This is a genomic window from Algoriphagus antarcticus, assembly GCF_002150685.1.
GTDB lineage: Bacteria > Bacteroidota > Bacteroidia > Cytophagales > Cyclobacteriaceae > Algoriphagus > Algoriphagus antarcticus.
The window spans coordinates 57,672-115,342 of the sequence record NZ_MSSW01000019.1 but is presented as its reverse complement, the minus strand read 5'-3'; the positions used below and the strand labels follow the sequence as shown (position 1 = coordinate 115,342).

Below are 57,671 nucleotides of genomic sequence, written 5' to 3'. Positions count from 1 at the left end.
CTTTGCGCAGCTATTACTTAAAAATCAATTCATTAATGAGACAAGTCCTTATTGCCCTGCTGCTACTTTCATTTGCTTGCAGCTCAAAAACTCAGGTTCAAACAGTAACCGAAACGGAAGTTCACTCTGCTTCAGACTCTTTGCTATTGACTCCTGAGGAAATGAACTATTTAAAAAACATCAAGCAACTGACATTTGGTGGAAATAACGCTGAGGCATATTGGTCATTTGATGATTCTATGCTGGTTTTTCAGTCTGATTATAAAGAATGGGGAGCAGACTGCGATCAAGTATTTTATACGAATTGGAAAACCGATGACTTGCAAAACAATCAGCCGAAGCGCCTAAGCACTGGCTTGGGCAGGACAACCTGTTCCTACTTTCTTCCTGACAATAAAAGTATCGTTTATGCTTCTACACATTTAGGGGGAGAAAATTGTCCGCCTGTTCCAGAGCGCAGAACTGATGGCAAATACGTTTGGCCGATCTATGATTCCTTTGACATTTTCACAGCTGATATGGAGGGAAATATAACTTCACAACTTACCAATGAGCCTGGCTATGATGCGGAAGCGACGGTTTCGCCAAAAGGGGACAAAATAGTATTCACTTCTCTAAGAAGTGGTGACATGGAGCTTTATACCATGAATATTGATGGGTCTGATGTGCACCAAATCACTTCAGATTTGGGATATGATGGAGGTGCGTTTTTCTCGCCTGACGGTACCAAAATCATCTGGAGAGCTTCTAGACCTACTTCTGATGAAGATGTAAAAGTATACAAGGATCTACTTGCAGAAGGACTTGTGATGCCAACAAGCATGGAGCTATATGTGGCAAATGCAGATGGAACAGATGTGAAAAAGATAACGGATCTAGGAAAAGCCAACTGGGCTCCATTCTTCCACCCATCTGGAGAAAAGATTATTTTTGCCTCGAATCATCAAACCGAACGCGGCTATCCTTTCAATCTTTTCATGATCAATCTGGACGGAACAGGTTTAACTCGTATCACACATGATGGGACTTTTGATGCCTTCCCTGTATTCTCCAACGATGGTAGATATTTGGTTTTTTCCTCAAATAGAAACAATGGCGGCACTAGAGACACCAATCTCTTCGTAGCAGAGTGGATAGGCGGATGATCCATAATTTTTTGAATAAAACAATAAACAATGCCGACATTTGATAAATCCTTTTATGTTAAAAAAAGAAATTATAATTTGAAGTAGACAAACAACCTTAACTATGAAAAAACTAAAGTCAATTTTGAGTCTTACGCTAGTGATGTTATTTATCTCAGCTATGACATTTACCTCATGTGGAGGGAAAAAAGGAGCTAACAACGAGACTGAAACAGAGCAAGCAGAAGGTGATGAGCATCCAGAAGACGGAGATAGTACTGAGCATCCAGCAGACGGAGATAGTACTGAGCATCCTGCAGATGGGGATAGCACTGAGCATCCTGCAGATAACTAATTCGTATTTCTCAAAAAAAGGGGATCCATTTGGATCTCCTTTTTTAGGATTTAGCTTTTCGCTGGAAAGAAAAACGGGAATTCACTTTTACTTCTTTTCCATTGATTTCAAGATACGGATAGGCCAGAAAATTGATGGGACCGGCTTCTGGGCCTGGGTTGATTTTTAGATCTCTACCTCGACTTAGTTCTATCCTATTGGCTGGGTGTCGTCCAAAATAGTAAGTAGCAAGGGCTGTGTATTTATTCCCCTCGCTAATATCGACTGGCCACCATTTTCCATCGGCATAGAACTCAGCCCAACAGTGATAACCATCTATACCTCCCTCATTTCTATCTGATGGAATAGAAGCACCAATAGCAAATCTGGCAGGAATATTCACCGATCGTGCTAGAGAAATAAAGAAGGAATGGAACTCCGTACAATTTCCCGTTTTTGAATCACAGGCATAATTTGAGTCACCATTCCCATAATTCCCGAACTTCATATAGCGCATATTATCAATGATGTAATCATACAATACACGCGCTTGTATCAAATGAGAATCGTTGATTTTATCACCAAGTTCCTCTTTGGCAATTTCCTCAAAACGTCCACCTGTCGGCATGAGTTTGGTAGAAGCCAGATAAATGGATTTGTCTGGCTCAGGAGCAGCATAGGGCCCCTTTTCTCTTCGTTTTACCGCATAAGTAAGGTTAATTTCCTCTCCGGAATTTTCAGGGCCCAAATCTAAGTACAACAACGTATTCCCATAATTACCTTCTTTGATTCGCTTCGCCCCTTCAGGGATTTCAACACTTACCAGTTCGATTTCTTGGAAATCATCGGATTCAGCAATCGGAATCCACAATTTTGCAGGTCCATCTAGTTGTGGTAGCTGGGCGGAATAATAAAACTCAAATTCATCTTTTCCTTCAACTACCCCCATCAAATCATTATTAGATTGTTCCAGCGGCAATTTAAACCAGGTTTTATCCTCCTTATTTTGCTTCCAGGAATAATAAGGTTTTCCATTGAACTTATGTACAGAAGTGGAAGTGACACCCATCGCTCCCGGTTCCCCATCCATAAAAAAATCCACGTCATAGACATCGCCACTTTCATCCACCAGATCTACACAGGCGAAATGGGTTTTGGGGCCTAGATTTGATAAATATTCCGTATGTACCCGGACCAGCTTCATCTTCAAATCATGGTTCTCATCTTTTACAGGAAATACTCCACCATTCTTTTCGGTTTGAACTGCTATAAAATCTTTAATACCTTTTTCAATTTCAGCAATATTTACTCTCGTGCTAGACTTTACTTTGGACTCACCTTCTTTTGTTTCGCTAGTAGTTGGCTCTTGTCCACAGCCAAAAATAAAAAATACTCCAATTAGAATTATGAGGCTATACTTTGCTTTTTCTTTCATGGTTTTTTGAGATTAAGGTCAAAGATAATAATCATTAATCTGTATGTACGCTTTTCTGCCAGTAAGCGAATTCTCTTTGGTCAACGGATTGGAAAACCGATGACCGAAGACCGAAGTAAACCAGAATTCAAGGTGTCTTTGGATCTTCGATCCTATAAATTTTCTACTGGCAAGATTCCGTATAATCACAATCATTAATTAGGCTAAGCAATTGCAAATCATAATCCCTAATGAGACCATAATTTATTGCCACGTTGATATTGCGATTTACTTTTATTACGACGACAGACCTTCAAGGTGATGCGGAGACATATGTCCTTTATACTTCAAACTCTCGTTTACGTTAGCCTTCAAAGGTAAATTATTTGGAAATATCAAGCGCCTCAGTTTTGGTGATGGAAACTATTTTTATTCCCATCCATCCATTTGAAAGAGTATATCCTTTCAGCCTTTTCATGATTAATCTGTATGTAATTGGTTTAACTCGTTTCACACATATTGGTACTTTTGACGCTTTCCCAGTAATCTCAAATGATGGTAATTACTTGGTCTTTTCCTCAAATAGGACCAACTGAGATGCAAGAGATTCAAATCTTTTTCTAGCTGATGGGATTATGTGGATAATTTATTATCAACCGATTTTTGTTTTTCAAATAAGATTTAAAACCATTATAATTATGCTCCACAATCTTACTTATTAATGAAAATAAGATATCTACTTCTTGTCAGTGCATTTGGTTTAATCACCTATCAGTCCTGTACCAGTACTAAAAAAGTATCCAGCAATGCACTAGCTTTAGTTACCTATGACAAAGACATACATCCAATTATGGTGGCACATTGCACCCCTTGTCATTATCCGGAAGGAGAGAAGGATCAGTTAGATACATACGACCGCGTTTTATCTCGGTTAGATGATATCCTCGACAGAACACAAAGAGACAGCTCCGAAAAAGGTTTTATGCCACACAAATTGAAAAAACCAGCTCTGAGTCAAGAGGAATTAGCAGTCTTCTTTAAATGGATGGAAGATGGAATGCTGGAGAAATAAATTCTAATTCTTTTATCAATTTCTACAATCCTCACGATTGGCGGTCTTTTTGTTTTTCAAACACTATGACAAAATGCAAAACAGCCATGAAAACGCTACCTACACTATTTTTCGTTGTCTTACTTCTAGTAGCTTGCAAAGGACCTAAGCAGGATTCCCCAATAGACGCAGCATTTTCCCCAGATGCTGAACACTTGGAGGAAATCAACACGGAGTGCTTTCAATACCTTGGTGAAAAAGACACCGTCCGACTCACGACGCATGTTGATGGTACAAACATCACAGGCACGCTGGATTACACGATTTTTGAGAAGGATAAAAACAGTGGAACTATCAAAGGGGAAATAAGAGATGACATGATAATCGCGGAATACACTTTTATGTCTGAAGGAGATTCTACCAGGCGACAAGTAGTATTTAAAAATACTGAAGAAGGGTGGAAAGAAGGATATGGTGAAATGAAATCTGTGGACGGAATACCCGTACAGGTCAACATAGATTCTTTGGATTATAGTCACAACATCGCTTTAACTCCTTTTCCGTGTGACTAAAACAAGGCTGCTCTATTTTGCTTTCTCCTATCAATTTCCTAATTTCTAAGCTCAAGTCTCCCAAAATCACCTTTTTCTGTGGCTGAAAACATCAGTCTGTTAAATTTTACCGCTTTTTGAATTGAGTCTATGAAATACTATACCCGATTGGTTTTACCCTTATTGGTGACACTTGCCCTTGGATTTTCAAAGCTATATTTCGGCGAATTATCCAAAACTTGGGAGGGTGTTTTCGCATACTTACCTAATATCAATACCGTTCTGATTATTTGTGGCTTTAGTTGGTGTCTGTTGGTTTTGACCAAGATTGGAAAAAAGGTCCTGCTCAAGCAATACGATATCAGTAAGGAGGATAATCTGAAAGCTCGGAAAGTCTATACTCAGATCAACGTATTGGAAAAAGTTGCCAACTTCATCATTATCGTGCTGGGAATCGGATTGATTTTGATCTCCTTTGAATCGATCAGACAGATCGGAGTTGGACTATTTGCCTCAGCGGGAGTAGCTGGGATTATTATCGGTTTCTCTGCGCAAAAAGCCATTGGAACGCTGATCGCAGGTGTTCAAATTGCGATTACACAGCCTTTCCGATTGGAAGATGCGGTGGTAGTCGAGGGCGAATGGGGCTGGATTGAAGAAATCAATCTAAACTATGTCGTCGTGCGAATCTGGGATCAACGGCGATTGGTTTTGCCGTCTACTTATTTTTTGGAAAAGCCATTTCAAAACTGGACTCGAACCACTTCAGATATTATCGGTTCGGTTTTTATCCACACCGACTACACGATTTCCTTCGAAGCACTTCGAGTGGAACTCGACCGAATCTTGGAATTGACTGATCTCTGGGACAAAAAAGTAAAAGTACTCCAAGTCACCGATGCAAAAGAATTTACCGTGGAAACAAGAATCCTAGTCTCTGCCAAAAACTCCCCTACGGTTTGGGATTTACGAGTCTATGTCCGGGAAAAGATGGTGGAGTTTATCCAGAAAAACTATCCTGAAAGCTTGCCCAAAACTCGAGTTTCACTAGATCAATCGAATGCTAAGGATTCAAGTAAAGAGATTTAAAGCAAATTTTAGCAGTTCAGAAACCTCTTATAATACTTATTTAAACCGCTGGACTAATAAGTTTTAACTCACAACTTTATGTGGACTTGCCCGATTTGTGAACGCGACTTGAAGAAAGATAATCAATGGCACATGTGCAGCAAAGCGGAACTGAGTACGCTTTTCGAAAGGAATCCAAAAGAGTTGGAGTTCGCTTTTGACAAAATCTTAGCAGAGATCTATGAATGGTATAAGGTCATAGTCAGCAACACTCAAAATGCGGTCATGTTTGTACACCGGCAGACTTTTTTGATCATAAGACCAATGAGCAAGTTCTTGGATTTGAAATTCTACTCTAAAGATCAACAGCCCTGCCCACCTTTTTTCAAATCGACTCAAGTATCCAAAAAATTCGAAAATCATTATCGGATTTCAAGTTTGGATGAACTCTCACCTACTTTGATCAGATTAATCCGTCAATCCTATGAACTCCTCTAGATGATGTTTTTCTTTATAAAGCGCATTTCAGCACCTTCAAAAATGGAATTCTTTACTTTTTCTCCATTGCGAATTTTATTTGTCTTTCTTTTCATCAACAGCTTGGCTTTCGCTGCTTATTCACAAGAAAAAGAGGAAACAAAGTCAAATTTCAGGATTTCAGGCTTTATAGACGCATATTATGGCTACGACTTCAATAGCCCGGAGACTGAAAAAAGACTTCCTTTCCTTTATAATCACACTCGGGCTAAGCAATTTGCCATCAATCTTGGGTTGGTCACAGCAAACTTCGAAAAAGGGCGATTTCGTGCAAACTTAGGAATTCAGCAAGGAACCTACGCTCAGGATAATTACAGTGCCGAACCGAAGCTACTTCGATGGCTGAATCAAGCCAATGCCGGGTTTGCCCTCAATACAAGTAAAACAGTATGGCTGGATGCCGGGCTGATGCCATCTCACATTGGATTTGAAAATGCTATTTCAACCAAAAACCGCACTCTATCCCGATCCTTGATTGCAGAAAATAGCCCCTATTTTTTGACCGGTGCAAAACTGGGTTGGCAAGCAGATGAGCGTTGGTATTTTTCATTTTGGGTAGCCAATGGCTGGCAAGTCGTTCAGGCGATCGAAGACAACTCTATTCCATCCATTGGAACCCAAGCTAATTTCGAATGGTCTCCTAAGCTGACGTTAAACTGGAGCACCTTGATTGGTAATAATTATCCTGATGAAACGCGGAGACTTCGCTATTTCAGTAATCATTATTTGATTTGGAACCCGACTTCACTATGGGAGATTATTGCAGGAGTGGATCTGGGCTGGGAACAGCAGTCAAAAATTTCTACAAATTCGAGTTTTTGGTCGGGCGGATCATTGATTCTGGGCTATGAATTGAGCACAAACTGGAAAGCTGCGATTCGGGGAGAATATTACACGGATCCCGATGGAGTCATCGCAACTAATCAAAATGGTGCTGGGTTGAAGACCAGCGGTTTTAGCCTAAATCTTGATCGCAGCTTTAGAGATTACTTGATTTTTAGAGTTGAGTCCAGGTATTTGATCAGCCCCGAATCTCAATTTTTGAGCGAGTCTAGACCATCGAACTCTGATTTCTTTTTGCTGGCATCTATTTCAATTCATTTGCATTAAGACATAGAATGTCTAGTTTCAGGAAAATAAAACAGCAATGAGCTACGAATACTTGATGTATTTTCATTTACTCACAGTAGTTCCCTGTATTTTTTTGGGAGGCTTTTTGCTTTTAGCCCGAAAAGGTGGGGAAGTTCATAGAAAGCTAGGTATGGTTTATATGAGCCTAATGATGATTACCGCTTTCATAGCTATGTTTATCCAAGCGCAACTAGGGCCAATGCTATTTAACCACTTCGGGTACATTCATCTTTTTTGCCTTCTCGTATTCTGGACTGTACCTACTGCTTTGATCGCCATCAAAAAGCGCAAAATCAAAACACATCAACGTAAAATGATCCTCCTGTATGTGGGAGCAATCATTTTGGCAGGAGGCTTTACGCTGATGCCCGGCAGGTATTTGCATCATTTATTTTTTGGTGCGTAATCATCCAGTTTTATCCAAAAATAAGGTTTTCACAATTATTTAATCAAATGATTAAAATAAAAAATTAAAACACTTGATTTACAGTGATTACTTCATTTACTTTGTCCAATAGAAAAAGGAAAGCATGGCTAAAGACGTAAAGGACAATTCCACTGAGGAGAAAATTAAAAATGCCGCTCGACGTATATTCCAGCAGAAAGGCTATGCAGGTACTCGCACGAGGGATATTGCAGAAGAAGCAGGTATCAATCTCGCACTTTTGAATTATTATTTCAGAAGTAAGGAGCGCCTGTTTGACCTGATAATGACCGAAAGTTTGGAGGAGTTTTTTCGTTCCCTTCGCTCCGTTTTCGATGATCCCAATACTGATTTTGAAGAGAAAATCCGTCGGATGGTAGAGAATTACATCGAAAATCTAACAGCAAATCCGAACCTACCGATTTTCATACTCAGCGAATTGAGAAGCCATCCTGAGGAGCTCATCAAAAAAACCGGTGCTAAGAATGTTCTTCTTAATTCCGTGTTCATTCAGCAACTCGAAGAGGAGATTGAAGCCAAACGTGTAAAGCCCATCAAACCACTTCACTTTATGATGAATATGTTGGGAATGACTGTGTTTCCATTTATAGGAAGCCCGATGATCAAAGGCATGGGAAATATCGATCAGCCTGAATTTGAAAAGCTTATGCAAGAGCGAAAAACCCTTATTCCAGTCTGGATTAAGGTAATTCTTACTCCCTGACTATTTTTGACTAGTCGTTAATCATTTGATTAAAAAAATACATACAATGAAAACATCAAACTTGAATGTGCTGCTACTCTCTCTTTTGCTGTTCATCGCAAATCCATTTCTTGCAAATTCCCAAACTTTGACCTTGGAGCAATGTCAGGATTTGGCTCGGCAAAACTATCCGTTGATCAATCAACTGGAACTGATCAACCTTAGCCGGGATTTTTCGGTTGAAAATGCTGGTAAGAGAAACCTACCTCAAATCAATCTTGGAGGTCAAGCCACTTACCAATCAGATGTGACTGGCTTTCCCATCGATATTCCGAATCTGGAAATTCAGCCCATTGCCAAAGATCAATACAAGTTGTTTGCTGAAGTCTCTCAGCCACTCACCAGTACTTCCGGAGTGAAAACCCAAAAGCAATTGGCTGAAGCTAACGCCATGACTCAAGCCCAGCAACTTCAAGTGGAGCTTTACCAACTTAAAGGCCGAGTGAACCAGGTTTACTTTGGGGTTTTACTTCTAGATAAGCAGCTACAACAAAACGAAATCCGACAAAATGATATCCAAGCGGGAATCTCCCAAACCAAAGCAGCCATTGAAAATGGAACAGCTCTTCAGTCTTCCTTAGATATTCTGCAAGCCGAACTCCTGAATGCAGATCAACAACGAATCGAGCTTGCAGCAAATCAGCAAGGCTTTACCCAAATGCTAGGCTTGCTTATCGGGCAGGAAATAAGCTCCGCAGTAAGTCTTCAGATTCCGATTCTTCCAGCCCTTTCGCAAGAGATCAATCGCCCTGAACTCGGACTCTTCGCAAGCCAAAAAGGGTCTATTTTGCTTCAGCAAGAACTCATTTCCAGCAAAAATATTCCTCAGTTGAATCTCTTTTTCCAAGGAGGCTATGGCCGGCCGGCACTGAACTTCCTAAGCAATGACTTCGATTTGTACTATCTCGGTGGTCTGCGCTTCAACTGGAATATCTCCCGCTACTATACTTCATCTCGAGAGAAAGAACTGCTCAATCTTAACCTGGTTGCTATCGTACTTCAAGAGGAAACCTTTCGTCTCAATACCAAAATCGCTTTGACCCAACAAGAGACCGAAATCGCGAAATACCTCAAACTGATGCAGACCGATAAGGAAATCATCACACTTCGAGAGCGAGTTCAAGCTTCAGCAAGCAGTCAACTCGAATATGGAACGATCACTTCCAATGATTTCCTGACCTACATCAATGCAGCAGATCAGGCCCGTCAAAATCTCGCTTTACATCAAATCCAACTTCTTCTGGCCCAATCCAATTATCAAATCACTTCAGGCAATTAAAACTTAGCTCATGAAAACCTTCCAAAAAATCATTTTCGCCTCGCTTTTTCTGCCTCTAGTTATTGGCTGTACTGAAGAAAAAACCTTCGACGCATCAGGTTCATTTGAAGCAGAAGAAACTATTATTTCTGCTGAAGCTTTAGGAGTTTTGAAGCAGTTTGACCTCGAAGAAGGTCAGGTCCTCTCAGCTAATCAATTCATTGGCTATGTCGATAGCGTTCAACTTTTCCTAAAAAAGAGACAGCTCGAAGCTCAAATAACTGCGCTTTACGGCCGTAAACCGAATATCTCTGCTCAATTAGCAGCTCTGGAAGTGCAGCTTAAAACTGTGAATTTGGAAGCAAATCGTGTCAGCAATCTGGTCAAAGCTAATGCTGCCACCTCAAAACAACTTGATGATGCAACCGCACAGGTCGCTATGATCGAAGCTCAGATTGTAGCGCAGAAGTCCACCCTGAATATCTCAAGCCAGGGCATCAGCAATGATGCTACACCGATGGAAGTGCAGATCGCGCAGCTAAACGATCAATTGGAGAAAAGTAAAATCATCAATCCTCTAGCAGGAACTGTGCTGAGCAAGTACGCAGAGCAAAGTGAAATGACTGCCCCCGGTAAACCGCTTTACAAAATCGCTGACTTATCGAATATAATCCTCCGCGTCTATATCAGTGGGAATCAACTTTCACACGTAAAGTTGGGTCAGAAAGTAACCGTCCACACAGACAATGGAGAAGGTGGTTTTGACCAAACGGAAGGCACTATATCTTGGATCAATGACAAAGCGGAATTCACTCCAAAGACCATACAAACCAAGGATGAGCGTGCCAATATGGTCTATGCCATCAAAGTGGATGTACCAAATGACGGCAAGTTCAAAATCGGAATGTACGGTGAAATCAACTTCCTGTAGCAGTCATGGTAACACTCCAAAACATATCGAAAACATATAACAAAGGGGCTATAAAAGCAGTTGATCAGGTATCCTTTAAAGTGAAAAAAGGCGAGCTTTTTGGACTCATCGGCCCTGATGGGGCAGGGAAAACGAGTATTTTCCGCATGCTCACTACGCTATTGATTCCTGACGGAGGTGTTGCCTCGGTCAATGGTCTTGACGTCGTCACTGGCTACAAGGAAATACGAAAGCAAGTTGGCTATATGCCTGGGAAATTCTCACTGTACCAAGATCTGACGGTGGAGGAAAACCTAAACTTCTTTGCAACACTTTTCAACACAACAGTCCAAGAAAACTATGACCTGATCAAGGAAATCTATGTGCAGATCGAGCCTTTCAAAACTCGAAGAGCAGGTAAGCTTTCTGGGGGAATGAAGCAAAAGTTGGCTCTGTGCTGTGCGCTGATTCACAGGCCAACGGTTTTGTTTCTGGATGAGCCTACTACTGGCGTAGATACTGTATCACGTAAGGAGTTTTGGGATATGCTGAAGCGACTTAAAGACCAAGGAATCACAATACTTGTCTCTACTCCATACATGGATGAGGCGACACTTTGTGAGCGAATTGCCTTGATCCAAGGAGGAAAAATCATGTCCATCGATACGCCAGAAGCCATTATCAAATCTTATCCTTCGCCTCTTTTCGCAGTGAAATCATCAAAAATGAGTGTGCTGCTAGAAGATTTGCGCAAGCAAGATCAGGTCAAAAGCAGCTTTGCTTTTGGAGAATTTCATCACCTCACATTTAAAGAAAATTTACCGGAAAATCAACAATCGCTTCTAAATGACTTGGAAAAGCTAGGCCATACTTGTTTAGAAATGAAGGAAATTACACCTACGATAGAAGATTGTTTTATTCAATTAATGAGCCATTGATATGAAAAATGTAGTCATCAAAACGGATAAGCTCACCAAGAAATTTGGTGATTTCATTGCCACGGACGCAATCACCTTCGAAGTCTATGAAGGTGAGATATTCGGGTTTCTCGGTGCCAATGGAGCTGGTAAAACTACGGCGATGCGAATGCTGTGCGGTTTGTCCATACCCACTTCGGGTGGAGCCACGATTGCCGGATTCGATATTTATAAAGAAGCGGAAAAGATAAAAGCAAACATCGGCTACATGAGCCAGAAATTCTCTCTTTACGAGGATCTGACAGTAATTGAGAATATTCGGTTTTTCGGTGGAGTTTACGGACTCAGCGACAAGGAAATCAAGGAGAAAAGTGATGACCTGATTGATTTGCTAGGATTGAAAGAGGAGAGTAAAAAGCTCGTGGGATCACTTCCCCTAGGCTGGAAGCAAAAACTTGCTTTCTCAGTTGCGATCATTCACGATCCGAAAATCGTCTTTCTCGACGAGCCGACGGGCGGGGTGGATCCTGTTACAAGGCGACAGTTTTGGGATCTGATCTATGAGGCATCCAATCGCGGAATCACGATCTTCGTGACTACTCACTACATGGATGAAGCGGAATATTGCAATCGCATCTCGATGATGGTAGACGGGGAAATGAAAGCGCTTGACACGCCGACGAACCTCAAGAAAACGTACAATGCAGCTTCGATGGACGAGGTTTTCTTTGAATTAGCCCGCGGGGCAAAACGACAAGCAGACTAATATGAAGCAGTTTTTCACTTTTGTCAAAAAAGAATTCTATCACGTGTTCCGGGATCGAAAGACTCTTTTGATGCTCTTTGGGCTTCCAATTGCGCAGATTATGCTCTTTGGCTTTGCGCTAACGAATGAGATCAAGGATTCCAAAATCATGGTGGTTGACTACGCCAACGATTCCGCATCCAAGGAAATCATCCAAAAGCTAGCTGCCAGTGATCAGTTTGAACTACAAAAATCACTGATGAGTCACCGAGAAATAGAAGCTGCCTTCAAGCAAGGAATTGTGAATCTCGCAGTGGTTTTTCCCGCCAACTTCAATTCAGATCTTTTGTCACAAAACTCAGCACAAATCCAAGTGATTGCTGATGCTTCCGATCCGAACAAAGCAAATTCGCTGACTAATTATGTGAATAACATCGTGCGGGATTACCAACAGGAGCGCGTGAATGAATCTCAACTTCCTTATCAAATCCAGGCGGAAATCAGAATGCTCTACAATCCAGAGTTGAAAGGTGCGACGAACTTTGTGCCTGGTGTGATGGCCTTGGTTCTAGTGTTAGTATGCGTGTTGATGACCTCCATTTCTATCGTTCGTGAAAAGGAAAACGGTACGATGGAAATCCTCTTAGTTTCACCATTTAATCCCTTTTTGGTGATCATCTCTAAAGCCGTCCCCTATTTTGTACTGTCTTTAATCAACCTTACGGTGATCTTACTGCTCTCCATTTTCTTAATGGAGATGCCTTTTGAAGGAAGTCTTTTACTCTTCTATGCTGAGAGTAGTTTACTTATCATTGCGGCACTTTCACTGGGACTTTTGATCTCCAATAGTACGGATTCTCAGCAGACTGCTATGCTACTTGCACTCATGGGAATGATGATTCCGACCATGCTATTCACAGGGTTTATGTTTCCGATAGAAAATATGCCTGTGCCTCTACGAATCATTTCCAACGTGGTACCGAGCAAATGGTATTACATCATCGTGAAATCGATTATGATCAAAGGTTTGGGCTTTTCGGCGATCTGGAAGGAAACACTGGTGCTGGTAGGAATGACTGCTTTCTTCCTTTTTGTGAGCTTCAAAAAATTTAAAATCAGACTCGCATGAGAACCCTACTATTCCTGCTCAGAAAAGAGTTTAAGCAGATTTTCAGAAACAAATCCCTGCTTCCGATGATTTTTGCCATGCCATTGATCCAGCTGGTGGTGATGCCATTGGCGGCAGATTATGAGATCAAAAATATCAATATTTCGATTGTCGATCACGACAGAAGTCCCTATTCTCAGCAGCTGATTTCAAAGATTACAGCGTCTGGGTATTTCGTATTGGCAGATTTTGGAGATTCTTTTGATGCTGCTTTTCAGCAGATCGAAGAAGAGAAGTCTGATTTGATTCTGGAGATTCCAGCGGGTTTTGAAAGAAACCTCGTTCGGGATAAACGCGAAAAACTATTCATTGCGGTGAATGCCATCAACGGCACAAAGGCGAATCTTGGCGGAGCATACCTCAACCAAATCATCCAAAATTACAATGCCGAAGTCAGACTAGAATGGATAAACCCGGCTCGATTCAATACCATACCTCAGGTGGAGGTTGCTTCCTCTAATTGGTTTAATCCATTTATGAATTATCGATTCTTCATGGTTCCTGGGATCTTGGCATTTCTAGTGACGATGGTCGCCGCATACATGTCTGCATTGAATATTGTGAAGGAGAAAGAAGTCGGAACTATCGAGCAGATCAATGTCACCCCGATCAAAAAGTATCAGTTTATCCTCGGAAAACTCATCCCTTTTTGGATCATTGGTGTTGTTATTTTCAGCATAGGATTATTTTTCGTTTCACGAATCTTATATGGAATAGTGCCGATCGGAAGCGTATTTCTCCTTTATGGCTTTCTGGCTATTTATCTTGTGGCTCTTTTGGGACTGGGATTGCTGATATCCACCTATAGTGACACGCAGCAGCAGGCGATGTCGGTAGCCTTTTTTATCATGATGATTTTCCTTCTTATGAGTGGACTATTCACTCCGATCGACAGTATGCCCGAATGGGCACAAATTGTAGCATACTCCAATCCTCTTACTTATTTCATAGAAGTCATGCGAATGGTGATGCTGAAGGGAAGTGGATTTTTGGATATTGCCAGACACCTTCTGGTCATGATCGGCTTTGCAATCTTTTTCAATACCTGGGCGGTTTTGAATTATCACAAGTCAACATAATTTGAGTTAGAAACTTAAATTTTTTTCTAATAGATCTTCATTATGAGCCCTTCAGCTCTATTTTGAAAATTTTTGAGAAACAGAACTTTTTTCTAGACAAATTCCGTTATCTTAATGGACAAATTCCCGATAAAAATTGTGGCCAAGAAAATTCAACATGTAAATGAGCCAGTTATGGCAGCATATCGCACTTCAGCAGTCTCGGTCCGGTCTATCTTGGATTTGGCGATTGGCTGGTTAGAGGAGCCGTTGAGTAGAGTCGATACATTTCGTAATGGACTGGAGAAGAGTGCTTTCGAAAACCTCAAAGAGCTATCCGGTTTGGATTATAACACGCTTGCTGGTGCCTTAGGTGTTTCCACCAAAACACTCCAGCGCAAGGAAGTTTTTGATACCATTCAGTCCGAAAAGATCTATGAATTGGCTGAATTGTACGCCTTAGGTGTCAATTACTTTGGGAAGGATGGCTTTAGACGATGGATGGAGCGACCGCTTTTTTCGCTCGGGAATCGCAAACCGCTTGAGCTGATTGATGTATCTGCAGGAATTGACCTGCTCAAAACAGAAATCTTGCGCATGCAGCACGGGATCGCTGTCTGAACTCTATGAAGTCCTATCGGATCGCCACGAATCAGTACAATGATACCAGTGGTGAAGGAGCAAGGTTGTATGGTGGCAGATGGAATCTTCCAGGTTCTCCTGCAATCTATGCTGGATCTAGCCTTTCGTCTTCTCTTTTGGAAAGGCTGACTATTGACCCTGAATTGTTTTCCTCGGAGCGCTATGTACTATATTCCGTGATGGAAATCATCATACCAAACGATTTGATATTTACCCCAGAAGAGCAAGACCTACCGATCAATTGGAATTCTATTCCGTCAGTTAGTTCTTCTCAGAAATACGGTTCAGACCTATTAAATTCTGGAATTCTATGTTTTGCTGTTCCGTCGGTGGTAGATTCGAGTTCGTTGAATTACGTGATCAACACACTTTCTGACAACTTCAATCTCTTGGAATTCAAGGTATATTCGCTTGAGTTGGATAAGCGGATAGTCAGGTAATTTAAAGCCTATCCAAATCCTTCAAATAACTCTCTGCCTGTTCAAGCAATTCCTCCTTATTTTTCAACTTGTCAAGGGTGCGGTAGGCCATTCCGATTCTGGGGTTTTTCTCAAGTTTATCCCTGTTTCTATCGTAAAAATGCCAGTAAAGACTATTAAAAGGGCAAGCTCCTTCTCCTATTTTTATCTTAGGATCATAGGCGCAATGCGTGCAATAATTGCCTTGTTTCTTGATGTAGTTAGCTGAAGCTACATAAGGTTTAGTACCCACGATTCCTCCATCTGCAAACTGGCTCATCCCACGAGTATTGGTAATTTCTACCCATTCGATCGCATCGATATACACTCCTAAGTACCATTTATCCACCTCATCTGGATGAATCCCCGCAAGCAAAGCAAAATTACCTATTACCATCAATCGCTGAATGTGATGAGCATAAGCCAAATCCAATGACTGACCGATGGAATGACTCAGACATTTCATTTTGGTATCGCCCGTCCAAAACCATCCTGGCAACTTCCTTTGATGATTAAAGAAATTCATTTCTGCAAAATCTGGCATTTTTGCCCAGTAAATCCCCCGCATATATTCTCGCCATCCCAGGATCTGACGGATGAAGCCTTCTGCCTGCGAAATATCAATTTCATCTTGATGGGCCTTCCAATAATTCTCCACCTTTTTCACTACCTCCAGCGGAGAAAGCATTTTGGTATTCAAGGCAAAACTTAATCTGGAATGGAAAAGAAATGGATCCCAAGTGGTCAAGGCATCCTGATAATCTCCGAAATGAACAAGTAGGTGGTTACAAAAATGATCCAAGACTTCCAGACTTTCTGCGCGCGAGCAAGGCCAGGCAAAAGGGCTATCGCCCACATTTCCAATAGTTTTTACCTGAGCTGTTTCGAGCATTTCCAGAATTTCGGATACGTTCTTTGGATGGAGTTTTGGCTTGCTCAACAGGCGTTTATCTTTCAGAGCAGCTCTATTTTCATGATCAAAATTCCACTTGCCTTGTACCGGTTCTTTACCATCCATTAGAATATTAAAATCCTTACGCATTTGATGATAAAAACTCTCCATCAGAAATGTTTTCTTGCCTTGAAAGAAATCTTTGACATATTCCCGCTCCGTCAAAAAATGTTCTGAATCAAAGCTACGGCAAGGAATAACCAGGTTTTTGCTGATTGATTTCAATTGCACATCCAAGCGGTATTCGTCTGGAAGCTGGTATTCGAACTGATCAAAGTCGTGTTTCTTCACAAGTGCCATGATCATTTTCTCCAAATCTTGTGTGTTATCCTCCTGATCCAGTTGGACATAATTGACCTTATGCCCTTGATTTTTTAGATGCTCCGCAAAGTTTCTCATACTTAGAAAAAATGCAATTACTTTTTGAATATGATGATGCACGTAATCGGTTTCCTGCCTCAGCTCTAGCATCAGATAAGTAATGGAGGGGTCTTTCTCTGAAAACCAGGAATGCTGAGAGTTAAGCTGATCACCTAAAATTAATCGTAGCGTTTTGGCCATAAAAAATATCTTTATCCTAAAAGCCAATTTCCTACTGCTTTGTTTTGATCAATACTTAAGCGTGGTTCCAAAATAGATAGAGACTTTTAAAGACCAGGATTAGTTTAAAAAGGCTGTTAAGCTAAATGTGACTTGAATAAATATTATAATCAGTTGTTTTCAGCTTAATACTTAAAGCAAGGAATAACTCTTCCTCTCTGGTTTCTGTTCTTATAAGCACCCCATAAAAATGAATAGGTAAGTGAAATCTCATGAGCACCTCCGCTACTTTCAGACCTAACTTTGAAATGGTCACATCATAAGAATAGCCTATGTCAAGACCATTTTCCACATTTGTCATAATTATACCAAAGGAAAGTAAGATGTGGTATTAAGAAATTAAATATCTAAAACGACCTGATTTTTGATTAAATCCTCAAATTCCTCTCTTTTTCTTATCAAATGGGCCTTTCCTTCCCATACCAAAACCTCTGCAGGACGTAGCCGAGAGTTGTAATTGGAGGACATACTTATGCCATAAGCCCCAGCATTTTTGAATACCAAAAGATCTCCTTTCGTGACAGTCGCGAGCATCCGATCTTTAGCCAGGGTATCCGTTTCACAGATATATCCAACTACATTATAAGGCTTCAAGTCTCCCTCAGGGTTGCTCAGATTATATACGTCATGGAATGCATCGTACATCATAGGTCTGATCAGGTGATTCAATCCTGAATCAACTCCAACAAATGTAATCTGTGGTGTTTTTTTGACCACATTGGATTCCACTACCAAATACCCGGATTCGCTTACCAGAAACTTACCTGGCTCAAGCCATAGCTCCAATTCTCGACCATATTTTTCGCAGAACGTATGGAAAGCCACAGACACTTTTGTGCCAACTTCTGCAATATCAGTGGCTGGATCCCCAGACTTATAAGCGACTTTGAAACCTCCTCCGAAATCTAAGAAGGTAAGATCCGGGAAGTTCATCGCTGCATCAAACAACACATTTCCGCCTCTTAAGAATATTTCAGCATCAAGTATGTCGGAACCTGTATGAACATGAAGGCCTACGATTTTGATTTCAAACTTTTTCACCACTTCCAGAATCTCAGGAAGTTGCTGAATAGAAATCCCAAACTTGCTTTGAATATGACCTACCGAAATTTTTGCATTCCCACCAGCCATAATGTGCGGATTGATCCGAATACAAGCTGGCATCGTATTACCATACCTTTCACCAAACTCCTCCATCAACGGAATACTGTCGAGGTTAATCATCACACCCAATTCGACAGCTTCTTTTACCTCTCGAAAATTCACTCCGCTAGGTGTGTACATGATTTCCGAAGCAGCAAATCCCGCTTGCATGCAAATCCTCACTTCTTCGATCGATACTGCATCTACACCTTCCCCAGCCTTTTTCACCAACTTCAAGATACTTATATTGGATAGCGCTTTGGTGGCATATTTGATCTTCAAAGGAACGGTAGCGAAGGCAGATTGAAGTGATTTGATCTGACTCACTATCTTTTCCCCGTCATATACATATACAGGTGTGCCAAATTCATGAGCTATAGATTCTAGGCTTACTCCTTGGAGTTGGATAGGATGTTGAGGTGTTGACATTATCTGAAATTTGCGCGCAAAGATAGCCAAATAACAAAAAAAGGAGGCATTTGCCCCCTATTTTCATAAGTTATAGTGTAATTAAGATAACTCTGTTTTCGAGTCTAAATATAGGAGAAGGACTTGAAATTGATACATTATCGAGGCACCTTGTCGCGGTTAAATATTGTTAAGCTCCCGCTATGGCTTTGTTATAGGATTAAATTTGCATCATGTCCAAAAGTAACATCATCCTTATCGTTGTCCTGATGGCTTTGGCTAGCTTTGGTCTGATGGGATTCCAATTCTATTGGGTGAAAAATGCTATTCGTATTAATAGAGAGCGTTTTGATCAAAATGTTCTCCAAGCACTTGATGGGACTATTGAACAATTGGAGAAAGGGGAAAATTCTGACTTATTTTTCAGCTTTTTGGTTCAGGATTCTGCAATACAAAGATCATTGGTTGAAAAAATAGATCCATTGGAAATTCAATATAGGTCAAGGCCCAATCCTGCAAATAGACCTTCTTTGATTGATACTTTTTTCCAGGAGTCAGCTCCCAAGGTAAGCCCAACATTCAAAAGAATTCTAGAATCTCGTGGAGTTGATAGTAAAGTGCTGGAAGATCTGGAAACCTTTTTTACTTATATGACGCCTGAAGTAGCTTCAGAACTCTTTACGCCTGATGAAATGCAAGTATTACTTGATGAAAAAGTGCGTCAACTACAATACTTAAGTAGGGTAGAGAATTCGACTAGGGAAAGGAATTCAACAGTTCCTATGCCAAGTTTTCAGTACGATATGCCCGAAATGAACCTTACTCCAGATGCCTTGGAAAAAATTGCCAAGACAAATATGAAGATTGATTTCTTCAACAAAATGTGGGATGAGATGGCTGCTGGGCAGCAGGCAATTTTAGATAGATTGGATACCGCCCAAGTCAGAAAATTACTGAAAGGATACCTGCTTGAACAAAATATTTCCGAGGATTTCGAATTGGGGTTACTCAAAGAGGACGGTCTGATTATGCCTATCGGCAATGTGAAAGAGCAGTTTACTTTGGTACAAAAAGGAATTCAAGCCAAGCTTTTCCCCAATGACATTTTGGGTAAAAACAACTATCTGTATTTGTATTTCCCAGAGAAAAGTAACCACGTAATCCGAGAAGTATGGCTTCCTATCTCCAGCTCTATCGTTTTCATTTTAGTGATTATCTCCTGTTTCATCTATGCGATCAAAGTTATCATCCGTCAAAAAGCCCTTTCTGATACGAAGAATGATTTCATCAATAACATGACTCATGAATTCAAGACGCCACTGGCCACAGTGAGTCTGGCGGTGGAGGCACTTCAAGATCCCGAGCTATCCAGTCAGGACAAGTTCCGTTCGAGATATCTGGGTATTATCAAGGATGAAAATAAGCGCTTGGTCTCACAGGTAGAAAACGTTCTTCAGGCTGCTGCGTTGGATAAGAAGGATTTCAATCTGAAATTGGAATTGTTGAATCTGGGAGATATTTTGGAAAGTACAGTTGGTCATTTTGGCCTACAGGTCGAGAAAAAAGGAGGACAAATTACCTTTATCAATGAGCTGAACGAACCTATGATTGAGGGTGATCTTTTTCACCTCACCCATATTTTCAATAATCTCTTAGACAATGCAAATAAGTATTCCCCCGAAAATCCAAAGATCAGCATTGAAGCAAAAGACGATTCCGATCAAGTCTTCATCACTATCAAGGATGAAGGAATCGGAATGAATAAGGATGCACAACGGAAAATTTTTGATAAATTCTACCGAGTTCCTACTGGGAATGTACATGATGTCAAAGGCTTCGGTCTTGGGCTATCTTACGTGAAAACCATGCTGGAAGCGCATAGAGGCGGAATACGAGTAAGTAGCGATCTTGGAAAAGGGAGCTCATTCACCATTAACTTACCAAAGAAACAATGAGCAAAGCGAAATTATTAGTGGTCGAAGACGATCCAAATTTGGGAGATATCCTTAAAGAATATTTGGAAATGAAAGGTTATGAACCTACGCTTTGCCGTGATGGTGAAGAAGGTTGGAACAAGTACAAGAAAGGGAAATTTGATCTTTGCCTGCTCGACATTATGATGCCGAAAAAGGACGGATTCACCCTAGCCAAGGAAATTAAGAAGATAGAGGAGAACCTTCCAATTCTTTTCCTCACGGCAAAAAATCAAAAGGATGACATCATCGAAGGGCTCAAAATTGGCGCAGATGATTACCTGACAAAGCCATTTAGCATGGAAGAATTACTTCTTCGTGTAAATGCTATCCTGAGGAGAACTCATAAAAATGAAGAAATCAATCCGCTAAAGGTTTATACTTTTGGAGGCTTTGTCCTTCACTACGATGAGCAAATCTTGGATGGGCCAAAAGGACGGCACAAGTTGACTTCTAAAGAAAATGAGCTTATTCGCCTACTGGCATCTGAAATCAACAATCTGGTAAATAGAAGTCATGCCTTGAAGCAAATCTGGGGAGACGATAGCTACTTCAATGCTCGAAGCATGGATGTGTATCTTAGCAAAATCCGAAAGCTTCTGAAAGACGATCCAAAAGTGCAGATTATTACTGTGCATGGTGAAGGCTTCAAGCTGATCGTGAGTGAAGGATGATTGAGAAAATTGTCGGGTGACCTATGTCTAGCCTAACAGGGAAAATGATTTTTTATTGGTAGAAAATAAATAAAAGCCGGAGTGATTTTAGATCGCTCCGGCTTTTTGATTGACTAGGAATTCTTGGTTATTTCGCCGCTTCAGAGCTTTTAAAATAGATATTTCATTGTAGGAACGGAGCCGTGTCGAGCAGAGCTTAGTTATTTTGGGCTTTCAGCCCAGATAATACATGGGCAACGATCTCTAAAAATTCATCGCTTTTTTATTCTCATTCTATTCTACTAAATTCTTGGCTCTCGATTCCAGAATTTAATATCTTGATACCTACATCCTACTACTTTCTTCTCAACAAATCATTTCCGCACCTATTCCATTTCCTTCTGGAAAAGTCACATTTTCGGCTGTGATGACCACGCCCTTCGCTGGATCTTTGGATAGCAGCATTGCGCCATCCATATCTACGTAGTCCAAAAGTGGTGCAATGTGCGCAATGGCTGTGATGCCTACGGAAGATTCAGTCATACAGCCAACCATTGTTTTCATCCCAAGTTTCTTGGCCTCGTGTATCATTCTCAATCCTGGCGTGATACCTCCCGCTTTCACCAGCTTCACATTGATTCCGTGAAAAAGCCCATGGCATTTCTTCACGTCCGACTCCACAATGCAGCTTTCATCAGCGATTACTGGAAGTTTGCTATGTTTAAACACTTCTTTCATCCCCTCCAGATCATCCTTTCCAAGCGGTTGTTCCATAAACTCCACTCCCAACTTCTCCAGCTCTATAGAATATTCGATGGCTTGCTCAGCCGTCCAGGCACAATTTGCATCTATCCTAAAAACAGCGTCTGTATGCTTTCTGAGCTCACGGATGATAGCCAGATCGTCTGAAGTTCCCAATTTGATTTTGTAAATCGGCCAATGAACTTCCTTCATTTTTGCCACCATCTTTTCCAGCGTGTCGATTCCAATCGTAAAATTGGTGGTGGGAATAGTCTCTGGATTCAGGTCCAAAAGTTCGTACAGTTTCTTCCCTTGCTTCTTAGCATAGATATCCCAGGCGGCCATATCCAGCGCACATTGCGCAAACGGATTCTCTTTGAATACCTCTTTACCCAAATCCCAAAGTTGGGCTGGAGTTTCCCATTCACCTTTTTCGAGGATAGGCCTGAATTTCTCCAAACATTCCGACATATTAGTAATAGTCATGCCGTAGAAAGGATTGGTAGTGGATTCACCTAACCCGTAAAATGCTCCATCTTGCAGTTTTACAATGAGCGTATCTTGCACGTCTCTGCTTTGATGAGCGATAGTAAATGTATGCTTTAGAGGGAGATCTACGACTTGAAAGGATAATTTCATTTGATAAATATTCAATTTGAAGCAAAATTAAAGCGTTTTTTGCTTGTATGACAGGTAGTATTGCATTTTATTCAAGGTAAATAGAAATAATTATGAAAGCCAATTCTAAACTCTCGATTAGCTTGTTTTTGCTGTTTTTGATTTCAGTCCTTAGTTGTAAAACAGCAAGTATTCCAATCGCAGCAGGTACAGACGTAGAAACTCTTGAATCCGCATATTCCAAATTCAAAGAATCTGCAATCACTCATCGAAGATTTAAGCATGCTGATCTTCAGCCTTTGATTCAGAAGCATAAGGATGCTTTTCAGTTGACAAAACTTGGGGAGTCGGTGGAAGGCAGAAGCATTTCTAGCTTGGATTGGGGTGATGGCAAAACCAAGGTGATGCTTTGGTCACAGATGCACGGAAATGAGAGCACGGCTACCATGTCTCTTTTCGACTTGTTCAATTTCTTGGAGGCAATCGGAGATGAGTTTGATGTACTACGTAACCTTCTTAAATCAAATCTTGATCTCAAGTTTATCCCTATGATCAATCCTGACGGAGCTGAGGCTTTCAAGCGTAGAAATGCACTGGACATAGATTTAAATCGTGATGCTATTTCTCAGATTTCTCCGGAAGCGGTTATTCTGAAAAGAGCTAGAGATGTTTTTGAACCTGAATTTGGCTTTAATCTGCACGATCAGCAGGTTTATTATAATGCTTCTGGCACGCCGAAACAAGCTACGATATCTGTTTTGGCGCCAGCCTATAATTATGAAACGGATGTCAATGATGTGCGAACAAGAGCTATGCAGACGATAGTAGGAATGAATCAGGTGCTGCAGCAAGTAGTGCCCGGACATGTGGGAAAATATGATGATGCATTCGAGCCGAGAGCCTTTGGCGATAATATTACCAAGTGGGGAACGAGCACTATTTTGATCGAATCCGGCGGCTATCCAAATGATCCTGACAAACAATACATCCGTCAACTGAATTTTATGATTATTCTCAATGCACTGGAGCAAATCGCCACCAGAAGCTACGAGCAATACACTACTGCTGAGTATTTTGCAATACCAGACAATGATATGCAGTTGGTTGATTTGCTGATAAATGAAGTTAATGTTCCGGTAAATGGAAAATATTATCCAGTGGATTTAGCCATCAGAAGGCGAGACAACACTGCCGGCGATACGTATTTCGTATCCGGTTCTGTGGATGACTTGGGTGATGCGCAGGTTTATTATGGACTTGAAGAATTTGATGCCACAGGACTGAAATATGCTGAGGGTAAAGTCTATGAAACTGCTTTTAATTCTGTGGAAAATATAGACGAGGCAAAAGCAATGGAGCTGCTTAATCAAGGCTATTTGGCAGTAAAAGTTAAAAATGGGTCGAAAGACGATTTGCATCAGCTTCCTATAGTAGTCTTGAGAAGTACTGATACTTTTTCTGCTGGGTGGAAAACAGGAGAAGCAACCAATTTCTTCTTGGAGAGAGATGGAGTTAGAAAATATGCCGTAGTAAATGGTTACCTCATCAATCTCGAAAACCCAAATGCGCAGGAATTTAAGCAGCGGATTTATTAAATTTGAATCTATTATAGTAATGGATTTATGAAAAAGGATTCGAAAATTATTGATATGATCCCTGAGAAAACCAGTACAAGATTTTCTGATTATCCTGATTCCTATCCAATTTTTACGACTGGAAAAGATGTGTCTGAATTAAGGAAAATTCTCATGAAGCTGCATTATTATATTTTGAAGCACAACGATTCAAAATCGATTTGATTGACAGTTAATCATTCTTAAAAACCCGATACTTGGTGGGTTATTTGTTATCTGCCTAAGAATACTTACTTTCTACTTCAACTTTTGGAAAACATGAGAAACAACCTCTCCGCCATTCTTTTCGCAGTTGCCATAGTGATTGCTTCGATTGTCTTGGGAAATGCAGTGATCAACCGAAATCGACCTCAGGGCTCGATCAATGTCACAGGGTTGGGCGAAAGTAATTTCACGTCAGACTTGGTCGTGTGGGAAGGGAATTTCAGCCGTGAAAGCTTCGACCTGAAGTCTGCTTATGCTGACTTGGAGAAAGACAGAAAACTCGTTGCAGACTATTTGATTTCGAATGGAATTCCTGCCGAAAAGTTGATTTTCAACGCTGTCACTACCAATCCAAAATATCAACAAAATTATGCAAACGATGGCCGTTATTTGGGACAGACCTTTGATGGATATACGCTCAATCAATCCTTGAAAATTGAATCTACCGAAGTGGAAAAAGTAGAGAAAATCTCCCGTGAGATCACCGAATTGCTTAATCAGGGAATTGCCTTTTATTCCCAATCTCCACGCTATTACTACACCGAACTGGAATCTCTGAAACTGGAAATGATCGCAAAAGCCACGGAAGATGCACGCATCCGGGCCGAGAGAATCGCTGAAAACTCCAAGGGAGATCTCGGAGATCTCATCTCAGCAAATATGGGTATCTTCCAGATTACCGGTCAAAACTCAGGAGAAGACTATTCTTGGGGAGGCACTTTCAATACAGCCGACAAAAACAAAACAGCTTCGATTACAATGAAGCTTATCTTTGAAGTAGACTGAAAAATCCCGACTCCAAACAATTATCTTACTGAGAGCTTTAACAATAAATGAAAGCTTTAATCCTTATTTCCTTAATGACCTCCTCCATTATCCTATATCAGTTTGATAAAAACTCGTCTATTTCAGATTGGCGCATAGTCGATGATGTAGTGATGGGTGGAAAATCATCCGGTGAGTTTTATATCAATGAATCTGGACACGGAGTATTTGCAGGCTTTGTATCCTTAGAAAATAACGGAGGCTTTTCTTCAGTCAGACATAGAGGAACTTTTGAAATCCGGTCTCAAAAGAATATTAGAATCCATTTAAAAGGAGATGGTAACGCATACCAATTTAGAATTAAGGCGAACTCGTCTGATCGCCATTCCTATATCGCCGGATTCAGAACAAGCGGTGAATGGGAAATCATTGAAATTAAGCTCCCAGATATGTACCCTGCATTTAGAGGGCAAAAACTTTCAATCTCCAACTTCGACAAAGACCAGATTGTGGAAATGGCTTTTTTGATTGGAAATAAAAAGGAGCAGAAATTTCAACTGGAGATACAGTCAATAGAGTTATTCTGAGTGCAAGACTCTTGCAGTTAGAATAAAGACCACGGTATGAGCTGTAAGTTTGCAAAAGGGGAAAAAAATCGACTTTCAGCCTAAGGAGGTATATCTTTGTGTTAGATTGAAAAGATTTGAAAGAGAATAAAGATACTAAAACCGCCCTCCATCCCAGAAATGCCCATCGTGAGCGTTACGATTTTCCGAGCTTAATCAGTTCTCGACCAGCTTTGGCAGAATTTGCCTCGGAAAATAAGTATGGTGATCTCAGCATTGATTTCGCGGATCCAAAAGCTGTCAGAGAACTCAATAGAGCTTTGCTCACCCATTTTTATAAGATATCTGAGTGGAATATTCCAGATGGATACCTCTGCCCGCCTATTCCCGGAAGAGCTGACTATCTTCATTACTTGGCAGATTTGCTTGCTCAAAGTAATGAGGAAAAGTTGCCTAGTGGTGAAGAAATCAAGGTTTTGGATATTGGCACAGGAGCAAACTGTATTTATCCAATGCTGGGAAACGCAATTTACAATTGGCAATTTGTTGGCTCAGAGATTGACGAAAAAGCATTAGACGCTGCTCAAGACAATTTGGATGCAAATCCTCAGTTTCGAGGGAAAATTACTTTACGGCTTCAAGAAAACCCCAAGGAAATATTAGCTGGAATCATCAAGTCAGATGATGTTTTTGACGCAGTGATTTGTAATCCTCCTTTTCACGAGTCTCAGGCAGCTGCTGAAGCGGGGAGTGCTAGGAAGGTGAAAAACCTTAAAGGTAAAGTAGGCAAAAATGTCACATTGAATTTTGGTGGCCAAAGCAACGAGCTTTGGTGTGAAGGTGGAGAACTCGCTTTTATTCACAAAATGATCAGAGAAAGCATGGTGTTCAAATTCAATTGCTTTTGGTTTACTTCAATTGTATCCAAAGAGGAACATGTGAAGGAGCTTATTTTGGCGCTGAAAAAAGCTCGGGTTGCTGATCGCAAAATTATTCAAATGACGCCTGGCAACAAGAAAAGTAGATTTGTTGCTTGGACATTTCTGAATCCTGAGCAACAGGAAAACTGGAGAAAAAGAAGATGGTAATAAATTTAAAATTGGAGAATTTAAAATTTGAAATTACCGCACTTTCTAAAACAAAAAAGGCGCTTGAATGCATTCAAAGCGCCTTTTTTTTAATGTTTATGATTTGAACCGAGGGTAAGAGTTTAGTCTCTTGAATCTCTAATCTCCCACTCTCTTATCCTCCTAATTAAGCATTCAATGTGCTTTCAACACTGATTTCTAAATCCAACACTTTTGATATAGGACAGTTTTCCTCAGCGTCTTTAACTAATTCATCAAATTTCTCCTGAGAAATGCCATCAACTTTAGCCTTTAGCACCAAGTGCGATTTTTTAAGTGTGCCATCTTCAAATGTGATATTCGCAGTGACATCCAATTCTTTTGCGGTGTATTCTGCTTCCTGTAAGTTGAAACTCAATTTCATCGCGAAGCATCCTGCGTGAGCTGCTGCGATTAATTCTTCAGGATTGGTACCCACGCCACTTTCAAATCTGGATCCAAAAGAATATTGTGTTTTTTCTAAGGCCTTACTTGGAGTGCTCAAATGGCCTTTTCCTTCTTTACCTGTTCCTTGCCATACGGCGGTTGCTTTTCTGATCATAGCTTAAAAGATTTTAGTGTTAAAAGTTATAGCTATGAAAGGAGAAAATGAGCCTGAAAGTTCAATCAAATACAGGTAATTCTCAGGATTCCACTTTTTCCAGCTTTGGTTTTCCAGGAGGATTATTGAATGGTTTTTTCCCTGTCAAATTCTGAAAAACTTCTAAATATTGATCGGTGACGAAATCCCAATTGTAACGCTGCACTAGCCCTTCCCTAGCTGTACTTCGGAAATAGGCCATTCTTTCTTTGCTGCTTTCAGCCGCTTCTACGATATCCTGAACCGATTCTGTTGTCTTTTTAAAATACCATCCATGCTTGCCGTTTTGAAGCATTTCTTGGTTGAACGGGGTATCCAAAGCCAGGATAGCGCAACCAAAGCCCAGTGCTTTCAACATGGCAGGATTGGTGCCTCCGTATTCATGACCATGGAAATAAGCAAAGCAATGAGAATACCAAGCTGCTAATTCATCCTGATCAGTAATATAGCCTAAAAACAGTAGCCTTTCATCCTCTTTGTTTTTTAAGATGCTGGCATAATCATCATCAAAGGGAACATCTCCAACTATGACGAGCTTTCGCTTAGAATCTGACTTTAAAAACCCATCTATAATCAGATCTGCATTATTATCGGGAATAAGTCTGCCGACGATAAGGAAATAATCTTGCGATTTAAGCCCCCACTTCTCGATTGGTTCAGGATCTGAGTCAGCGCGGGGATTCGCTCCATAAGCGATTACTTTGGAATCTGCGTTGAACAATTCCTTGTAAACGCGCTGCATCTCATCAGAATCATTGATTAGCTGGTCATAATATTTGGTTGCCATTCTTGATGCCCAAAAGAAATATTTGGAAGCGATTCCTTGCCATTTTGGTCTCAACCACTCCAATCCATCCACATTAATTACGGTCTTCTTTCTGAAAAATCGAGAGATCACTCCAAAAGGCCCATTGGCAGAGTTCACTACGAAGATCACGTCTATATCTGAGAAACAGGCGTGCACCATAGAAAAGAAACTATGGGAGAGCTGGGTTAATTTTTTTGATTCGATAGCTGGAGTATAGATACATTCAATGCCATTTACATATCTTGGCTTTTGTGGGAATAAAGCGCGATGGTTATAAACTCGTACATGCACACCCTTCTTCACCAAGCGTTCACCCAATTCTCTTATCATCGTATCATATCCTCCGTAAACATATGGATATCCTTTTGCACCCATTATGGCTACTTTCAATTTTTTCCTAGATGCTGCCATAAATGGTTTTCAATGTTTTTACCAAAACTATCCAAACTGAACTCCTCTAACACACGATTTTTCCCCGCATTCCCAAACTTTTCTCTAAGTTCCCGATCCAAAATTAACTTAATCAACGCATTTACACCTTTGTCAAGATCGTTAATTGGGATTAAGTATCCAGTTTCACCATCCAAGACCATTTCCGAAGCTCCACCTGAGCTGGTTGCAACAATTGGACATCCAGCGGCCATTGCTTCCAGAATAACGGTTGGAAATGAATCAGGCAAAATTGAAGGCAGCACAAAAATATCAGAAACTTTCAGTATAGACTCCACATCCTCTCTAAATCCAAGATTAGTTACACAATTTTCAAGCCGATTTTCAATGATATAATTATTGATTTCAAACTCGATACTTTCATATCCCGGAAAAGGATCTCCTACTAAAACGAAATGACATTGTGGATAAGAAGCAGCAATTCGCTTAGCCATTTCCAAGAAGAACAATTGCCCTTTTCCAGGATTTATTCTACCTATCATCGTGATGACGAGGCTATTTTCAGCTATTCCAAGCTCTTTAAAGCTTATTTTCGGTGTATTGAGAAATTTCTCATAAGGAATACCATTGTGGATAACTTTCGGTACAGACTTCTTTAGGCGCTCTTCCCACAGACTTTTAACTGCTTCTGAGACCACTATAGGAGCAGGAGTGGTGTTGTCCAACATTCTTCTCAGAAGCCTAATCAATGGAGAAGAGCCAAGTAGCATCTCATGAATGTGCCAAATATGCGGCAGTCTGTTCCATTTGGCCCATTGAGCCCCAACTACTACAGCTAGTGTGTTGGAATAAACCAAATCAAAATTAAATTCTCGGTGCAATTGATCTAAAAATCTGTAGGCTTTGATATTCTTTCCTATCCTGTTTAATACACCAGAAGGGTTTACATACTTACGCCTTAGGATGCCGAGATTTTGAATACGTACAACGATTCCCAAATCAGAAAGATGATTCTCTAAAGGGCCAGGCTCCGACAAGATCACAACTGGTATCAATCCGGCATTTTTATAAACTTTTATTACTTCAATCAGAATTTTGGATGAACCATAAAGATCTGATGAACTATTGAGGAATAGTACTGTCAATGGGGCTACCGGTTGTCATTTCTTAAGGATTACATTTTGAAATCCTTCAATAAACTTCTGAGCAGAAAATTTCTTGGATTGCTCAAGACCTTGACGGATCATCGAATTGATCTTGTCATTATCTAAGATCAAAATTACCATTTTTTCCATCAAATCCTGCTGATTTCCAGTTTTGAAAGCAAGTCCAGCATCTCCGGCAACCTCCATCAAAGCGGGCTGATCGGAGTGGATGACAGGAATTCCAATTCCCATAGCTTCTATGATCGGAATACCAAAGCCTTCATTTTCAGATGGGAATACGTAAGCAAAAGCATTTTGGTATAAGGTCTTCACCCGATCGTCATTTACATATCCAGTAAGTAATATTTTCTCCTGAAGCCCAAGTTCTTCTATGAGCTTTTCTACAATTGGAAAGTCATTCATTTGCGCACTTTGACCAGGCCCACCGGCTAAAACAAGTTTGAAATCTGCCTTCGTCTTTTGAAGAAATTGATCAAAAGCACGAACAAACAAAGGCAGGTTTTTACGCTTGTCAAAAGTCCCTATATGCAGAAAGAATTTCTGGCTTCCCAAACCATTTTCCTCCAAAAAAGTGGAATCCATACTATTTTCCATGGTTTTTGGAGCTTGATAAATAACTGAGATAGGATGGTGTTTGCCAAGATATCTTTCCAGCGAGGTTTTGGAGTATTCTGTAGTGGTGATTACAATAGTGTCTTCTTTGAGTCCTTTCTTGATTAAGCTCAGAAAGTAAGTTCGCCACCATTTGGGGTAATTCTGTGGCATTTGCCAGAAGAATGCATCGTGGATCACTGTCAGTCGGCGACATGACAGACTCGCCACCGGCGAAACAAAATCAAGACAAATCAGAACGTCAGGATTATGCTTTTTTACAAGATCTGGCAGTTGAAACTCTTTCCATCGAAAGTAATCCAAGTGATAATTCAGACGTTGGAGCTTAGATTGGGGACCTTTGAAAGTCTGATCAGCGCTTTGGGTTTCTGGATCATGTGAAAAAATCCATTCTATATCAGGATGCGGATAGGCCAGAGCCGCATGGGCCAGTTCCATCATATAGGTCTTGATACCCGTGGTGGCGACGTTGAGATATTGGAGGTCGAGGAGGACTTTCATTTTAGCTTGTAATACAACAATTATCTAGTTCCCCATTCTTGAGGATTTCTGGAAGTATGGAATACTGCTCGAACGATCACTTTTCGATATTCTTCATTTAAGGTAAAATGAATCATAAAAGGAAATTTCTTTAAAGGCAGGCAGTGGACAGAGTCATATTTAATTTGGAAAAAGGGATTCGTTTCCAAAATTTTAAAATAGTGATGAAGTTCCAATTCAGATTCCTTACCTAAACCCTCTTTTCTTTCTTCATAAAAAATGATTGCTTGTTGAATATCCTCTTTCGCAAGGGGTTCTACAAGGACATCAAAGTTCATTATGCTTTATATTTTAGCTCCTTTCTTGCTTCTTCCCAAGAAACTAGTTTCGATGCATCTGAATTCTGAATTCTTTCACGCACGATTTCTTTATGTGCCTCAGGAATAACATCGAATTCTGCTACTTCTAAATCGAGCTGCTTAATCAACTCCAAAAAGAAGTCAACTTTGTCTTCAGGTATTTTACGGGTGATTTCTCTCATAATTTTTCTTCTATAACTTTACGCCTTATTGTAATACTACGAGTGAGGTTTTCCAAAGTTAAACTTAACTCAGTAAAACACTAGTTTCCTTAAAACCACAAATTCAATTTTTTAGAACACACTATCCACTGATTCACCTGAAAAGCATTCTGAACCAGTCGATTCAGTTTTTTCCAAATACCAAAGCGGAAGATGTTTTAGATCATTTGAATTACAAATTCTACTAAATAAAAGGTGTAGATAAAATCTACACCTAGCGCTACCGCCAATCTTTACCCAGCTAGGGGATAAAGTATGCAAAGACAAAATCAATCCACCTTGGTAAAAGTCTGAGGACCAATGCAAGTGCTTAGTGCTTCGATCATGTCTTTGCATGGAAATCCAAGTATATATTCCTCTTTGGTTTCATCAAAAACCAAAGTACCAGACAAAACAAGATAGTTAGCGTTTAAATTGTTAACCAATTGACTTTTAGGAATACAGCCATCTGAAATATCAAAAGCATCAGGATCAGGACCGAATGAAGATGAGAGAGGTTTCTGGATCTTGTGAAAAAATCCATTCTATATCAGGATGTGGATAAGGCAGAGCCGCATAAGCCAGTTCCATCATATAGGTCTTGATACCCGTAGTGGCGACATTGAGATATTGTAAATCGAGGAGGACTTTCATTCATTCGAGACTTTTAAGCTTAAGCCAAAATCACCAATTACCATTCCAGAGATGGATAAGTAGAAATTGGGTCTATTTGGATACTCTATTTTTTACACACAATCCACTGATTCACCTGAAATGCATTCTGCAGCAATCGGTTTAATTTCTTCTTCAAAGGCATTTTATAGCTGATCAGATTACCTAATTTCTCCCCTAGATTATATGTAAAATGATCCGTCACCAATAATCCTTGCTCTTCGCAGATATCTTTAAGTAATTTTTTTGGGAAAATAAAGGTGTGCTCTAAACCATCAATCACGTCTGGAACATTCATTCTCAGCAATTTCGACCAGCGATGAAAGCGATAGAGATTACTGGACATGTTTGGGGTTCCTATTGCGAGATGTCCTCCTGGTTTCAGGATTCTTTTCATTTCTGAGATGTAAGCCTTCGGGTCTAGTACATGCTCGATCACATGGGAGATATGGATAAAGTCAAAGTAGTTTTCAGGGAACTTTGCCTCCCAAATATCACCCTGAAAGGTCTTCACATCAAAATGCATTTTCACAAATTCCAAGGCTCCAGTATCTAATTCGGTAGCATACAGTTCGCAGTTCAGTCCATTGGCATAAGCAAGGCCCAAGCCCAGTCCACAACCAACATCTAGAAACTTAGTCTTTTCCCCTAACTTTTTAAGAAACTTGGCTTCTTTTTTTATTTGAGCTTCTTTTAACCCAGCTATGCGATGATAATGATTGAGAATGAGGTTTTTATAATTAAAAGCTTCATAATGTTCTTTTTCGTAATAATTAGTGTAATAATCAGCTAGCTCCTGACTATCTGCCATAGGATTGGCGAATACCAACTTGCATTTATTGCATTGAACTCTTGAAATATGAGGTCCTTTCCTTTTTGTATCTATAGCAAATCCCTTTAGACTTTCAGACCCACATATCGGACAATTTCTATATAAGATCATAATTTCAATAGTTGTTTTGTCTCTAAGCCCTCCAACTTAATTCTAGAATACTCATTCACACTTAGACCCACCATCCACCAGGAAACCCAAGATACGTAGGTGTAGATTTCCACATTGGCGGTAAACAAGGGAAGCAATAATCCTGCTTTAACTGTTCCTGCTACGAATGCCATTCTTGCCAGATTTAGGTTATCAGAGTTTTTGAAAACAAAGATCGAATTCCAAATACCTGTGAAGAGTGTGCTTATGTATAGGAGCATTCCGATCCAGCCCAACTGTACGCCATAAATCAAAAACTGATTTTCTCCACCCACACGAATATCTTCTGAAACACTTCCAAAATTCCCACTCATGGCCAATCCAATTCCCAGTGGATTCGCAACCATTGAATCCAGTGCCAGTACCCATTCTACCACATGGCCTATGCTGGATGTGTCTGCAAGCGTAAGTGTATCCACCACAAAGAAGTAAAAATCATCCGAAGCGAAGAACACCACATAACCTACAAACAAAATCAAACTCAGGAAGCCAAAGCCAATCAGTTTATAGAGCTTGAAAACTAATGCAACAAAAAATATCATGACAAAAAAGGCAGCGAAGGAAGCTCTGGAAGATGCAAAGACAAGGCTACCAATACAGCAAAGCATAATTAGCAAATATTTCCATTGATGAGCTCTCTCCGTAGTCAAAAACCAAATCAAGCCAGCGGCAAATCCCATCAAAACTGAGCTTGCCAGTTCCAGTGGATCAGAGAAAAAACTCCCCAGCCGCTTCATGGCATTGGTAGTCTCAAAAGTCCAGGTCAGATTATAATTCCCTTGAGGCTCTATGTCATTTATCTCCTGATTAAATAGTGCATATCCTGTGAACTGTTGCAAATGAGCGCCGAGCAGAAAGTTTTCTACTAGATTCACCAGAAATGCGCTGACTGCTATCACGAATATGATCTGAAATAGCCGCTTCAGCTCCAAATCACCAAACTGCGTATTCCTCCCTAGTAGATATACTAGACTAGGGATCAATATACTTTTGAAGTATAATGCTTTATTGATAAAACTTGCCTGACCTATGGGAAGAAAAAGGAAAATGAGCGCCAAGCCAATAAAAGCCAACATAAACCAGTCGGTGGATTGTAGTCGGAATGGATAGTTAACCAGTTTCCTTTGATAAATAATAAAAACCAACCCTGAAATGAGAACAATTACTTCCTTGCTGATCTGAAACAAACTCACAAGAAGTGGAGACCTGGTAGCCAAAAAAACTATACTGAGAGAACTGATATAAAACGGCAGGAAAGCAGCAAGGAAGAAGATAAAATACGTCCATTTTCCGTTGAATACCATTTGCTGAACTGTCCAGAGAAATCCGGCAGCCACAGCAAATGTGATAGCTATCAAGAGCATTATAGACATTGGCATTCCATAGTCAGGCTTCGAAAGGCAAAAAGAAGTAACTCAATCCAAACGCAACTAGTCGTCAAAAACTCATCTTCTATGGAGGGTTAAATTAGAGTTTGCGTTTAAAAAAAATCAACCTTTAGTTATGTATTGATCTTTGTAAAGCTGATTATCAGCTCTCTTTCGGATTAATTCTTCAATATCAGGGTTGGAAATTTGATCTTCAGTAGGGGCATAAAGGGCTCGTTGGCGATTTTCCGTATTTGCTGGAGGGTCGCACAAGTAGTAAATGGCAAGAGATTTTCGGATATTTGAACCCTGCGAACTTACCTGTCTACTCAATCCATGCCATGACTGATACGTCGTATCAAAAATCACAGCTCTATTGAATTTTACTTCTACTTCTTTCTCCAACTTAAACGGACGTTTACTCTCGGGATCATTACTCCAAAGACCAAAATGACCGCCAAACTCCGGCTTCCAATCCTGAGAAAGATATAAAATCAAATTTATCCTTCGTTGTAATCCCAATTTGGGATGAATGTTATAATCTAAGTGCGGGTTGAGTTTTCCTCCATCAGGATGCATATGCCAGCCTCCACCATGCAAGCCAAAATCCGGATACAATTTGATGCCCAAAATTGCTCCCAATTGACTTACAAATGTCTCAGAACATAAGTATTCAAAAAATTTGTAAGTATGTTCTGGGAATTTGTTCCAGTCATTGAGTGCCGATTTCTTCTCCAAAGGATTGGAATAGGTGAATAAGCTACTGTCATCAATAACCGGAAATTCCTCTGAAAGAGATATTGCAAATTTTGGATCTACAAAATCATCGATTATTAAATGTGGAAAAGGCGTAGCTGAGTGAAACTCCTCAACTCTATTTTTAATCTCCTTAATCTTAATCATGATAGGTTTTTATTAGGCCATCCGCGAACCCCTTCCAGGCCATCCGCAATTTTTGTATCCTCCATCTTCCTATAAAATAGGCGGAATAAAGGATCATTTTTGCAAACTGAACAGCCACGGCCAAAGGTATAAAAATATTGTTAGTGTGATGTTTGATGAATATCATTTGATTTCTCTGAGCCAAATAATGTACCATAGGATTCAGAAAACCTTCTTTTCCTTTGGTTTTTGATTTGGACGAATTACCTACGGAATGATAGATTTTTGCTTCTGATTCAAACCATAGCTTGTAGCCCTTTTCGCGGATTCTCATGGAAAGATCTACATCTTCAAAAGAGCCAAAAAAGAAAAACTCTTTCAAAAGGCCAGTTTCACGAAGCACTTCCGCTTTTATAAGAGTAGCACATCCAGTCGTCCAATCCGTTTCCTCAGAAATAACGTCACTGAGATTAGTACTGCCTTCTTTCTTAGTGAGGGAAAGCCCTAAAAATGAAATGAGTTTACCACCTGCATTCCAAATGACATTTCTTCGGTCACCGTTGTAAAAAATCAATGGCTGAGCTATCGCAAACTCTGGCTTACAATGAATAGAGAAAACCAGTTTTTCGAGAAAATCCGGTTCGACTTCAGTATCATTATTAAGCTCCATAATGTAATCAAACCCGTTCGCCAAAGCATAGCGGAACCCAACATTATTTCCCCCGGAAAAGCCTAGATTTTCGTCAGTAAATAGGAAATGCGCAAAATCTCCAAACTCATTTAGAAGTCTTTCTCCAGAACCGTCACCTGAATGGTTGTCTATGATTATGCTTTTGAAATTCGGGTAATTACAAGCCTGAAGTGAGAGTAGACAATTTTTTGAATCTTCATAATTTTTCCAATTGATCAGAACTATTGCTACGGACGGAAAAGATGAAGAACTCATTCAGGAAATTTTATGGATAAAATGTAGGGTTGCCAAGGTGATCAATAGTATTAGCGCTCAAATATACATCTCAATCAAAAAGAATAGATGGATTTGAATAATCAATTTTTTGAGAACAGCTCAAAAACTAATTTTCTATTGAAGCGCCAATTGAAATAGCATGATAATATAAAAGCGACTACTTCAGTAGAAAGTAGAGCAAAAGCAAGGCCTTCTTCACCATAATAAGCCGTCGCCAAAACCGAGGCGATTAACATGTAAGCGCAAACAAGCCAAGATGTTATGAACATCAACTGCTTCTGATCATTGATGAGAAAGACTATAATATTCCAAATATTGAGTGTAGCTAAAAAGGGAATAAAAGCCAAAATCTTTAGAATTTCTACGGACTTGGGTAGAGAAGCTCTTGACAAAACTGCAATTATGATATCAGAACCAAGGAATGTACATACGGATAAGAAGGCGCTAGTCCCTAAGGAGAGAAGCAACACTTTGGTGGAAAATTTTAGAAATGCTACCCTATCTTTGACATACAATTTGGCAGCGTTTGGATAAACAGCCTGTACAATAAGCGAAGGTAGCATCCGCATTACCATGATTACCCGCTCGGCTAAGCTATACATGCCTAATGTCTCTGCTGCAGTGAAAAAACTTAATACAATTAAACCTCCATTTGCAGCAATATGACTTCCTAGATTCGAAAAAAAGAGTAGAAGATTTGAAGTGAGACTTTTCCAAATCGCCAAAAACTCAGGTCTATAAAACTTAATCCTCAAAAAGGTTCGAATATATACCAGAAGAAAAAGGTTAACAGCTATCCCAAAGAATCCCATTAAAAAATTGACCCATTTACTTTGCTCAGGATTGTGAATAAATAGCACAATTCCCATCAAAAAAAGTAGTTTGGAGAAGATATTAGCCATGCTCACCAGCTTCATTTTCTCCATCCCTTGAAAAAACCAGAGAGGAAGTGTTGCCTCTGAAAACAATAACATCAATGAAAAAGCCAGGATGATCTGATATTCTTGAAAGAGGTCAAATCCAAAAACACCAATGAAAATGGAGAGGCTCGCGATTCCTGCCAATAAAATTTTAGCAGAAAATATATTGGACACTATATGCGATAGCGCCACCTTATTCTGTTGATTGATAGCGACCTCCCTTGGTGCACTGAGGTTGTAGCCAAATCCCACAAAGATATTAAGCAGGACAATCACAGAAAGTGACAGATTAACCAATCCAAATTGATCCACTCCTATACCCTGGATCAACAGTGGCATGGAAATGATCGTAATCAACACATTTGAGGATTGAATAATCGCCAGAAACAAAAAGTTCTGAATTGATTTGTTCTTGATAATATCGCTGATAGGAATAAGACCGAGTTTTTCTAGCATGGCAGCCTATAGTTTAGCTTTCCTGCATATGCTTCTGGTACAATCGTCGGAAATAAATAAAAAATATAGCGAGCATTCCCAAAATTGCACATCCATACACCATCCCTTTTACCAGTCGAATTTCAGATCTCTCCAGTGGGAATCTCGGGGAATCAATGATTTGAATCAAAGGAGAATTGTTCCGATGATTGACTTTGGCGATTTCTAAGTTTTTAACTACCTCCTCATATACTGCACCAGTTGCCTGCACATCTACCTGTCGCTTACGGGTATCTATTGTAGCTGACGAAAGCAATGGGTTTGCATTGGGAACACGATCAGTCGCTGAAGCGAAAGCACCAATGCTCTCATCCAATAATTTGCGTACACTATCAGCCTGTGATTGAAGGATCGCCAGATTTTCGCTGGTTTTTTTTGTTTTAGTCTCCCTGTAAAATTTATTTACATTTTCTACCAAATGCTCATTGAATGCTTTGGCATAAGCTTCGTCTTTGGATAAAACGGTAACTTGTATTATTGTCAATTTTCGGTCTGGCTTAGCCACAGAAAGTTGATTTTCTCTAACTAGCTTCGCTACTTCTTTGACCACAGAATCCTGAGAAACTGTAAAGTTTTCTCTGGGAATGGAAAAGTCCATGGCAGCAATATCCACTTTTGAAGCCCACTTTTTATCAATCTTTTCAAAAGCAATAAATCGGTCTATCAGCAGCTGATTTTCATCAAATGGACTCAATAATGCCTCGTCAAGCATACGGTCTGAGCGATAAAGCTCCATAATATTATCGCCTTGGAACAGCCCGCTTGTGCCACCCAATGACCCCATATTTACACCTACCAGGGAAGCCAGTCCCGACATTTGGCCCATGCTTCCAGAATCTCCATCTTCTAGCACAAATGAAGTAGTGGCAATGAAGACAGGTTTTTTAAAAATTGAAACTAAAGCTCCTAAACCTATACCCAGCAAGCCGGCAAGGAGAAGAATTTTCCATTTGAATATGAAATAAGCAATCCATTCGGAGAAGTTTTGAGTTACTTCTTTGATTGTGAACTGGTTATCCGTAAAATGTTTCGATCCAGACATTACCAGTTGATTTGAGACATAACCAAGCCCAAGGTCGCCAATCCAGTAGTGATTCCTACCACTTCTCCTAACCGTAGCGGTACTCTTGGTCCTTTGGTGGGTACTATGACTTCGGCTCCAGGTTCTACAGGCGGGTAATTCCTGATTCCCAAAAAGCCCTTTGTTCTCTTCACTGCCCCATTTGCATAGACCACATAGGTTTGCTTTCTATTCGCACGACGCTCAAAACCACCAGCACCATTGATATAGTGTTTCAAACTTTGGCCGGACTCATGACGAAGGGTAGTTGGATACACTACATCCCCGCGCATTCTCACGGTTTGAAATAATTTGGGGACTGAGAGAATATCCCCTTCTTCCAGTAGCAGATCATTCTCTGAGCCGGGATTTATCAGGATTTCTTCCAGATTAATTGCAACAGCTTCGGTTTCCTTCAGCTTCACTGCAAACCCTGGTGTTTCAGATGCTATTTGATCCAAGGACTCCTTTTTGGTCTGGGACAGTTGATTTTCGACAGGAGATACAGCTTTTGGAGTATCAGTTAATAATCGCTGAAGCAGTTCAGCTTGTGCCTCCGAATTACTTGGATCTTCTGCAAGCTTCATTTGCAAACCTTCCAGATTTCGCTGACGACGAAGTTGCTCAGATTCTGTGTTGAAAAATTCAGTGCGTCGGATCAACGTTGCACCTTTAGGATAGGCAAACTGATTGAGACCTCCAGCGCGCTTGACTAAATCGGAGATACGTTCCCCACTGCTTTGGATCGCAAATATTCCAGGCGAATTCACCTGACCTTCCACCGCAGTCAATCGCTGCATGGTGAAACTTGCCCGTTTTCTAACTATAACTTGGTCAAAAGGTACCAGAGAAGGGGAATTTGGATTGTATCCTAGATCCGTATTTACCTGCGTAGGGATGATATCCGCCAGCGTTCCCAAGTCAGAATCTTCCAATCTTCGGGCTATTTCGATGTCCTGTGAGTTGGCAGATTCCTGAAATCCTCCAGCCATTACGATCAAATCTTCTACTTTCATCTCGGCTGAATAAGGATAGACTCCAGGCCTTTTCACCTCGCCCAGGATTTGCACATATTCCTCGTTATTGATATCATAGATACTGGCTATTCGCACTACGTCTTCACGCTGAAGTAGAATGTCAGAAGTGGTGCCTTCCAAAACTTCCTTAAGATTTACCTGAATCATTTCAGTACTCAGATCAGCCCTTGTTCGCAAGATACTCGCCTGTGTTGTATAGGCATCTCCGCGTAATCCTTCAGCATTTTTGACCAATTGTGAAAGCGTGAGGCCATCGGTCAAAGCAAATGTGCCTTCTCTATATACAGCGCCTTTAATCTGGACGCGATTGGAATAGCGATCGAGAATTCGCTGAACAGTGATCTCATCCCCGCCCTTCAGTAGGAAAAGATCAAATTGATTTTGATAGACATCAGAGACAGAACGTTGATTTCCCGAAATTCTGGAAATTGCTACCCGGTCTTTGAATGCATGGTCGGTAAAACCTCCCGCGTAATTTAATAATTCTGTAAAATTATCATCTTCCGCTACTTCAAAAACCATCGGACGCTTTACTTCTCCTTTGACTTTCACATGGGAAAGATAGGGAGGAACCAAAATGACGTCCTGATCCTGAAGTTTTAGATCAAGTTGAGCAGTTCCATTAATCAGCAAATCATAGACATCAATCTCAGCGATTTGGATATTATTTCTCACCAATTTAATTTTTCGCATGGAGCCATTTTCATTGGGACCACCGGCAGCATACAAAGCGTTGAAAACTGTGGAAAATGCACTTAGCGTAAATGTGCCCGGAAGTCGGACTTCACCCAGAATATTCACTTTGATGGTGCCTACATTTCCTAAGGTCACTTGTAGAAAAGTATTGGGATTGCTTCCCAACAGGCCAGAATAATACTTTCCAACACGATTTTTAAGTATCCCTGTAGCTTCCTCTATAGATTTCCCCGAAACCGCTACAGGACCAATATTATCCAATAGGACAAATCCATCCGGGTTGACTGTGGCTTCGTAATACTGCTCTGACTGCCCATAGATATCGACATAGATCAAATCTCCCGGGCCGAGGATATAACTTTTTGGAGTGGCTTGATTCAGACTTGGCTCGAAGCTTAAGCGCCTGTTTTTCTGATAAAAAAGTGATGACCCAAATATTTCATTCTCATCTGGTTTTTTCGGAGATACATCGGACAATTGAAACATCCCAAGTTCAATTTCATCAAAATTAACCTGCTCGCGAGAATCCCGCTTGGATAATTTGGTGCTTCGGACAGATTCTCTGTCATCTTCGTTAATTCTTGCTCTCATCTTCGCTAGCTCCCCGGCAGGCATACCCTGGATCTCAAGTGCTTTGAGGAACTCTGCTTTTGTAAGCCCGGCATCGTAGGCTCTGTCTAATAAATCCTGAACCTGTTCATCGGATAGTTCATCTACTTTGATTTTGTCAGCCTCGTTTGATTCCTGTGCGAAAGTGGGAGGAATAGCTAATCCTAAATAGGCTAGTAATATGAAAAAGTAAGAGAATCGTTTGATTGAAATCATAGAGAAATGGTAGTCCCGGGTGAATCAAGGACAAATATGGAGATTAAAAATCCATGAATTTCTTAATTCTACCAAATATAGTTCCAAAAACCTGAGTTCTCACTTCCTCTATCAGATACTCACTCCGAACAATTTTTGCATATTTCGATCTGAGTCCGGTCGCTCAGCAATTGTTTTCTGAAGTTTTGGTAGGGGAGTGATGACCAGATAGAAGCGAGTGTTTGGGATTTCAATTCACCCATGACATGCTCCGCGTCTTTGTCAAAGCAGCAGGGCACTATCTTTCCATCCCAGGTAGAAACTGCTCCTTGCCACATTCTCCAGCATTTGTTTTCCATCTTTTTCTTGAGCTTCCACTTTCCATTTCCCACGGGCATATATCTGGAATATCCCAAATCAGATGGAATAAGCTCAGAACCATTTTCGAAGTCATATATCTGAGTGGTTTTCAGTTGCAGCTCATCTACCTTCATTTTTTTCGCCCATTGCTTCAACTCTGGCAGTTGATGTTCATTCTGTCCGGTGACCAAAAACTGGAGTACCACACGGGGAAAGTTTTGCTTGGATTTATTGCGTTCAGACAAAAGTAGATTGATTCCTTTCTGCACTTTATGCAGTTGTCCTCCTACCCGGTATTTTTCATAAATCTCCTGGGTGATTCCGTCCATAGACACGATCAATTGCCTGAGCCCACTTTGTAAGACGTCAGTGACCTGCTTTTCCTGTAAGTAATGTGCATTGGTAGACGTGGAGGTGAAAATACCTTTGGAATTGGCATAGGCGACCATATCCAAAAAACGTGGATTTAGGAATGGCTCACCCTGAAAATATAAATGCAACCACGTAAGATGACCTTGCACCTGATCAATGGTTTTCTTGAAAAGCTGCTCCTGAAGCATTCCTGTGGGTCGAGAAAAAGCACGTAATCCCGAAGGACATTCTGGGCAGCGTAGATTGCAGCTGGTAGTGGGCTCAATGGAAAGGGTAGTGGGCTTGCCCCAAAGAATTGGTCTGCCTATAATCCTGGAAAGCTGGAAGGAAATAGCTAAAAAGACGTAATTAATGATTTTCTGAGAACTCAGAAGTCGTAAAAATGCTGTTGTCTTGATCAGATTATTTTTCACGCAGTCAAGTAAGGGATAGAAAAAGGAAGAAGCAATCGGTGAAGCCTAATTCACCACCTCCAATACGGACACTGGTTTGGCTTTATTTTTCAGGGTGAATTCTCCTAGATTATTAAAGGTAAATAAATCAGCAAGTCCATGTGCACATTTCTCCAAAATCAAAATTTGACCTGGGGCTGCTGCATGTTGAAGTCTGGAAGCGATGTTTACAGCATCTCCTATCACGGTATAGTCAAGTCTTTTCAAAGATTTTGAACCGATATTTCCTGACACCATTTCTCCAGAATTCAAACCTATGGAGACTTTTGGACTGAAGTTCGATTTTTCGGAGTAAACTGGCATTGCGTTCATTTTGTCTCTTATTGCCAGACAGGCTCTTACTGCTCTCTCTACCTGGTCTGGTCCTTTGAAAACGGCCATCACCGCATCACCGATGAATTTGTCCACTGCTCCTTTTTGCTCAATGATTTCGCGTACCATTAGATCAAAGTATTCATTCAGTAAAGGCACCACGACATTTGGTTCTTCATTTTCTGAAATCTTCGTAAAACCGCACAAATCCACAAAAGCCACGGTGGCTTCCACGGTTTCATTTTCCATCAGAGACGTTTCTGATTCTTTGCCTATCATGAAATTGAGCACGTTTTCATCGACATACATTTTCAGGATATTATTTTCCCTCATGGCAATCAGGGTTGATTTGATCTGATTAATATGCTGAAGTGTCTTCTCAATGGTGATCTCCAAATCCTGAAAATCAACCGGCTTTGTGATGAAATCAAATGCACCTCGATTCATCGCAGTTCGGATATTTTCCAAATCACCGTAAGCAGAGATAATGACGGACTTGAGTAGTGGGTGTTGTTCTTTTACCTTGGTCAAGAGAGTCAATCCGTCCATTTCAGGCATATTTATATCACTTAGGATCATATCGATGTCTGGTTGCTTTTGTAGCAGATCCAATGCTTCACGACCGTTTAGAGCAAATACAAAATCGTATTCCCCAGCTCGAATTTTCCGTCTGAATTTCTGCGTGATAAGAACTTCTAAATCTGCCTCATCGTCCACTACTAGTATCTTAGACATAGCTTTTTGATCTACTCTTGACTTATTATTCGACTGATTTCTTTTCTAAGGGAGTCAAAATCTATCGGTTTTGTGAAAAACTCCTTGGCTCCGGATTCCATTGCTTTCTTATAATTCTCTGTATCTCCGTAAGCTGAGATCATACTCACACAGATAGATGGAAATTGAGTTTTAATTTTATTCAATAACTCTAGCCCAGTCATCCCGGGCATATTGATATCCGAAAATACATAAACAACTTGAGGTGGATGCTCGCTATCTAGTAACTTAAGAGCCTCATCGCCCGAAAAGGCGAAAGCAAGTTCTAAAAGCCCGCTTCTTACTTCTTTTCTAAACTTCTGGCGAAAAAGTAATTCTACATCTCTCTCGTCATCGACGATTAATATTTTTATCATGATGGTGCTGATATGGGTGGTAATGTAATTTCAAATCTGGTAAAGTCTCCCTCTTTGGATGCAATGGACAAAGTGCCTTTGTGTGCCTTTATTATATCGTGGGTAATCGACAGCCCTAGGCCAGTACCTTCTTTTCCTTTTTTTGTGGTGAAAAAAGGCTCTAGAATTCTGTTCAGGATTGGTTCTGGTATGCCTGCCCCATTATCTTCTATTTCTGTAATAATTTTGGTCTCGGTTTGTCGGGTTCGCACAATTAGTCTGGGATGGTAGCTTGTCCTTTCCTCCCCTTCCAAAGTTAAATTGAGCTTGCTTCGCATGGCATCAAATGCATTATTGCATAGGTTTACGATCACTCTGCTGAAGTCTTCTGCAATGATGGGCACCAGTCCTATTTCAGTATCCAAGTCCCACTTAAAACTCACATTGATCGGATTCTTCCCCGCTCTCATTCCATGGAACGCCAAATTCACAAACTCATGAAGTAGATTGTTCAGGTTAGTCGGCACAAAATCTCCTTGACCGCCTCTTGAATGCATCAACATACTCTTGACTATTCCATCAGCACGCTTTCCGTGCTGGAGGATTTTCTCCAGATTGGCCTTAATGTCCTGCAGCAAATCGTCAATCTCAGCAAGTATTTCATTTTGCTCAAGCTTCTGAAGCTCTTCCCCTATTTCGGCTATATACTCAATACTTAGCTCGGAGAAATTATTTATAAAATTGATCGGGTTTTTAATTTCATGAGCGATGCCTGCGGACAATTGGCCCAGGCTTGCCAGTTTCTCTTGCAGAATTAATTGCTCTTGAAGTTGCTTACAATCTTTCAGGGATTTCTCCAATTCCAGCGTCCGAATTCCCAGCAAGCGTTTTAGCTCCTTGTTTTTCTCAATCCAATCTTCTTGTACCTTATCCATATTATTGGGTATCTATCGGTAAGCGAATACAAAACTCTGTGCCTTCACCCTCCTTGCTTTCTACCAGGATTTCACCTCCGTGTGCTTTTACAATATCGTAACTTATTGACAAACCCAAGCCTGTACCATGTCCCGATGGCTTAGTGGTGAAAAATGGCAGGAAAATCTTTTCTTTCACTGACTTAGGAATTCCTTTCCCATTGTCCTTAACTTTTATTTCTATCCAGTCCCCCAATCGCTTGGTGCTCAGGTGAACTAGTGGTTCATAATTTTCCGAGGTTTCGTTCTTTCGTTCAGATATTGCATAGAAAGCATTGTTAATTAAATTGAGTAACACTCTCCCTAATTCCTGAGCAACCAGATTGATTTGACCAACGCTAGGATCAAAATCTGTAGTCATCGAGGAATTGAATGACTTATCCTTTGCTCGCAGACCATGGTATGCTAGACGTAGGTATTCATCTGTGAGTATATTGATGTCTGTTAAAGCTCGATTTCCGCCGCTGACTCTGCTATGCTGAAGCATAGCTTTGACGATGGCATCTGCACGCTTCCCGTGCTGATTTATTTTTTCGAGATTATGCTGGATGTCGATACTTATGGCAGTGGCTTCGGCTAAATCTCCTTTTTCTAACTCCTCTCGCATTTCACCTAAAAGTTCACTACTTACTTCTGAGAAATTATTCACAAAATTCAGTGGGTTTTGGATTTCATGAGCTATTCCAGCAGTGAGTTCACCCAGAGAGGCCATTTTCTCCGACTGCACGAGTTGGCTCTGTGCATTTTTCAACTCATCAATACTATTCTTCAGCTGCGCTGTTCGATGAGATACTCTTTCTTCTAAAATGCGATTTTCCTTCTTAAGATACTTGGATCTCACTTGGACTATAGCATAGATAAATCCTGCCAAAATTGACACAAAAACCACGTAGGCTATCCAGGTCTGCCACCAGGGCGGTGAGATAGTGAATTTGATGCTTGCTGGCTCACTCCATATTCCATTAAATCCGCGAGTTGCTACGTTGAAAGTATAGTCACCTGGAAGGAGATTATAGTAATTTTGAGTTGTGCTTTTAGCGCTTATTTCAGACCAAGTCTTGTCTTCACCTTGTAGGATATAGCGATACACTATTTTATCTCTGCCCAGTATATCCTGATTCATGAAGGAAAAATTCATAGAATTTTGATCAAAAGGAAGTACTAGACCAATGGGCATTTTGGTGACCAAATTGACACTATCCCAGAGAATTTTATTTAGCCTTAAATAACTGCTATCCAAAGGAATATCCTTTTTGGTATAAAATTCTGTGTGATCTGTATTCCAAATAGAATCATCATCCGAGAATTGACTTTTGACAAAATCAGACCCCAGAAAATCAGGATTTTGATCCATGATATTAATTTTGGTAATGACTACCGCTGGTCGTACCGTATCAACTTTAGGGGCTTGCGAATTGACGGACATGATTGGCGCAGCTCCCCACCATACATTCCCATTTGATGTGTAAGTAGCTGTGGCTTGATTGTAGTCATTGAATGGAAAACCCTCTCTTTTTCCATAATTATAAAAACGCCAGATGGATTCTGGATTATCTTTTTGAGGTCGCTTTACGACAACAATCCCATTATCGGAGCCGATGTGCAGATCTTCTCCTACTTCCACCATATCATACATCACTGGCGGATTTAAACCTTGGGTAGGAGTTAAGTTTGTGATCGTCTCAGCTTTCAAATCAATAATGGAGAACCCGGCATCCCCTCCGATTACTAACTCCGCCTTTTTGGTTTTGATCATGATGGAGGTATAGTCACTTGTCAAGCCTGTAAGCTCACTTAGGTAGCTTACCTGTCCAGACGTTGGGTCAAAAATATCTACCCCTATATCGTTGCCAAACCAGATTCGGCCATCTTTGTCTTCTTCAATCAGCCAAACGCGACTGGATGCAAGGCCTGAAAAATCATCTGTTTTTTCTAAAGAAGTTAGATCTGGATTAAATTTGAGAACTCCATCCACAGTGCCCAAAAATATATTTCCTTTGGAATCCCTTATGGACTTCCAAGCTATTCTTGCGATATCATTGTCCAATTCATACACTGCGGCAGTATTCCTGCTCAAATTAATAAGTGTAAACCCACCTAAGCTTCCCAGTAACAGTTCGTCGTTGGATATTCTAGAGATAGATCGATGGTTATTGATATTTTCATTACCCGGAAACTTCAACAGATAAATTTTACCTATTGCTGGATCATAAATATTTATCCCCTCATAAGTCGCCATCCAAATCATCCCATTTGGACCTTCTTCTATGCCCCAAACTTCATCATTTACCAACCCACTGTTGGCGTTGAAGTGCTGAGAAAGCATCCCCTCAGAATTTATCAAAAGTACACCGGCATTCTCTGTCCCTATCCACAGATTGCCCTTAGCGTCTGTCATGTTCGCTGAAGGAAAGCCAGTGGAGACGAATTTTGCATTAGTCGGAATCCTCTTAATCTTTTGCAATTCAGGATCATAAAGAGTGACAGTGTCGTTGTCAGTGATCCAAACCCGATTGTGAAAATCAATAGTTACTGATAACGATTTGCCAAAAAATCCTTGCTCTTCTCCGAAATCAGTGATGGTATTATCCGCTAAGGAAATTGAAACAGGCCTTTGATTGAAAGAAGAAGCCCAAACTTCACCATTGGAATTCTCGGTAAACTCATAGAAAAAGGCAGTGGGGTCAATTCCGGATTTGTCACCGATAAACTTTACAGAAGTCCGCTCGGAGTTCAGTATTCCGATTTTTCCTCTCATGGCAAACCACAGGTTTTTAGCTATATCCTGATGAACTCCCGCTGATGATATATTCCCTAAAAATCTCAATGGGTGGAGCTTTTTAGTGGAAGGGTCTAGAAAATGTACGCCTGAATTAAGATTTCCCAGCCATAGCAATCCTGACTCATCTTCATATAACCTTGCAAACTGCTGTCCGATCTGGTAATTAGTAATCAAATTATGATTGATGTCTAATACATAGACGCCTGATAATTGAGATAAAATTAGCAGGCTACCATTAGATCCAATCTCCAAATCAACAATATTGTCTATTAGTCCATCCGGATTTCGGGGTAGAATGGTATAATTTTCAAATTGATCTCCAGTATACTTCGAAAGACCTCGCTCCGTAGAAATCCAAACCATCCCATGATGATCCGTCACCATGGCGAATACTCTATTACCAATTAACCCCTCTGTCTGTCCAATTCTCAATATGCCTGCATTGGAAAGGTCCGATTTGGATAGAAAAGCCAGTTTGCTGATTTGAGGTTCTGGTAATAGTTGCTTTTTGACAGGAACAGCAGATCCCGGAATAGTGTCAAGATTAACTTTTATCTCTTCATCCCAGATAATTGGAACAGCCAGCGGAGGTGATTTCATGGGTTTGAAATCTAAAATATCAAACGGCTTAGACGGTAACTTACTGAAATCAATGGGGTAATTGACCGCTTTGGGCACTTTTTCCGAAGGAATTGAAATCCATTTTAAGGGCTTTCCCTGTGGAATTTCGAATGGTTTAACAGAAGGCTCTTGGTAGTCGGATGGGTTGTCGGGAAAAGGGATTTCATGCCCCTGTTGGCATGCCGTGACTAGCGCTATCAAGCATAGAATGAGGAAATGATTTAATTTATGATGATAGATTTTCTTCATAGTCAGCTAGGATTGGCGGAAGACATAAGCAGAAAGAGTGTACAATTTTTGGATATAAGGCGTGGCAAACGAATTTTTTATGATTTGATCACTTTCCTCGTGTAAATAAGGCAGATTCTGGCAAATGGGGGATAGCAAATTGACGCTCAACAAAGTGCAGGATTCATTTGTATGAGAATAAGATCCAATAGATTGAGTCGGTACCTTTATCCGAATAGGCTTTAGGACTTCTGTCAGAATAATTCGTGTTTGCTGAATCGTGTCAGCGGGGTCATTTAAGGAATTCATTTCTGGATCAGACACTGGATTACTTGCAGGTACAGTTTGATTGTCCTGCCATGTAATACAGGATAAAACAAGTAATACGCTCCCCACAAAAAAGAGAAAGTTGATCATCGTAAAAACTCTAGTTGGAATAATTCGGTAGGCTCGGATATTCGAAGAAGAATTGTAAAAGGTAATTAAATTTTGTGCTATATATAACGCTTTTCAGAAAACAATTTTTGCACTTTTTTAACAATGGGAAAGATGGTTTAATTGATAAAAAACGCTTTGTTTTCACACAGTTTAAATTTTTGGTCAGAATTCGAAGTTCGAAAAATTCAATTTAAACTAAAAAACCCACCACCTGAAATTATTGAAAAATCAGATCAATCAGCAATGAAAATAACAAATTCAGTCCAAGATTCTTCACCTTTTGCAGCTTCACCAATTTGACTAGCTACGGTTATTTTACCGCCATGTGCTTTCACAATATCGTAACTCAATGAAAGGCCTAAACCAGTTCCAAGGCCTGTTGGCTTTGTGGTGAAAAACGGCTGAAATATTTTATCCTTTACCGACTCTGGCATTCCAGTCCCATTATCCTTCACCCGGATCTCTATACCTTCTTTAATTCTCCTCGTTTTCATCCAAATTGTAGGTTTATAGTTATTAGAACGCTCTGAATCTTCAAGGTTATTCATTTGCTTTTTCTTTTCGGAAACTGCATAGAAAGCATTATTCACCAGATTTAGAATCACTCTTCCTATCTCCTGCGATATGACATCTACCAAACCAATGGTCTCATCAAAATCAGTCTCCATACTAGCATTGAATGACTTGTCTTTTGCTCTCAGGCCGTGGTAGGATAGGCGTAGGTATTCATCTGCCAGCTCATTGATATCTGTCGTTTCTTTCACTCCAGTGCTACTGCGGCTGTGTTGCAGCATACCTTTCACGATGGCGTCTGCTCGCTTTCCGTGATGAATAATTTTCTCCTCATTGCCAGCTATATCACTTACGATCTGCTTGATTTCATCAAGGTCTCCTTTTTCTAATTCAGCTTTTAGTTCGCCAAGGAGTTCTATATTCAACTCAGAAAAATTGGTTACAAAATTCAGGGGATTTTGGATCTCATGGGCAATTCCAGCTGTTAGCTCGCCGAGGGAAGCCATTTTCTCAGATTGAATTAATTGAGATTGTGTTGCTTTGAGTTCGTGGAGAGTTTTCTCCAAAGCTTCTTTTTGAGCAGTAATTTCCGCAGTCCGTTCTGCTACCTGCACTTCCAGCGCATCCTTTAACCTCTGGGAGTTTTTAAACTCTATTTCCTTCTGAACAGCTTTGATTCGCTCAAACTCCAAAGCTTTTCGCTGTTTTCGGTTTATTATGAATTGAGCTACCAGCCATATCCAAGCAAATAACTCCGCAGTCTCAAACCAATTCTCCCAACTAGTATAGAAGTCTGTAGCTATGAGCTCAGTGAAATCCTGAACGATATATACCAACACCACCGGCAAAAATGCATACACATATGGTTTGAGTGGAGAAAAAACATTCCGGTTATAGGCAGCATATACTACATAAATATTCAGAGTGTGAGCCACCCACCGCATCAATATATCTGTACCATCAAAGATCACCTGAATAGCCAAAAAACAACCAGCTGCTATCAAGCCTTTTAAAAATATACCTTGCCATTCTGGAAATAGCTCTTTGGTTTGTGAATGCGTTTGCAAAAATCTAAACGCTATGATCAGAAGTATAAAATCCATGTAACAATTCTAGAATTAAAAATTAAGACTAACCAATAGGCAAAATAAGAATAATTTCAGTAGATGACTCCTTTAGGTGATTACTGTCTGCGATTTTACTTTCTACTTCGATCTTGCCCCTATGTGCCTTGATGATATCATAACTCATCGAAAGGCCCAAGCCTGTTCCTGATCCAGAGGGTTTGGTAGTAAAAAAAGGATGGAAAATCTTTTCCTTTATAGAATCAGGAATGCCTTTTCCATTGTCTTTGACGACAATTTTGACAGTACTACCGACCACCTTGGTGGATAAAATAACCTCAGGACTAAATCCTTCAATTCCATCCTTTGCTTTATCATTGACCGCATAGAAAGCATTGTTAATCAAATTCAAAAGAACTCTCCCTATATCTTGTGGAATCACATCAATCTTTGGAAGATTTGGGTCAAGATCCAATTTGAAATTAGCATTGAAGCTTTTGTCCTTTGCTCGTAAGCCATGATAAGAAAGCCGTATAAATTCATCTGCAAGCGCATTGATGTCCGTAGGCAATTTCTCTCCGGAGTTTGATCGACTATGTTCCAGCATTCCCTTTACGATGGAATCTGCGCGCTTACCGTGATGGGCAATTTTAGACAGATTTTCCTTGATATCTACCAAAATCTCCGATATCAAACCTTCATCAATATCTGCCTTATCCTTAGCTCTTTCCTCCTCTATTTCTTCAATCATCTCATTGCTTACCTCTGAAAAATTATTTACAAAATTCAGTGGGTTTTGGATTTCATGAGCTATCCCAGCCGTCAATTCCCCTAAAGATGCCATTTTCTCAGATTGAACCAGTTGTGTTTGCATAGCCTTCAATTCTTCCAACGAGTGCTCAAGATCTTTGGTACGCCGTTTTACTTTGTCTTCTAGATTAATGTTCTCCGCTTTCAGAATTGATTCCTTTTCATCTTTCAGCATTCTTAATTTGGTAGCTACAGCCAAGGAGAAAAATATAGCTTGAAGCACCACTCCGATAAGAAGGCTATTGTGAATCACCCAATAATATTCAAATAGCCCATAGATATAGAGGCTCAATATAATCACCGATACACTCGCAGGAATATATGCAGCCAGATAAATAGCTGCTGGCCTAAACCCTTCCCTATACCTTTTATACCCTAAATAGAGTAAGAAAATGGAGTTGGGGGCAGAAAGGAAATAACTAGTCCTTTCGAGTATTGGTATGGAAAACAGTGAAAAGAATATCGCAAGGATGTACAGCACTTGAAAGGTTGTGTAAATCTTCCAATAGCCTGGGCTCCTGTCCTTATTGATCTCAAGGAAAACTACGCTAAACCATAAGCTGAAAATGGATGTAAGTGGGCCAAGAAGATTAAATAATTTGTAATTCCACCTTGGATCAGGAAAGCTCACAATCCCATAAGTTGCCCCAGAAATAGAAGCGATCAGCCCGATTAAAAAAAGCATATAAATGCTCAGCAATAAATACTCTCGCTCCTTGATCCTAATGTAAATGAGAAAGTGATAGATGATCACTCCCAGAATAATTCCAAGTAAAACTCCTTCTGCAGTGAAGTTCCTTTGCTGTAAGCTGATCAATCTTTTTCCGGAAAAAACCCTAGCGGAAAAGGTTTTGTAAAGAATTCGATTTAGACGCAGAAGATAGGTTGCAGAATCACCTTTTTGTATTTCCAAATCAAAAAGCTCACCGGGGTATTTTAGATATTTCTCACCATCTGACGTTTCTATCCCACCCTTGCTGACCAGTCGTGCTTGATTACCTTCAAGTTTAAATAATTCAATCTGGGAAAAGAAAAGATTAGGTAAGGATAAAAACAAAGGCTCTACATCTGCTTTAATCTGAAAATAGAACCAATAATCACTTTCGCCATTTGGGTCAATTTCAATCCTTTCCAAATCAAAATCCTGGAATTCTGACTTTCTCGCCAAAACTTCATGAGCAGAAGAACCTTTCGGAATTCGAAGCATCTGAGCATGATCTCTCACCCAATAGACTTCATGGTCAAATACAGACAGTTGACTTTCTTTTGCCTGAGCAAATGAAGGCTGAAGCACAAAAAAAGTTAAAATTATCAACATCAACCTCAAAAATCCATTACGCTGATTTTTGACGAATTGAGGAATATTTAATGTCATTCTACTGTAGGGGGATTTGCAAAATATTTTTTAGAAACCTGTATAATATAGATGATGTTCAGCACAAATACTGCAATGGTGAGCAATTGAAGGAAATGTGCTTGTGGATGATGTAAAAACACAAATACTGACATAAGAAGGTTTCCAAAGAACTTAGTCCAAGCAACAGTCTTAGTTCCGATTAATCCAGACCCTTTTCTCGCAGCATTGAATACAAATAAGCTAGCCATGACCACAGTGATCATATAGGCTGAAGTAGTACCCATTTTGGTGTCCAGTCCTTCTATTTCGAAAAAGTAAAAGACAGGGATCCACCAGGCAACCAGAAGTAAAAGAAAGGGCACAAATTTCTTCCCAAACAGATCGGTTCCCATCTGTTTTGCGCCATATTTTACTGTGAAAATGAATATACCCACGTCCATAAAAAACCATACTCTCAGTCCCCATTCGAATACTTTTCCGAGGTCAGTGTAGAGCAAAAAAGCCCAAGCAAATTCCCAAGCGATATTGGAGCAAACTGCCAGAAACGGCATTTCCATTTTTTTGTATCGGATAGCATTCCTGATAATGATGAAATAGGCAATGTTCCACAAAATCGTCCCTGAAAGCAGAAATACAATTTGGGTGATTGTGTAAGTCTCCAGATTAATCCATGGATGTTTCATTGCTTTGTTTTAATTAGTTCATCGTTGATTTCTTGCTCTCCAGTCCTGGGTAAGTGATTTTGGCAAATAAAAATTAATAATTGAAGAATTGGACATTCTTCTAAGCATCAGCAGTAGCCCGAATTTAGTGATGAATTGAAGCACCATAGAAAACACAAGACTCTTATCCAGGACCTCTCCTATGTTTGCTATGAAAGTCATTTTCTTCTTCATCTTACTGATTTTTTCAGCAGAAATAGGCGGAACATCCAGCAAATCGGACACTTCATTCCCCATCATCAATCGCAGAAGTGCGGTATTGGAATCCTCGCCGAGTATAGGCTTAGACTTCTTGTTTTGAAAATCCCGAAGCGCTTTTGTCAATTCCCTAGCACCCTCACTTGGGGCGATCTCTTTATCCAAAATACTATGGCCTAGCTTAAGAGCATCTGCGGCGTTTTTTGGGATCATATCGTCATCCAAACCTGCGATGTGTCCAATTACTCTCCAGCAATGGATGTAAGCTTCCAATTCCACAGGTTCAAACTCGATCCCTATGATTTGAAGTCCTTCCAAAATCAATGCTGAAAAGGACATCAAGGTACCAGCTAGATCCTCTTGATTAATGGGTTCGCCGTATTTCTCCGCATCCCAGTTATGCTGTTTCAGATAATAGCGGATCACAGCATGTATCAATCTCACTTTTTGAGTTGCTCGTAATCCCTTTCCTTTGGGATTAAGCCCATCTGGGGACATGGCAAAAACCACGAACTGAGCCGTCTCTGCGATTCTTCTGGAAAAAGCTTCCAGCGAACCATGCTTTTCATTTAAGCGAGCAGTTTTATGTAATACTTCTGCGCCATTTGCACAGGCATAGCACTCCGGCAAGGATTTGTAGGCAAGCAATATTCCTATCCAAATACCATGTCGCAAGTAGATCTGCTGACCCATATCGATCAAGTCTTGATCTGCCCATGCTGGTAAAACTGCCGACTGTTCAAAATACTCCATGAGTTCAACTGGGGCATTGTCCGGAAGTTTATTCTTGTCTAATACTATTGCTTCAAAGAGGTGATTAATCGTATTGACTTCTTTTTTCGCCATGATCGCCGCGACAGTTTTGTCTGCAAGGGGATCCATCATGTGGCGCTTGCTGCTCAGCTTAGCCTCATTCCAATCAGTTGTTTCGGTAGTATTTAGTTGCTTCAGTTTCTCTAAAGCTCGCTTTTTGATGCGTTTATTCTTTATAATAAAGCTTATAGAAAAGCCTATAAATAAAATAAGGAGTAAGAGAAAAATATTCATTAGCATAGGCGAAGGCACTTTTCTAGAAAAAATCTAGCGTTTGAAAATTTGGGATATTCTAAAAGCAAATTGCATTCATGCCTTCCAATTATCTAATACCTATTGATTCAGTTAAATTCTTCTGACTCGTATTAGGATATAGTGATGCATCCACGTAGGAAAACACAAACAACACTAGTGAAAATTAAGGCAAATTTTCTGATACAAAGAAATTAAGGGCGCACTTTCTTATGTTACAAATGCAATTCTGCTCATTCTTTATGCATTTTGTTTTCCTTCAATTTAGAATTTGGAAAACAAATTTTACAGTGGGATATCTATTCCTTTGGTTCGCTAGCTTCACCTGGAAACAGGAAGAAAAATGATTAGGTGTATTCGGCTAACTACACCTAGGTTACTGGGATCAATTATTGATGTTCAAATTTGGTCATTCTCCCTTTCTAAAGGGGGCAAGGGGGGATTTTTACTGGTGCTTATGTGCTAATCGATGCTTTTTGAGGATGTCTTCGCCAAAGTCATTTCCATTTTCTCTCCAGATCGTATGGATATGATTGGCGTTATCCAGAAAGCCTACATTGTCGTATTCGATGATGAAGTCCGGACTGTGAACCATGTAGTAGTGAGCTTTCATTGGTTCATAGCTTCCTATCCAAGTGAAATACACTTCATCCATTCCACGGGCATGGAGAATTGCCATGTATTCTTCCGCTTTTGGATGATCTAAGTTATTGACATATTCCTCGATGAGGTAGTGAAGAATTTTTTGCTGATTTGCATTCAATTCTGATCCTTTGATACCTTTAAATTCATTGATCCATTGATCTCGACCCGGACTTGTGATGATATCTCCGGGTACTTTTTCACTCAATGTTGCTTTGGCTTTTTGCTCTTCATCTAGCGTATTTACAAACCAAAAACCATAATCCTCCTCCTTACTCAACGGTCTTAATCCGGCATATTGTGTGACTTCTACTACCGCTGGGTCAGAGCCAAGAAAGACAGGAGTCATAGAAAATTCATCGCCAGATACTGTCAAATTGATAGATATGTGATGCCCTTCGAATTTCAATCCCCAAAGATTATCTTCACTTGGATCCCCAAGAATCGCAACGAAATAATTGCCATAATCCCAATCCAAGGTTCGGATCATCTTGATCGTGTTCTCATTCATCTGCTCTCTCTGGTAAGCGATCTCCATGATTTCGTGCAGAATATCATCGACTTGCATGATGGTGAAGACTTTCAGGTATCCTTGAGAACTAAAAATCGTGCTGAGCACCCGATGGAATTTAATCTTGCTTTCTCCCGAAAGATCCCCAATTCGTACCCCGCTGCGCGGGGCTAATCCAACTGGTAAATTGGTCCATTTAGTACGCAGGCTATCTGATAAGTCAAATTGTACAGCTGATTTTTGACCCTCTGGCAATGTCCCTAAAAAGGAAGTAGTTACTTCTCTCAACTCTTCGACATTTTGAGCGGACATCAAGTGAGAACTCAAAAGGCAAACAAGAAGGAGGAAGATAGATTTAGACATTTTGGGCGAGGAAGAGTTGTACTGGAATATCTTAAAATTTTCATCAGACCCATTGGTAAAGATTAGTCTTAACGAAGAGCATAAATACAAAAATAACTACCTGGAGGTGAGGTTTCTGCTACTGGATATTCATGGTTTTGCCTCTAATTTTAACCAGCCATTCCTGCCAGTATCTTAAAGCCACCTGTCGCAAAATTAGGAAGGTCTGCCGCGGTGGCTTGTCCTTCAGGAGAATCCATTGATTGTTGGAGAGCCTCAGGACTCTCAAAGTAAAGTTCTGCCATGCGATAATAAGCAGGCTTTGATCCATCCGCCTCAGGAAGGAATTTGGTTACTTCAGCCTTGAGCACCCCATTTATTGTACTCACAAGAGACATGTGAGTCGCTGCATAGTAGCTTTCAAAAGCAGCTGGATCTTCAGGGTGATTATAAAGAACAGTTAATTTGATCATGATTTTGAGGTTAAGGTTATTCTTATACTTGAATGTAAAGATTTCTTGGAAGGATAAAAGCTTCTTCTAAAAACATAAATTAAAAGGGGTGTTTTCGTATCTCACCCTATTTTCCCGTCTCCGTTAATGTCTTTTCCAGATTGCTCTTCGAGGATTTTAAGGGTCTTGATTAATAATTCTCGGGTATTGGCCAATTCCCATTCCAGATTTCTGACTCTGACTTCGAGCGTATCTGCTTTGTATTTGTGATCTTGAATTTGACTTTGTTGGATTAGATTCCAAAATAATCCCATGTAATGATAGTTTAAAGGTTTGTTATTTGGTTAAGTACTAATAGATCACTTTTTATTTAGGTAATAATTAAACCAACTCAAGATGGAAGCTGATTTACTCATCAACATACTTGGACGATCCACTAATCCGTGAGAAGCATTTGGAATTCTGACCATTGCAGTTTCCACTCCCTGAAGCTTTAAAGCTGCGTAAAATTGCTCAGACTCTGCAATTGGTGTACGATAATCAGCTTCCCCTCCCAATAGCATGGTTGGAGTGGTCACGTTCCCAACGAAAGTAATGGGTGAACGCTTCGCATAATTTTCCTGCTCTTCCCATGGATTTCCAGGAAACCAATATTTTGTAAAAAAGGCAGGATTATCAGCATAAAGAACATGCGTGGACCAATTTATAACTGGCTTAGCAACTACTGCAGCTTTGAATCGATCCGTTTTGCCCACAATCCATGCAGTCAATAATCCTCCTCCACTTCCACCGGTCACAAAGAGATTCTCTGTGTCCACATAGCCTTTTTCGATCAACGCATCTACTCCAGACATCAAATCCGCATAGTCATGATTTGGATAATCATGGTGGATAGAATTTCCAAAATCCTGTCCGTATCCTGTACTGCCACGT

56 protein-coding genes (1 of these 56 only partly in view) are annotated in these 57,671 nt (G+C 40.3%); 23 read left to right on the top strand and 33 right to left on the bottom strand.

From position 1 onward, the window contains the following. Positions 1–35: 35 nt before the first annotated feature. Together BVH04_RS09300 and BVH04_RS09295 are read left to right on the top strand one after the other, a co-directional pair. On the top strand, positions 36–1,145 hold the full coding sequence (locus BVH04_RS09300) for a TolB family protein (protein ID WP_086541193.1): 1,110 nt from the start codon (positions 36–38) through the stop codon (positions 1,143–1,145). A gap of 103 nt (positions 1,146–1,248) precedes the next feature. After that, positions 1,249–1,479, top strand: a complete 231-nt coding sequence (locus tag BVH04_RS09295; protein ID WP_086541192.1) for a hypothetical protein — start codon at positions 1,249–1,251, stop codon at positions 1,477–1,479. A 43-nt stretch (positions 1,480–1,522) separates the two neighbouring features. Here the strand turns inward: BVH04_RS09295 and BVH04_RS09290 are convergent, their stop codons facing one another. Next, positions 1,523–2,893, bottom strand: coding sequence for a transglutaminase-like domain-containing protein (locus tag BVH04_RS09290; protein ID WP_086541191.1), 1,371 nt, complete (start codon positions 2,891–2,893; stop codon positions 1,523–1,525). A 700-nt stretch (positions 2,894–3,593) separates the two neighbouring features. Between BVH04_RS09290 and BVH04_RS09280 the strand changes: the two genes are divergently transcribed. From BVH04_RS09280 to BVH04_RS09210, 15 genes are all read left to right on the top strand, one after another. Next, positions 3,594–3,944, top strand: coding sequence for a hypothetical protein (locus BVH04_RS09280; protein ID WP_086541189.1), 351 nt, complete (start codon positions 3,594–3,596; stop codon positions 3,942–3,944). Between the two features lie 86 nt (positions 3,945–4,030). Then, positions 4,031–4,495 (top strand): hypothetical protein, encoded by a 465-nt coding sequence (locus BVH04_RS09275; RefSeq protein WP_140160553.1) that lies wholly within the window; start codon positions 4,031–4,033, stop codon positions 4,493–4,495. 129 nt (positions 4,496–4,624) lie between these two features. Continuing rightward, positions 4,625–5,563, top strand: coding sequence for a mechanosensitive ion channel family protein (locus BVH04_RS09270; RefSeq protein WP_086541187.1), 939 nt, complete (start codon positions 4,625–4,627; stop codon positions 5,561–5,563). Positions 5,564–5,695: 132 nt separating this feature from the next. Continuing rightward, a complete protein-coding gene (locus BVH04_RS09265; RefSeq protein ID WP_086541186.1) occupies positions 5,696–6,040 on the top strand; it encodes a DUF5655 domain-containing protein in 345 nt (114 codons plus the stop codon). Between the two features lie 42 nt (positions 6,041–6,082). Continuing rightward, complete coding sequence (locus tag BVH04_RS09260; RefSeq protein ID WP_169714401.1) at positions 6,083–7,189, top strand: porin; 1,107 nt, start codon at positions 6,083–6,085, stop codon at positions 7,187–7,189. A 37-nt stretch (positions 7,190–7,226) separates the two neighbouring features. After that, entirely contained in the window at positions 7,227–7,616 is a 390-nt protein-coding gene (locus BVH04_RS09255; protein WP_086541184.1) for a DUF2306 domain-containing protein, read from the top strand. Positions 7,617–7,740: 124 nt separating this feature from the next. Then, positions 7,741–8,358, top strand: a complete 618-nt coding sequence (locus BVH04_RS09250; RefSeq protein ID WP_086541183.1) for a TetR/AcrR family transcriptional regulator — start codon at positions 7,741–7,743, stop codon at positions 8,356–8,358. A 46-nt stretch (positions 8,359–8,404) separates the two neighbouring features. Then, positions 8,405–9,676, top strand: a complete 1,272-nt coding sequence (locus BVH04_RS09245) for a TolC family protein (RefSeq protein ID WP_086541182.1) — start codon at positions 8,405–8,407, stop codon at positions 9,674–9,676. Between the two features lie 10 nt (positions 9,677–9,686). After that, positions 9,687–10,586, top strand: coding sequence for an HlyD family secretion protein (locus BVH04_RS09240; RefSeq protein ID WP_086541181.1), 900 nt, complete (start codon positions 9,687–9,689; stop codon positions 10,584–10,586). A gap of 5 nt (positions 10,587–10,591) precedes the next feature. Beyond that, entirely contained in the window at positions 10,592–11,503 is a 912-nt protein-coding gene (locus BVH04_RS09235) for an ABC transporter ATP-binding protein (RefSeq protein WP_086541180.1), read from the top strand. Between the two features lies 1 nt (position 11,504). Further along, complete coding sequence (locus BVH04_RS09230; protein ID WP_086541179.1) at positions 11,505–12,248, top strand: ABC transporter ATP-binding protein; 744 nt, start codon at positions 11,505–11,507, stop codon at positions 12,246–12,248. Position 12,249: 1 nt separating this feature from the next. Further along, positions 12,250–13,356 (top strand): ABC transporter permease, encoded by a 1,107-nt coding sequence (locus tag BVH04_RS09225; protein ID WP_086541178.1) that lies wholly within the window; start codon positions 12,250–12,252, stop codon positions 13,354–13,356. Further along, positions 13,353–14,474 carry an ABC transporter permease gene (locus BVH04_RS09220; RefSeq protein ID WP_086541177.1) on the top strand — a complete coding sequence of 374 codons (1,122 nt, stop codon included), beginning with the start codon at positions 13,353–13,355 and terminating at the stop codon, positions 14,472–14,474. The genes BVH04_RS09225 and BVH04_RS09220 overlap by 4 nt, the downstream gene beginning before the upstream one ends. A gap of 114 nt (positions 14,475–14,588) precedes the next feature. Then, the gene (gene parS, locus BVH04_RS09215; protein ID WP_240510891.1) at positions 14,589–15,074 is read left to right on the top strand and encodes a type II RES/Xre toxin-antitoxin system antitoxin; all 486 of its coding nucleotides are present in this window, start codon (positions 14,589–14,591) and stop codon (positions 15,072–15,074) included. Positions 15,075–15,079: 5 nt separating this feature from the next. Then, entirely contained in the window at positions 15,080–15,535 is a 456-nt protein-coding gene (locus BVH04_RS09210; RefSeq protein ID WP_086541176.1) for an RES family NAD+ phosphorylase, read from the top strand. A gap of 1 nt (position 15,536) precedes the next feature. On the opposite strand, the gene BVH04_RS09205 is transcribed toward BVH04_RS09210, so the two are convergent. From BVH04_RS09205 to lysA, 3 genes are all read right to left on the bottom strand, one after another. Then, entirely contained in the window at positions 15,537–17,066 is a 1,530-nt protein-coding gene (locus BVH04_RS09205; protein ID WP_086541175.1) for a cryptochrome/photolyase family protein, read from the bottom strand. Positions 17,067–17,187: 121 nt separating this feature from the next. After that, the gene (locus BVH04_RS09200; RefSeq protein ID WP_205635826.1) at positions 17,188–17,406 is read right to left on the bottom strand and encodes a hypothetical protein; all 219 of its coding nucleotides are present in this window, start codon (positions 17,404–17,406) and stop codon (positions 17,188–17,190) included. A 38-nt stretch (positions 17,407–17,444) separates the two neighbouring features. Then, the gene (gene lysA, locus BVH04_RS09195) at positions 17,445–18,677 is read right to left on the bottom strand and encodes a diaminopimelate decarboxylase (protein WP_086541174.1); all 1,233 of its coding nucleotides are present in this window, start codon (positions 18,675–18,677) and stop codon (positions 17,445–17,447) included. A gap of 212 nt (positions 18,678–18,889) precedes the next feature. On the opposite strand from lysA, the gene BVH04_RS09190 reads away from it, so the two are divergent. Next, a complete protein-coding gene (locus BVH04_RS09190; RefSeq protein ID WP_169714400.1) occupies positions 18,890–20,611 on the top strand; it encodes a sensor histidine kinase in 1,722 nt (573 codons plus the stop codon). Then, positions 20,608–21,303, top strand: a complete 696-nt coding sequence (locus BVH04_RS09185; RefSeq protein ID WP_086541173.1) for a response regulator transcription factor — start codon at positions 20,608–20,610, stop codon at positions 21,301–21,303. The genes BVH04_RS09190 and BVH04_RS09185 overlap by 4 nt, the downstream gene beginning before the upstream one ends. A 345-nt stretch (positions 21,304–21,648) precedes the next feature. Here the strand turns inward: BVH04_RS09185 and BVH04_RS09180 are convergent, their stop codons facing one another. After that, on the bottom strand, positions 21,649–22,662 hold the full coding sequence (locus BVH04_RS09180) for a dipeptide epimerase (RefSeq protein WP_086541172.1): 1,014 nt from the start codon (positions 22,660–22,662) through the stop codon (positions 21,649–21,651). A 92-nt stretch (positions 22,663–22,754) separates the two neighbouring features. Here BVH04_RS09180 and BVH04_RS09175 point away from each other — a divergent pair, with 92 nt between their 5' ends. From BVH04_RS09175 to rlmF, 4 genes are all read left to right on the top strand, one after another. Continuing rightward, positions 22,755–24,236, top strand: a complete 1,482-nt coding sequence (locus BVH04_RS09175) for a M14 family zinc carboxypeptidase (protein ID WP_086541171.1) — start codon at positions 22,755–22,757, stop codon at positions 24,234–24,236. Positions 24,237–24,533: 297 nt separating this feature from the next. Further along, complete coding sequence (locus tag BVH04_RS09170) at positions 24,534–25,265, top strand: SIMPL domain-containing protein (RefSeq protein ID WP_086541170.1); 732 nt, start codon at positions 24,534–24,536, stop codon at positions 25,263–25,265. Between the two features lie 47 nt (positions 25,266–25,312). Further along, positions 25,313–25,831 (top strand): CIA30 family protein, encoded by a 519-nt coding sequence (locus tag BVH04_RS09165; protein ID WP_086541169.1) that lies wholly within the window; start codon positions 25,313–25,315, stop codon positions 25,829–25,831. A gap of 116 nt (positions 25,832–25,947) precedes the next feature. Continuing rightward, positions 25,948–26,898 carry a 23S rRNA (adenine(1618)-N(6))-methyltransferase RlmF gene (gene rlmF / locus BVH04_RS09160; protein WP_086541168.1) on the top strand — a complete coding sequence of 317 codons (951 nt, stop codon included), beginning with the start codon at positions 25,948–25,950 and terminating at the stop codon, positions 26,896–26,898. 166 nt (positions 26,899–27,064) lie between these two features. Here the strand turns inward: rlmF and BVH04_RS09155 are convergent, their stop codons facing one another. The 28 genes from BVH04_RS09155 to BVH04_RS09025 all read right to left on the bottom strand — a co-directional run. Continuing rightward, entirely contained in the window at positions 27,065–27,478 is a 414-nt protein-coding gene (locus BVH04_RS09155; RefSeq protein ID WP_086541167.1) for an OsmC family protein, read from the bottom strand. 82 nt (positions 27,479–27,560) lie between these two features. Then, on the bottom strand, positions 27,561–28,736 hold the full coding sequence (locus BVH04_RS09150) for a DUF1972 domain-containing protein (RefSeq protein ID WP_169714399.1): 1,176 nt from the start codon (positions 28,734–28,736) through the stop codon (positions 27,561–27,563). Further along, on the bottom strand, positions 28,712–29,860 hold the full coding sequence (locus BVH04_RS09145; protein ID WP_086541166.1) for a glycosyltransferase family 4 protein: 1,149 nt from the start codon (positions 29,858–29,860) through the stop codon (positions 28,712–28,714). The genes BVH04_RS09150 and BVH04_RS09145 overlap by 25 nt, the downstream gene beginning before the upstream one ends. 15 nt (positions 29,861–29,875) lie before the next feature. Further along, positions 29,876–30,994 (bottom strand): glycosyltransferase family 4 protein, encoded by a 1,119-nt coding sequence (locus tag BVH04_RS09140; RefSeq protein WP_086541165.1) that lies wholly within the window; start codon positions 30,992–30,994, stop codon positions 29,876–29,878. A 20-nt stretch (positions 30,995–31,014) separates the two neighbouring features. Next, positions 31,015–31,311: a hypothetical protein gene (locus BVH04_RS09135; protein ID WP_086541164.1), complete on the bottom strand. Its 297-nt coding sequence runs from the start codon at positions 31,309–31,311 to the stop codon at positions 31,015–31,017. Beyond that, complete coding sequence (locus BVH04_RS09130; protein WP_086541163.1) at positions 31,311–31,514, bottom strand: hypothetical protein; 204 nt, start codon at positions 31,512–31,514, stop codon at positions 31,311–31,313. The genes BVH04_RS09135 and BVH04_RS09130 overlap by 1 nt, the downstream gene beginning before the upstream one ends. A 510-nt stretch (positions 31,515–32,024) precedes the next feature. After that, complete coding sequence (locus BVH04_RS25110; protein ID WP_140160552.1) at positions 32,025–32,186, bottom strand: glycosyltransferase family 4 protein; 162 nt, start codon at positions 32,184–32,186, stop codon at positions 32,025–32,027. An 85-nt stretch (positions 32,187–32,271) separates the two neighbouring features. Then, complete coding sequence (locus tag BVH04_RS09125) at positions 32,272–33,015, bottom strand: class I SAM-dependent methyltransferase (protein ID WP_240510890.1); 744 nt, start codon at positions 33,013–33,015, stop codon at positions 32,272–32,274. 128 nt (positions 33,016–33,143) lie between these two features. Then, on the bottom strand, positions 33,144–34,565 hold the full coding sequence (locus BVH04_RS09120; protein WP_317045495.1) for an O-antigen ligase family protein: 1,422 nt from the start codon (positions 34,563–34,565) through the stop codon (positions 33,144–33,146). 111 nt (positions 34,566–34,676) lie between these two features. Further along, positions 34,677–35,456, bottom strand: coding sequence for a 2OG-Fe(II) oxygenase (locus BVH04_RS09115; protein ID WP_086541160.1), 780 nt, complete (start codon positions 35,454–35,456; stop codon positions 34,677–34,679). Next, a complete protein-coding gene (locus BVH04_RS09110; RefSeq protein ID WP_086541159.1) occupies positions 35,449–36,381 on the bottom strand; it encodes a glycosyltransferase family 2 protein in 933 nt (310 codons plus the stop codon). Before BVH04_RS09110 ends, BVH04_RS09115 begins: the two co-directional genes overlap by 8 nt. A 101-nt stretch (positions 36,382–36,482) precedes the next feature. Continuing rightward, positions 36,483–37,778 (bottom strand): oligosaccharide flippase family protein, encoded by a 1,296-nt coding sequence (locus BVH04_RS09105; protein ID WP_086541158.1) that lies wholly within the window; start codon positions 37,776–37,778, stop codon positions 36,483–36,485. Positions 37,779–37,791: 13 nt separating this feature from the next. Next, positions 37,792–38,859 (bottom strand): exopolysaccharide biosynthesis protein, encoded by a 1,068-nt coding sequence (locus BVH04_RS09100; RefSeq protein WP_086541157.1) that lies wholly within the window; start codon positions 38,857–38,859, stop codon positions 37,792–37,794. Continuing rightward, the gene (locus BVH04_RS09095) at positions 38,859–41,435 is read right to left on the bottom strand and encodes an SLBB domain-containing protein (protein ID WP_086541156.1); all 2,577 of its coding nucleotides are present in this window, start codon (positions 41,433–41,435) and stop codon (positions 38,859–38,861) included. The genes BVH04_RS09100 and BVH04_RS09095 overlap by 1 nt, the downstream gene beginning before the upstream one ends. A gap of 119 nt (positions 41,436–41,554) precedes the next feature. Next, positions 41,555–42,559, bottom strand: coding sequence for a radical SAM/SPASM domain-containing protein (locus tag BVH04_RS09090; protein ID WP_086541155.1), 1,005 nt, complete (start codon positions 42,557–42,559; stop codon positions 41,555–41,557). 45 nt (positions 42,560–42,604) lie between these two features. Further along, entirely contained in the window at positions 42,605–43,645 is a 1,041-nt protein-coding gene (locus BVH04_RS09085; RefSeq protein ID WP_086541154.1) for an adenylate/guanylate cyclase domain-containing protein, read from the bottom strand. 11 nt (positions 43,646–43,656) lie between these two features. Beyond that, complete coding sequence (locus tag BVH04_RS09080; protein WP_086541228.1) at positions 43,657–44,037, bottom strand: response regulator; 381 nt, start codon at positions 44,035–44,037, stop codon at positions 43,657–43,659. Further along, positions 44,037–44,954 carry a sensor histidine kinase gene (locus BVH04_RS09075; protein ID WP_086541153.1) on the bottom strand — a complete coding sequence of 306 codons (918 nt, stop codon included), beginning with the start codon at positions 44,952–44,954 and terminating at the stop codon, positions 44,037–44,039. The genes BVH04_RS09080 and BVH04_RS09075 overlap by 1 nt, the downstream gene beginning before the upstream one ends. A 1-nt stretch (position 44,955) precedes the next feature. After that, the gene (locus BVH04_RS09070; protein ID WP_086541152.1) at positions 44,956–48,645 is read right to left on the bottom strand and encodes an ATP-binding protein; all 3,690 of its coding nucleotides are present in this window, start codon (positions 48,643–48,645) and stop codon (positions 44,956–44,958) included. A 6-nt stretch (positions 48,646–48,651) separates the two neighbouring features. Beyond that, positions 48,652–49,041, bottom strand: a complete 390-nt coding sequence (locus BVH04_RS09065; RefSeq protein ID WP_086541151.1) for a hypothetical protein — start codon at positions 49,039–49,041, stop codon at positions 48,652–48,654. A gap of 254 nt (positions 49,042–49,295) precedes the next feature. Then, on the bottom strand, positions 49,296–50,678 hold the full coding sequence (locus tag BVH04_RS09060; RefSeq protein ID WP_086541150.1) for a sensor histidine kinase: 1,383 nt from the start codon (positions 50,676–50,678) through the stop codon (positions 49,296–49,298). A gap of 28 nt (positions 50,679–50,706) precedes the next feature. Then, positions 50,707–52,824 (bottom strand): 7TM diverse intracellular signaling domain-containing protein, encoded by a 2,118-nt coding sequence (locus BVH04_RS26370; protein ID WP_086541149.1) that lies wholly within the window; start codon positions 52,822–52,824, stop codon positions 50,707–50,709. Beyond that, a complete protein-coding gene (locus tag BVH04_RS09050; RefSeq protein WP_086541148.1) occupies positions 52,821–53,489 on the bottom strand; it encodes a transmembrane-type terpene cyclase in 669 nt (222 codons plus the stop codon). Before BVH04_RS09050 ends, BVH04_RS26370 begins: the two co-directional genes overlap by 4 nt. A gap of 18 nt (positions 53,490–53,507) precedes the next feature. Then, on the bottom strand, positions 53,508–54,779 hold the full coding sequence (locus BVH04_RS09045) for an oxygenase MpaB family protein (RefSeq protein WP_086541147.1): 1,272 nt from the start codon (positions 54,777–54,779) through the stop codon (positions 53,508–53,510). Between the two features lie 457 nt (positions 54,780–55,236). Then, on the bottom strand, positions 55,237–56,307 hold the full coding sequence (locus tag BVH04_RS09040) for a DUF3500 domain-containing protein (RefSeq protein WP_086541146.1): 1,071 nt from the start codon (positions 56,305–56,307) through the stop codon (positions 55,237–55,239). A 149-nt stretch (positions 56,308–56,456) separates the two neighbouring features. Continuing rightward, positions 56,457–56,759 (bottom strand): EthD family reductase, encoded by a 303-nt coding sequence (locus tag BVH04_RS09035; protein WP_086541145.1) that lies wholly within the window; start codon positions 56,757–56,759, stop codon positions 56,457–56,459. 101 nt (positions 56,760–56,860) lie between these two features. Next, positions 56,861–57,052 carry a hypothetical protein gene (locus BVH04_RS09030; protein ID WP_086541144.1) on the bottom strand — a complete coding sequence of 64 codons (192 nt, stop codon included), beginning with the start codon at positions 57,050–57,052 and terminating at the stop codon, positions 56,861–56,863. Between the two features lie 45 nt (positions 57,053–57,097). Further along, positions 57,098–57,671 carry the end of a S9 family peptidase gene (locus BVH04_RS09025; RefSeq protein WP_086541227.1) on the bottom strand. 1,460 nt of this gene lie beyond the right edge of the window, so 574 of the gene's 2,034 nt are visible here — the last part of the coding sequence; the start codon falls outside the window, past its right edge; its stop codon occupies positions 57,098–57,100.

Excerpts from the sequence above, each read along its gene's own strand:
- BVH04_RS09300 (WP_086541193.1), top strand. The coding sequence starts at position 36 with ATGAGACAAGTCCTTATTGCCCTGCTGCTACTTTCATTTGCTTGCAGC.
- BVH04_RS09295 (WP_086541192.1), top strand. The coding sequence starts at position 1,249 with ATGAAAAAACTAAAGTCAATTTTGAGTCTTACGCTAGTGATGTTATTT.
- BVH04_RS09290 (WP_086541191.1), bottom strand. The coding sequence starts at position 2,893 with ATGAAAGAAAAAGCAAAGTATAGCCTCATAATTCTAATTGGAGTATTT.
- BVH04_RS09280 (WP_086541189.1), top strand. The coding sequence starts at position 3,594 with ATGAAAATAAGATATCTACTTCTTGTCAGTGCATTTGGTTTAATCACC.
- BVH04_RS09275 (WP_140160553.1), top strand. The coding sequence starts at position 4,031 with ATGAAAACGCTACCTACACTATTTTTCGTTGTCTTACTTCTAGTAGCT.
- BVH04_RS09270 (WP_086541187.1), top strand. The coding sequence starts at position 4,625 with ATGAAATACTATACCCGATTGGTTTTACCCTTATTGGTGACACTTGCC.
- BVH04_RS09265 (WP_086541186.1), top strand. The coding sequence starts at position 5,696 with ATGTGCAGCAAAGCGGAACTGAGTACGCTTTTCGAAAGGAATCCAAAA.
- BVH04_RS09260 (WP_169714401.1), top strand. The coding sequence starts at position 6,083 with ATGGAATTCTTTACTTTTTCTCCATTGCGAATTTTATTTGTCTTTCTT.
- BVH04_RS09255 (WP_086541184.1), top strand. The coding sequence starts at position 7,227 with ATGAGCTACGAATACTTGATGTATTTTCATTTACTCACAGTAGTTCCC.
- BVH04_RS09250 (WP_086541183.1), top strand. The coding sequence starts at position 7,741 with ATGGCTAAAGACGTAAAGGACAATTCCACTGAGGAGAAAATTAAAAAT.
- BVH04_RS09245 (WP_086541182.1), top strand. The coding sequence starts at position 8,405 with ATGAAAACATCAAACTTGAATGTGCTGCTACTCTCTCTTTTGCTGTTC.
- BVH04_RS09240 (WP_086541181.1), top strand. The coding sequence starts at position 9,687 with ATGAAAACCTTCCAAAAAATCATTTTCGCCTCGCTTTTTCTGCCTCTA.
- BVH04_RS09235 (WP_086541180.1), top strand. The coding sequence starts at position 10,592 with ATGGTAACACTCCAAAACATATCGAAAACATATAACAAAGGGGCTATA.
- BVH04_RS09230 (WP_086541179.1), top strand. The coding sequence starts at position 11,505 with ATGAAAAATGTAGTCATCAAAACGGATAAGCTCACCAAGAAATTTGGT.
- BVH04_RS09225 (WP_086541178.1), top strand. The coding sequence starts at position 12,250 with ATGAAGCAGTTTTTCACTTTTGTCAAAAAAGAATTCTATCACGTGTTC.
- BVH04_RS09220 (WP_086541177.1), top strand. The coding sequence starts at position 13,353 with ATGAGAACCCTACTATTCCTGCTCAGAAAAGAGTTTAAGCAGATTTTC.
- parS (WP_240510891.1), top strand. The coding sequence starts at position 14,589 with ATGGACAAATTCCCGATAAAAATTGTGGCCAAGAAAATTCAACATGTA.
- BVH04_RS09210 (WP_086541176.1), top strand. The coding sequence starts at position 15,080 with ATGAAGTCCTATCGGATCGCCACGAATCAGTACAATGATACCAGTGGT.
- BVH04_RS09205 (WP_086541175.1), bottom strand. The coding sequence starts at position 17,066 with ATGGCCAAAACGCTACGATTAATTTTAGGTGATCAGCTTAACTCTCAG.
- BVH04_RS09200 (WP_205635826.1), bottom strand. The coding sequence starts at position 17,406 with ATGACAAATGTGGAAAATGGTCTTGACATAGGCTATTCTTATGATGTG.
- lysA (WP_086541174.1), bottom strand. The coding sequence starts at position 18,677 with ATGTCAACACCTCAACATCCTATCCAACTCCAAGGAGTAAGCCTAGAA.
- BVH04_RS09190 (WP_169714400.1), top strand. The coding sequence starts at position 18,890 with ATGTCCAAAAGTAACATCATCCTTATCGTTGTCCTGATGGCTTTGGCT.
- BVH04_RS09185 (WP_086541173.1), top strand. The coding sequence starts at position 20,608 with ATGAGCAAAGCGAAATTATTAGTGGTCGAAGACGATCCAAATTTGGGA.
- BVH04_RS09180 (WP_086541172.1), bottom strand. The coding sequence starts at position 22,662 with ATGAAATTATCCTTTCAAGTCGTAGATCTCCCTCTAAAGCATACATTT.
- BVH04_RS09175 (WP_086541171.1), top strand. The coding sequence starts at position 22,755 with ATGAAAGCCAATTCTAAACTCTCGATTAGCTTGTTTTTGCTGTTTTTG.
- BVH04_RS09170 (WP_086541170.1), top strand. The coding sequence starts at position 24,534 with ATGAGAAACAACCTCTCCGCCATTCTTTTCGCAGTTGCCATAGTGATT.
- BVH04_RS09165 (WP_086541169.1), top strand. The coding sequence starts at position 25,313 with ATGAAAGCTTTAATCCTTATTTCCTTAATGACCTCCTCCATTATCCTA.
- BVH04_RS09155 (WP_086541167.1), bottom strand. The coding sequence starts at position 27,478 with ATGATCAGAAAAGCAACCGCCGTATGGCAAGGAACAGGTAAAGAAGGA.
- BVH04_RS09150 (WP_169714399.1), bottom strand. The coding sequence starts at position 28,736 with ATGGCAGCATCTAGGAAAAAATTGAAAGTAGCCATAATGGGTGCAAAA.
- BVH04_RS09140 (WP_086541165.1), bottom strand. The coding sequence starts at position 30,994 with ATGAAAGTCCTCCTCGACCTCCAATATCTCAACGTCGCCACCACGGGT.
- BVH04_RS09135 (WP_086541164.1), bottom strand. The coding sequence starts at position 31,311 with ATGAACTTTGATGTCCTTGTAGAACCCCTTGCGAAAGAGGATATTCAA.
- BVH04_RS09130 (WP_086541163.1), bottom strand. The coding sequence starts at position 31,514 with ATGAGAGAAATCACCCGTAAAATACCTGAAGACAAAGTTGACTTCTTT.
- BVH04_RS25110 (WP_140160552.1), bottom strand. The coding sequence starts at position 32,186 with ATGAAAGTCCTCCTCGATTTACAATATCTCAATGTCGCCACTACGGGT.
- BVH04_RS09125 (WP_240510890.1), bottom strand. The coding sequence starts at position 33,015 with ATGGCAGATAGTCAGGAGCTAGCTGATTATTACACTAATTATTACGAA.
- BVH04_RS09120 (WP_317045495.1), bottom strand. The coding sequence starts at position 34,565 with ATGCCAATGTCTATAATGCTCTTGATAGCTATCACATTTGCTGTGGCT.
- BVH04_RS09115 (WP_086541160.1), bottom strand. The coding sequence starts at position 35,456 with ATGATTAAGATTAAGGAGATTAAAAATAGAGTTGAGGAGTTTCACTCA.
- BVH04_RS09110 (WP_086541159.1), bottom strand. The coding sequence starts at position 36,381 with ATGAGTTCTTCATCTTTTCCGTCCGTAGCAATAGTTCTGATCAATTGG.
- BVH04_RS09105 (WP_086541158.1), bottom strand. The coding sequence starts at position 37,778 with ATGCTAGAAAAACTCGGTCTTATTCCTATCAGCGATATTATCAAGAAC.
- BVH04_RS09100 (WP_086541157.1), bottom strand. The coding sequence starts at position 38,859 with ATGTCTGGATCGAAACATTTTACGGATAACCAGTTCACAATCAAAGAA.
- BVH04_RS09095 (WP_086541156.1), bottom strand. The coding sequence starts at position 41,435 with ATGATTTCAATCAAACGATTCTCTTACTTTTTCATATTACTAGCCTAT.
- BVH04_RS09085 (WP_086541154.1), bottom strand. The coding sequence starts at position 43,645 with ATGTCTAAGATACTAGTAGTGGACGATGAGGCAGATTTAGAAGTTCTT.
- BVH04_RS09075 (WP_086541153.1), bottom strand. The coding sequence starts at position 44,954 with ATGGATAAGGTACAAGAAGATTGGATTGAGAAAAACAAGGAGCTAAAA.
- BVH04_RS09070 (WP_086541152.1), bottom strand. The coding sequence starts at position 48,645 with ATGAAGAAAATCTATCATCATAAATTAAATCATTTCCTCATTCTATGC.
- BVH04_RS09065 (WP_086541151.1), bottom strand. The coding sequence starts at position 49,041 with ATGATCAACTTTCTCTTTTTTGTGGGGAGCGTATTACTTGTTTTATCC.
- BVH04_RS09060 (WP_086541150.1), bottom strand. The coding sequence starts at position 50,678 with ATGGATTTTATACTTCTGATCATAGCGTTTAGATTTTTGCAAACGCAT.
- BVH04_RS26370 (WP_086541149.1), bottom strand. The coding sequence starts at position 52,824 with ATGACATTAAATATTCCTCAATTCGTCAAAAATCAGCGTAATGGATTT.
- BVH04_RS09050 (WP_086541148.1), bottom strand. The coding sequence starts at position 53,489 with ATGAAACATCCATGGATTAATCTGGAGACTTACACAATCACCCAAATT.
- BVH04_RS09045 (WP_086541147.1), bottom strand. The coding sequence starts at position 54,779 with ATGCTAATGAATATTTTTCTCTTACTCCTTATTTTATTTATAGGCTTT.
- BVH04_RS09040 (WP_086541146.1), bottom strand. The coding sequence starts at position 56,307 with ATGTCTAAATCTATCTTCCTCCTTCTTGTTTGCCTTTTGAGTTCTCAC.
- BVH04_RS09035 (WP_086541145.1), bottom strand. The coding sequence starts at position 56,759 with ATGATCAAATTAACTGTTCTTTATAATCACCCTGAAGATCCAGCTGCT.
- BVH04_RS09030 (WP_086541144.1), bottom strand. The coding sequence starts at position 57,052 with ATGGGATTATTTTGGAATCTAATCCAACAAAGTCAAATTCAAGATCAC.